The organism is Bacillus sp. NPDC060175 (genome assembly GCF_042728695.1).
Lineage (GTDB): Bacteria > Bacillota > Bacilli > Bacillales > Bacillaceae_G > Bacillus_A.
In genome coordinates, this window is sequence record NZ_JBHWYR010000011.1 from 1 (window position 1) to 57019 (window position 57019).

The window sequence follows — 57019 nt, forward strand, 5'->3', positions numbered from 1 at the left end:
AACCGAAGTTGAGAAAGCGGCTTCCACTTTCTTAGCTTCGGTTTTACAAGTAATGTTATAACTTAAACAAACGTCTCACCACATACTGTTTTTATATTTTTAAAGTATTGAAGATTTTCATTAATTTCACCTTCATCAAACAAATTGAGCTGTTTCATAATTTCAATTGCAAATTCAACATACGCGGATCCTATTGCTGTAATAATTTTATCATCCACGGTTACATCTTCTTCTTGTTTATATTCCCATTTATGGAGATGCGCTAAATGTTCTACCTCTGGTGTTAATGATGTTGAGAATTTTTTCTTATTAAGCACTCCAGCTGCATGCAGTAGAGATGTCCCCGCACAAATTCCTGCTATCCATTTATTTTGCTTATGTAATTCGTTCACAATAGATAAAAGTTGTTCATTTTCTAAATGGTGAAAAATCTGCCCTCCAGGTACAATAAACACTTCATAATCTACTGTTTCAATATGATCTATAGAGACGTGTGGCTGACACTGAAATCCACCTTCTCCTGTAACTGTTTTCCCGTCTACAGTTACTGTTATGACTTCAAATCCTTTACTTTTTAAACATAAACTCGCTATATTTACTTCAAATTCTGCAAATCCATCAAATAAAAACATCAATGCCTTTTTCATGTTATCTCTCCCCCATCTTTATACTTATTCGAAGGTGATTACATTTCTCCTCCAAAAAAGGCAAACCTGAAATATAGGTTTGCCTTTCACTTATTTCTTATTTAGTCCTCTTTCATTTAAAAACTCTTTCATATGCATTCTCTTCTCTTTGGACATAAATGTGCTCATTGATTCTGTCCATGTTACGTTTTTTTGATTTGACGATCTTTCTTTGTAATACGCACTCATCGTTTCATCATATTCGTTTAATAATTCATCATATTTCTTTTCATCGTATCCATTTTCATGAAGAATTGCTGCTACTGGTAATCGTGGTTTTACTCCATGATCTTCATCTGGTACGCCGACTGTCATTCCGAATACCGGATATACTTTATCCGGTAAATGAAGCAATTCACTCACTTCTTTCGGGTTATTACGAATTCCGCCAATATAACAAATGCCGTATCCTAAAGATTCAGCTGCAAGTGCTAAGTTTTGTGCAAATAATGAGGCATCTACTGTTGCTACAATAAAGTCCTCTACTCCCTCATGTTTAATTTCTGTTCCATGTTTCTCACATGCAGTTTCTAAACGTTTTAAATCCGCACAGCATACAAAGAATGCTGCACAGTCTTTCACGTGACGATTCCCGGATAATTCAGCTAGTTTAGCCTTTAGTTCCTGATCTGTTACATATATAAGAGAATACGCCTGTACAAAATGTGAGGAAGCCGCATGTTGTGCTGCTTGCACCATTCTTTCAACTATCTCTTTTGAAATTGGTTCTTCTTTATATTTACGAACTGAAACGTGTTGCTCCATTTTATGTATCATCTCATTCATGAAAATCACTCCTTCTTTCTCTTCATAATGAAAAATTAACATATCTTTTTCATTATTCACAACTTATAAGCACAAAAAGAGCAATTCTTTGCGAATTGCCCTTTTTTTAATACATATTAATATGGTATATGAAATTATATCGACTGTAGACAAATAGCAACAGAATAATGCAATGTTAATTCCTGTAATTCAATTTTGTTAAGCTGCTTTCAAAACTTTAATACCTTTTACGATATTCCAAATGAAGTAGTAAATCCCTACAAGAATAAACACTGCATACGTTATAACCATCCCAATTCCAACGCTCTCAGACTGATTGAAACTTAAACCGTATACCCCTGATAATGCTAATCCTCCAAATAAAATTGCGTATGGAAAAACATGTGACCAAAATGCTTTTTTCGCATTATGTTTTACTTCATCTTCCGCAACGAAGTAAACGATAATTGGCAGTAAAAACGGTGCAAAAAAGATACTAAAGTAACATAGCGAAGATAAAATATTATTTCCTTTCATCCGATTCACCTCTAAAGTTTTTTGTTACCTTCATTATGTCAGGAAACCACTTTAGAAACTATCGCTTTACCTTTCATGAACATGACATCTTTGTAAGATTTCCCTCAAAATAAATCCCGACTAGAATTTCAGGCGGGATCACTTTCACTATATTCGATTCATAAACCAATATTGCGTAATCGCTAAATATTCTCGTACATTCGATTGAATAATAATTGGCTTCGGTGTTTTCGCCGGAAGACCTTCTAATGTCAATCCTTGTTTTTCTGCAATCTTTTTTGCTCGGAACATATGAAAATCGTTCGTTACAATCATCCCTTTTTTCATATGTTCAGGGATAAGAGGTTTTGAAAATTTAATATTTTCATCTGTGCTCGTCGAACGATCTTCCATTATAATGCGGTCTTCTGCAATATTTTGTTTCATTAATCCTTGTTTCATCGCTAATGCTTCTGTAATATCTTCACCTTTTCCTTGGCCTCCAGATACGATAGCGATTGTTTTCTCATGTGATTTTAAATACTCAGCTGCTTTATCAATACGATATTGCAATGAATAAGATGGTTTCGTTCCATTTACTTTCGATCCTAGTACAATTATATAATCCGCATCGTCAATTGCATTCATATGCCCATGCTTATAGATGTTATATTGTAAAAACCCCGCATACACGGCGAAGATCATTATAACAACTAAAATGCACTTAATTATTTTCTTCTTTCTCATATCCATATACTCCTATTCCCTTTACTTCCTTCATCATAATATCCATTTATTTGTTTGTATACAGCCAAATTCCAATTCACCCTAATTTATCCTATAAAAGGTAATATTTATATTACTTTCGGGAATAGTAAGTACAACTTCACACGAAGGAGTGTCCCTCTTGCTTCTCTTTTTATTTAATGTATCGTTCTTTTTTATCTTATTTTTACTATCACTTAAGCTACTTGGTAAATCTGCATTAGCACAACTAACCCCTCATGATTTTGGGGCTATTATTTTTTTATCTTATTTAGCCTTTCAAGCGATACCAGTCGCCGGTGCTTTACAAGCATTTTTCGGCATGGTTACCATTACATGCTTACATCTACTTCTTACAAAACTAAGCTTATTCAATAAATTAAATCGTTTCATTCTCGGACACCCCATTATTTTAATTAAACATGGTGATATTATTTTTGAGAACTTACAAAAAAGTAGATATCCGATCCCTGAATTGCTTTCTAATCTTCGCGTCGCCGGATATCCAAGTGTTCATGAAATTGAATACGCTATTTTAGAAGCGAATGGAGCCATTAGCATTTTACCAAAACGAGAACTTGTACCATTGACTCCAAAAGATATGAATATAGATGTTAAGTATGCTGGATTACCAATCGCCCTTATTGTCGATTCACAAATTCAATACGATAACTTAAAGTTGATCCATAAAGACGAAAAGTGGTTATATAAAGAGTTAAAAGAAAAAGACATCACAAACATTAAAAATGTGGCTTTCGCTTCTGTGCAGGAGACAGATGGATCTTTTGCGATTAGTTTAAAAGAATAAAAAAATCCCCTTAACTTGTTCAAGGGGATTTTCTTCACTATATTGCTTCTTTCTCTCTCGCCATGTTTAACGGAACAGGATGTTTCATACGATTCATCGTAAATACGATAATTGCTGTCAATACTTCAGCTACTGGCATAACGAGCCAAATTCCGTTTATCCCAAATAACTTTGGCATAATCCATAACAATGGAATAATAAATAGTAACCCTCGGCTCATTATAATAAGTACGGATTTCTTTGTTTGTCGCACTGATTGGAAGTACTCTCCATACACAATGTTATAGCCTAAAAATACATATTGAATAAAGAATAAACTAATACCTGTTAACGTTAACTCCAATAGTTCTGGCGATTGGACATCAAATAGACCAATGATATATTTCCCGAAGAATAATCCGACAATTATCGCAACGCCCCCGAGTACAACCGCAATTTTTACAGCAAACTGCAATCCTTCACGCAATCTTTCTGATAAGTTTGCACCGTAATGGAAACTAGCAATTGGTTGTAATGCTGCACCAACACCGAAGAATAATAGTAATGTCATTGCATGAATACTATTCACCATCGCATAAGAAGCTACACCTAGTTCTCCTGCATATTGAACGAACGCAATGTTAAAACCGATCGTTACAATTGCAACTGTACTTTCTGCTGTAAAACTTGGGAAACCGATCACCATAATTTGTTTAACCGTATCCCATTCAAAATGGAATTTCGTCCACTTTAAAACACTACTTTTTCTAAAGAAGTGAGTTAATAATACAAGGAAACCAATTGCCGCCGAAAGAATAGTTGCTGAGGCAGCACCTGTTACGCCCCATCCAAAGATAAAAATAAAGATATAGTCAAACACTATGTTCAATACAGCCGTTACGACAAGGCCTGCCATTGCTAAATTAGGATTTCCATCGTTACGTATAAATGTACTTAAAATATTTTCTAAAACGTATATCATTCCAAATGTTAATAACACTTGTAAATAGTCTAACGCATATGGCAAAATCACTTCATTTGCACCGAATAGATATGCTAAATCTTCTATTCTCCATAAGCAAATAGCCGCTAAAATGCCTACGATAATAACTGCCACTGTCATAGATTGAGTAAAGATAGACCTTGCTCTTTCCAGTTTGTTTTCCCCTAATGCAATGGAATATAACGTTGCTCCGCCCATTCCAATCCATAATGAAATAGAAAAGAAAATTGAAAACGCTGGAATAGCTACGTTCACTCCAGCCAAACCGTTTGCGCCAACTCCTCTACTAATCATGACTGCATCAATCACAATATTAACCGACATTAATACCATCCCAAGAACAGCTGGTATTAAATAAGTAATAAATAAGCTTTTAATAGGTGTTCCTCTTAATTTCTCTGTTGTTTCCATCATATAAATGCTCCTTTTTCAATGCTCTGTTCACAGTTTAAACCTTAAAGTTACTTGAAGGTCAATAGAGAATCGAAAAATATATAAGCCTATTTTTTAACAACAGGTATTTGAATTTCCGTTACTTGCTCCTTCGGATTTTCCGTTACAGACCAATCAATTAACGCAATCTCAATTGCATCTCCGCATACTTCGTATCCTTCCTTATCAATGTGTTTTAATAATTTCGTATACGTTTCATCCGTTTCTTCATATGATCCATGGTGATAAGAACAAGCAAATATCCCTTCTTTTATTTCATCTGAAGTATGCACTTGAAAAGGCATATAATCCAATAAAATAAACACACTATTATACGCTTGAAACTCATTTTGAATTAATGCTTTTTTTGAAACTGTTACACCGATATCTCCTGAAAATAAACTATTATCAATTTGCTTCATATTTTTTTGCAGTGAATGGATATAATATTCAAACATATCATCCGTTGTATTAGGTGCAACTGCAATCGCTGTTATTTTTCGCTTCGGTATCTTTTTAAAAATAATTTGGTTCGCTTCTGATTTCGTCGCTTTCTTCATTAAATGGATTTTATGTTGCATTTTTGCCAAAGCATACTCGATTTCTCTTTGCTTTTTCAGCATCATTTCTTGTTGTTTTTCAAGTAAATTCAGCGCATATGATGGATTTCGTTCATCAATATATTTCTTTATTTCCTTTAACGGAATATTTAACTGGCGTAAAAATTTAATTGTGTCTAATAGTGAAAACTGATCAATTGTGTAATAGCGATACTTCGTTTGCGGGTCCACAATGGACGGATGAAAAATTCCTTTTTCATCATAATAGCGTAATGTAGATTCCGCTATATTATGCATTTTTGCCATTTCTCCAATTGTAAAGCGTTTATTTAATAACATATTCCCTTCTCCAATTCGTTAAAAATGTAACCTTATTTCTTCTTATTATATAGTGATTCCCTTCATCCCTAAATCGAATCCTATCATGAAAATCTGCTATTTTTTCATTGATTTTTTATAAATTTTATTATATATTGATTACAGGTTCAAATTACAAGTTCAAAAGAACTTGTAATAAGACCCTTTGTTTAATGGGTTTTTACATATTTTCATTAGGCAAATTCCGAGAAATCGTATGATAAAACTAAAAATGATGAGGAGAGGATCAGATGGAATTCGAATTTTTCTTTCAAATTGCACTAATTCTATTAAGTACAAAGCTTGCTGGCGACCTTAGCGTTAGATTAGGGCAACCTTCTGTACTCGGTAAATTAATTGTCGGTATCGTTATCGGTCCAGCTATATTAGGTTGGATTGAAAATTCAGAGCTTCTAACACAATTAAGTAATGTCGGGGTTATTCTTTTAATGTTTATGGCTGGACTTGAAACAGACTTAGAAGAATTAAATGCAAATCGTAATTCTTCTTTAGCAGTTGCACTCGGAGGTATCGTTCTTCCATTCGTAGGTGGTTACGTTGCCGGTCTTGTTATGGGAATGGAACAAGGGAACGCTGTCTTTCTAGGATTACTTCTATGTGCGACAAGTGTTAGTATTTCCGTACAAACACTTCGTGATTTAGGTAAGATGAAAACACGTGAAAGTACGACGATGCTTGGAGCAGCTGTATTTGATGACATTCTTGTTGTTATTTTATTAGCCTTTGCAATGAGCTTCTTAGGTACAGATGACGTTAACTTAACAATGGTTATCTTGAAAAAAGTAGTATTCTTTGCTTCTATTATTTTAATCGGATGGAAAGGTGTTCCAGCAATTATGCGTTGGTTATCACCACTACGCGTATCTGAGTCTATCGTGAGCGCAGCTCTTATTATCTGTTTCTCATTCGCATATTTCGGCGAATTATTAGGAATTGCTGGTATTATCGGTGCTTTCGCAGCTGGTATCGCAATTTCTCAAACGAACTACAAACATGAAGTAGAAAAGAAAGTAGAACCGATTGCTTACGCTATGTTCGTTCCAGTATTCTTCGTTAGTATCGGTATGAATATTACATTTGATGGTATTGGTAATCAAATTTGGTTCATCTTAGCGTTAACAGTTATCGCTGTATTAACGAAACTAATCGGTTGTGGATTTGGTGCACGAATGACTGGATTTGATGCAAAGTCTTCTGCAATTATCGGTGCTGGTATGGTTTCTCGTGGTGAGGTTGCACTTATCATCGCAGGAACAGGACTTTCTTCTGGCCTATTAGCACAAGATTACTTTACAGCAATCGTTATTGTCGTTATTTTAACTACGATGATTACACCACCAATGTTAAAATACACTTTTGGTGCAAAAGATAAAGCAATGAAAGCAAGTAAATAAGTTTACTATAATAAAAGGAGATTACTATTTTATAAAATAGTAATCTCCTTTTTCATTTTCTCTTTAAACAATCTCATTCGTCTTTAACCATTTTTCAAAAATAGTCCGTGCTTCTTCATCATCGATATCATCACTAAATGAATATACTTTAATGCCATAATCATCTATATATTCACCTAGCTTCATTTTCTCCACCTTTTTATAAAAATTGTCTACCTCATAGTGTGGAATATAAGCATCCCAAACTGGTTTTTTTATTCTTTTGTAAGCTGTTATTTCTAAATCATATCAGTCTTCATAATATCCGATATGATAATGTTTATTAGGATCATATTTCTCCATTAAAAGCTCCTCCTAGTAAACAAAAGCGAGCCTATATTACAGCTCGCTCCTCTCCTATTTATTAAATACGTTCCATCGCTGTCTTCAACGTTCCAACAACAAAGGCAATTTCTTCACTTGAAATAACAAGCGGCGGCGCTAATGTTAAAACGTTATTATACCCCGCTGTTGTCATACCGTTACGCCCAATAATAAGCCCTTTTTCTTTACAAGCATTTACAACACTTGCAATTTTGTCGTTATCAATTGGTTCTTTCGTCGCTTTATCATTTACTAGTTCGATTCCAACTAATAGCCCTTTCCCTCGAATATTTCCAACAAGTGGATGTTCTCCGATTTCATCTTTTAATTGCTCTAGTAAAAGGGAACCCATTTGTGCGGATCGCTCGATTAAATTTTCATTTTCCATAATCTCTAAGTTTTTAAGCGCTAATGCACAAGCCGCTGGATTTCCACCAAATGTATTAATATGACGGAAGAATTCATATTCTCCTGTTCCTTTAAATGCCTCATAAATTTCTTTTTTTACAGCTGTTGCTGATAATGGTAAGTATGCGCTCGTAATACCTTTTGCCATCGTAACGATATCAGGCTTAACGTCATAGTTCATAAACCCAAATGCTTTTCCTGTACGCCCGAAACCACAAATGACTTCATCACTTATAAGTAGTGCTCCGTGTTTTTGACATGTTTCGTGAATTGCTTTCATATAGTCTTGTGGCGGCATTAAAATACCTCCGCCTGTAATAATTGGCTCCATAATAAATGCGACTATCGTTTCACTTAATTCCCATGTCATAACGCGATCTACTTCTTTTACGCATTCTACATCATAAATATTTTGCGATTCCATTTCTGGCATGCGGTAACAATCTGGAGGCGTTACGTGTAAAAAACCTGAAGCAAATGGCTCATATTGATATCTACGTTGTGCTTGGCCAGTTGCCGCCATCGTTGCCATTGTATTTCCGTGATAACCACGATAACGTGACATAAATTTGTAACGATGTGGTTCACCTTTTTGAGCATAATATTGTCTTGCTATTTTAAAAGCTGTTTCATTCGCTTCTGATCCACTATTAGAGAAGAATATAACATACTCTCCACCAAGCCACTCGTTTAACTTTTCAGCGAGCTTAATTGCTGGTTCATGTGATTGTGACATCGGAAAGTACGATAACGTTTGTAATTGCTTATAAGCTGCCTCTGCGAGCTCTTTTCTTCCATATCCGCTATTTACACACCAAAGACCACTCATACCGTCTAAATATCTTTTTCCTTGTATATCTTCAACCCAGCACCCTTCTGCTTTTGCCCCTACCATTGTACTACTCGGGCTAAAAGGACGCATTCCGTGCCAAACATATTGCTCATCTTTTGCTAATAATTCATCGGTTTGTTTTGTCTTCATCATTTCTTCCACCTTCCATAACAACTTATTTTTCACAAAGCTGCGCTGGTGCCATGATGAGTTAAATTTCTCCCTGCCTATTTTCATTCCACAAATACAAGACAAATCCTACCAAAAATAAAGTAATATTTATCCCGCTATTTGCGAGCAGTAAAACTCCCACCCAAAAATTCAGCTGGAGCAAAGAAGTTAGGTGGGAGATTAACTGCCCATAAACGCCCGATTGGTGAGGGCTAATAATCAGTGTGGGGGGACGAACAATCCCCCACACTGATTAAAGTTTCACTTTATAAGAAAATGTCAAAAGAAAGAGGAGCTTTTCTTTTAATTCGAAAAGCTCCTCTTTTTTTAATGTGAAGAAGTATCACTAATACCATGACCAGTATTAGATTTCACAAGAATTTCATCAAACTTCGCTGCATCTTCTTTCTTACTAGAGAAAACAGTTCCTAAATATGCTGCAAGGAATCCAAGCGGAATAGAAACAATTCCAGGTGTCGTATATGGGAATATCGCCTCTCCAACAAATATAGCTTTCCCTGCCACAGGATTCCAAACGTTTGGACTTAATGCAACAAGAACAATTGCTGATACAAGACCAACGATCATACCACAAATTGCACCCGTTGTATTAAAACGCTTCCAATATATTGTAAATAATATAACTGGTAAATTTGCACTCGCTGCAACGGCAAATGCTAGTGATACTAAAAATGCTACGTTTAATGTTTGAGCAAATAAAGCAAGTATAATAGATACTATCGCTACTCCAATAGACGCATAACGAGCCATTGAAACTTGTTCTTTTTCCGTTGATTTTCCTTTTCGAATAATCTCGTTATAAAAATCATGAGCAAATGCGGAAGCCGCTGTTAATACAAGACCTGCTACTACAGCTAAAATTGTTGCAAAAGCAATCGCCGATACGAATGCGAATAAGAAATCACCACCTAACGCTTTAGCTAACAAAGGTGCAGCCATATTACCGGCTGGATTTGCTTGAATAATTGCCTCATTCCCTACAAACGCCGCCGCACCAAATCCTAAGAAAATCGTCATAATATAAAATGCACCAATTAACCACGTAGCGTACACAACTGATTGACGTGCAGTTTTTGCATCACGTACTGTGAAAAAACGGACAAGAATATGCGGTAATCCTGCCGTACCAAGAACTAGTCCTAAATTTAAAGAAAGTGTATCAAGACCATCTTTATACTTTACTCCTGGATTTAAAAACGATTCCTTCAATGGAGTAGCTGTTTTCATTTGAGCGAACATTTCTGTCACACTAAAATCAAATTTTGCGAAAACAATAACAGAAATAATAAATGTACCTGCCATAAGTAGTACAGCCTTCACAATTTGTACCCAACTCGTAGCAGTCATACCTCCAAAAATAACGTACACGGTCATAAGTGTACCAACAATTAATACGGATGTCGTATATTCAATTCCTAATAATAATTTAATAAGTGCACCCGCCCCAACTAATTGTGCAATCATATAAAAAATCGAAATCGTCATCGTATTAAGTGCTGCAATACCGCGAACTTTTTTTGCATCAAAACGCGCCGCAATCATGTCCGCTAACGTATACTTCCCTAAATTTCTAAGCGGTTCTGCAACTAGGTATAATACAACTAAGTAAGCAACTAAGAAACCTATACTATAAAAGAATCCATCAAACCCTGTTAATGCTATCGCTCCGGCTATACCAAGAAATGACGCAGCAGACATGTAATCCCCGGCAATAGCCAGACCATTTTGCCAACCAGTTAATCCCCCTCCAGCCGTATAAAATTCACTCGCATTTTTCGTTTTTTTCGATGCGAAATAAGTTATAACAAGTGTACCAAGGACGATAATTAAAAATAGCGCAAAAGCGGTTGTATTCAAAGTCAGCCCCTCCCTTGTTGCATATCTTGCAGAATTTTTTGCGAGATTTCATCAAAGGATTCTGCTTTTTTGCTATAAATCATACATAATGCCCATGTCATTATAAATTGCGCAAAAGCAAATACCCACGCCCATGTAACATCACCAAATACCGGTGTATTAAGCACCTTTGAATACGATGTTAAAATAGGTAATGTAATAAAAAAACTAAAAAAGAAAATACTCATCGGAATGATAAACTTCTTTTTCGTATTTAATAACAATTGAAACTCTTCAGACTGAACAACTTCTGTATAATTCACCTCATTTTGTAACTTACGTGCTGACGTATCATCTCGTTTCATTCTCTGGTCCCCTCTCTTAACTTAAAATACAATTCAACCTTGCATACCTAAAGACTAAATTTTATAAATATTCAGAAACTTATTTTCATTTTAGACAATCCGTACATTCCTGCAAAGATTTTTCGATAGACATTTTTCGTCATTTTCTCCTAAATTTTCAATATACTTTTTCAACATAAAATTTGATTGATTCGATTAAACTTTTATTCCCGTTAAAACAGAATAAGGTGAAACTTTAATCAGTGGGGGTTTTACGGGCAGCCCGACTCCCACCTAACTTCCTCGTATTCGCCGAATTTTGAAGTGGGGGTCTTACTGCTCGCAAATAGCGGGATAAAAAAAGTAGCGCTTATCGCACTACTTCTGTCTTTGTCTCTTTTTCTAAATTACGAGCTGTTTCACTTAATTCAACGTCTTTTCCATCTTTAAGCGTTCCAAATATAAAATCGAATACTGGATTTGAAACTCCGAACCAAAACTTTTCACTTTTATAATGATGTAATATGTGCTGTTTTTTTAGCCATCTTCCAAACTTAGTGAAGGGACGAATCGGTTTATGTGCAATATAATGTTTCCATTCATAAACGAGGAGCATGATAATCATTCCGATTCCGAATGAAAGTGTAACAGTAACGCTTTTTGTAATACCATATGATATAAGTAAATATATAGTAAAGCTAGGTATACTAAACCATACAGGCAAAAATAAAAGTTTTAAATCATCTGGATATACGTGATGATCATAATGTAATCTTCTTAACATTTTTAATAAAAATGCGTTTTTAGGCGGCTTTAAATGGAATAAAAAACGGTGCGTCATATATTCGTTAAACGTATAAAAAACAATCCCAAACATACACGCTAACATACCAATCCATGTGAAAAATTGCATTTTTAAAATAATAATAAAAATTAATAGAACACTATACATAATAACAATATCATGTTGTAAAAAGAACTCTTTCCCCACTCTCTTCATCTTTCTTCCCCCTTCTCCCCAAAAACAGCCGCAACATATCGTTACGACCATTTCTTTTCTATTTTATTCTTATTCTATTCACTTTACAAATTTGCCTGCCGTTCTATTGTCGAGAAAAAAGTGTTCGGACCAAATATATTTTGCTTCGGGATAATGTGTTCTACTGCAAACACTGTTACTTCACCCCTTTGTACTTCTCCAATAATGAGCCCAAATACTTCATGATTTACCGCAAACGTTGGTTGTTTCGTTTCCAGTAACCTTGCTGCATTTTTAAATACCGCTTCATATAGTGGATTCCTATCAGTAATTTCTTTTCGGATTTTTGGTGCTAAAGTGATGATAATTTCTTTTCCGTCAATAGTGGTTCGATACATAAAAATCTCCCCTTCAATCTTATATGAACAACTGTAAAGCTTTGTATGCAAAATGGATAGAATATCCTACTAAAATAATACCTGCTCCGGCTGTAATATAGCCAAGTGCTTTTTTCTTTAATAAAGTTCTTCCAAAATGTACAGAAAAAGCAATATTTAAATTCCACAAAATAATACCAACAATAATGCAAAGACTGTACAAAAAAGCTTCTTGTTTCGTTACCTTTGTAAGCAACGAGCTAAGTGTACTTCCATATATACCAAACCAAAAAACGAGATTTAATGGATTGGATATCGCAATTAGAAATCCTGCCATAAACGATTGTTTAAGTCCACCTATCTCTTCTTGTTTGTATTCCATATTAGAGTGAGAAATTCCTTGTTTTACACTTTGAAACCCTAAATAAAACAACAAGAAAAAACCAGCGCAATACATAAAAGCTTGTACATATGTATACATAAACACAGAAGATAAACCAAAATAAATAAGCAGCATAAACAAAATATCAGCAGTCATTCCTCCGATTCCAACAATCCACGCATGCCAAAATCCACGTTCAATCCCTCGTTTTAACATTTCAATATTAATCGGACCTACAGGTGCAGCTAATGAAATACCTAATACTATTTGTTGTATAATTGCTCCAAACATCGCTCTATCCTTTCTACTTCTTTTACTATTAAGTAATGATGCAAATATAGAAAATAGACTAGCTTTCATAAAAATTATTCACTAATACAATACCCTTTTTTTATCCAAAATATGCAAAAGAGCCATCCAGTTGATGGCTCTTATTTCTCTACTTTATGATGAAAAGGACATTTACCTTTAATCGGCTCAATATCATCTCCTATGAAATATTGTTTCCATTCACGATGATTAGGATCGCCGTAGTGACTAATGTTAGGGTGCGTCGGCAACTGGTCCCACTTTTCAACTCGTTCACGAACCATTTGTCTTGAATACGACCCTTTAGGACGATCTCCTTCTAGTCCATCGAAAATAGTTCGTGGCTGGAATCCAATAACGAGAGAATTTCCTAAATGCCTAGTCTTTCGCTGTTTATAAGCTGGCGCATTCCCAAATGCAAATATTGGTTCACCACCAAATGAAAATTCCCATAAATGATGGTCAGGATCTGCTGGAATTTGCTTCGGCCATGTTTGGTTATCATTTTCATGTAAATACTGTAGTACTTTCCAAAAGTAATCACGGTAATATTCCAATGATTTTTCTTCACATTCTGGTTCCACAAAAAGAAAAAAGCCCCTTCTTACAATCGGCCGCTCTTTCATTAGCTCCAAAAAAGTTAACATTGTATTGGGCAAATGACCCCAATCATTATGAGAGAGAAATGAATAACGAAGTTCATTCTTCTTCAATGCTGTTAAACCGAAATAACACGGGAAGGTTGGTTCTAACACAACACTCGAAAAATCATGAAATTCTTTTGCAACCCAATTCGGTATGTCGACTCTATTTTTCATTCCTTCATTATCTAATAAATAAGACTCATCCATTCTTTCACCTCATTATGTACAGCATTCACTTAAGAATATTACATACTCGGCTTGTCCTATACCTTTTTAAAAATTCGAGAAAAAAATTAATTTAAAATACGAAATTTTCAAAACGCTTACTTGACTAAATTCTACCAATTCATGTATATTTAAATTAATCATTTAGCAGAATATTCGAGAATATAGCATTTTTTATTTATATTATTTTTTAATGAATTTCACTAAATGAAAAAAGGAATCGTTTTTAGGAGGAATTGTGACATGCAAGGAAAAGTAAAATGGTTTAACAATGAAAAAGGTTTTGGATTTATCGAAATGGAAGGCTCTGAAGATGTATTCGTACATTTCTCTGCTATTCAAAGCGACGGCTACAAAGCTTTAGAGGAAGGTCAAGAAGTATCTTTCGACATTACTGAAGGAAACCGTGGACCTCAAGCTGCTAACGTAGCAAAACTTTAATCCCACATATGACAGGAGGTTACCTTACTTGGTAACCTCCTTTGTTATTCCTTTGTATATTTCCGTTTTACAGAGCAAAAACTATGTGAAATGCGCAAAATACAAAGGAGGCAATAACAATGGGGTCACATGTAAATGATTTTGAAGAAGTAAAATTCCGTGTAGAAACTGCACAAAAAATGGTAGGTTCTGCAACAATCTCAATGGATCCAGACACATTAGAGCATGCCACTACTGCAGTAGAATCGGCTCGTTCTCAGCTTGAAATCATGAAATCCGTTGCAACGGATTTAGATGAGCCATTTCTAATGAATGAAGAAAAAAAATTAAGTAAATGCGAGCATCAATTACACGAAGCGAAGCACTAAAAAACATCCAGAGAAAATTCTCTGGATGTTTTTTTATGACAATTGCTCCCCATACTTTTTTAACTTCTCTCCAACCGTACATTGCCGTATACAAAAAGAATGGGCATAGTATTTACTATGATTTTTCCGATTATGTTCCTGCAGGAAACACCCTCCGCAATACGTTTCTAATAAGTCATTTACCTCTGTAATGAGTTGCTTCTTCTTCACGTGTGCACCTCTCTATTCGGTTATTTCTTTATGACTATCAATTGTCGTCCCTTCTAATGCTTGCGCTGCTAATTGATGGGCCTCTTTATTTTGTTTTCTAGATATCGGTTCACAAACAAGCTTTAATTTCATTTGCTTCGCTTTTTGTTCAATTTGATCTAAGTAATGATTTAAATGCTCATCATAGCAAGGCCATTCACCAGCTAGTTGTTGCAGTACAACTTGAGAATCTCCACGAAGTGTAACTGCTTCATACTTAATTCCTAATTCCTCGAGTGTATTCATCCCGTATAATAATGCGGCATACTCCGCTTCGTTATTATCATATATGCCTTCTATGTATGCATTGCGACGAATTCGATAATTTGTATTTCCTTTTTTGTAGTATACACATATGCCAACCCCAGCTTCTTTCGTCTGCACATCATAGCCACCATCAAAATAAACTTGAATTTCTTGAAGATCTTCCTCCACTTGCTTACTCAGTTTTTTCATTTCTTTTAATGACCATTCTGCATCCATTTCATCGTAAAATAAAAGTTCTTTCACCCTACCTGTTTTCTCAAAATCCTCCGCAAATTGAAGCACTTCTTCTATGTTCATATAATTTGTTGTTAATTCAGTTTGTAAACCACGCTTCGTTTTATACAACCAATGTATCTTATATTTCATACTAGATTCCCCTTTTATAAGACTTTTTATATTTATTTTATTATATTTTATCAAGAGTCACAGCATTATATTCAATATAATCACATACAAAAAGAGCCATCCTAAACAAGGACGGCTCTTTCATCTATTACATAAATCTTTCAAATTGCACTCGCTTATTAATCCAGTACATTACAGGCATACCAATTGCCATTACAACAAATTCACCAACTGCACAAGTTAGCCATGTCAATAAAAATGGCAGATCAAATGCAAGATGAAGTTCAATTGCTATCATAAACATTGTAATTGTAAAAATAACTGTATTAAAAATCATACGAGCCCAAACACCTTTAATGAAGCGCATAGAAATAATAGTTGCAAGTAGTGCAAGAATTGATTGCCCTACTCCAAATACTAAATCATAAGCGATCATAGGTGAGAAAAAGAGATTCGTTAAAAATACACCTAATACAATCCCGTAAATTGCTTTCTTATTGAATACAACGAGATGATTAAACATCTCTGAAATACGAAACTGTACACTCGTAAAGCCAAATGGCTGAATAAGCATAGAAACAGCAATATATAATGCCGCTAAAATACCATTACCGACTAATGTTCTTATATTCATGACAAAATCTCCTTAGTTTTTTTACGTGGGATGGTTTCGAACCACGTTATTCGTTTTTAAGCAACAAGATTATATTTTACGCAATAGGTGCTCTTTCGTCAATAGATTCCTATCATTTACTACCTTTTTTCTTTTAGACAACGTATAATAAAGTGAAACTTTAATCAGCGGGAGTTTTCTCCATCCCCCACTGATTATTAGCCCGCACCAATCGGGTTTTTACGGACAGTTAATACTGGATAAAACATATGAAAGATTTAGGAGGTTTCACTTCATGACAGCAACAATTCAAAATGAAAAAGTGATCGTTTCCATCTCTGACAAAGGTGCAGAATTACAAAGCGTTCGCTTAAAAGAAGATAACACAGAATATTTATGGCAAGGTGATTCTACTTATTGGGGACGTCGTGCACCGATCTTGTTTCCAATCGTCGGTCGATTAGTAGAAAATACATACTACGTAGAAGGTAAACCTTATTCATTAACACAGCATGGTTTTGCCCGTGACCTTTCGTTCTCTGTTAAAGAACAAAGTGAAACAAAAATCACTTATGTCGTTACTAGTAATGAAGAGACGTTACAAAAATATCCATATGAATTTGAATTACTCGTTTCTTATGAAGTAGACGAACAAAATATACATGTTACATATGAAGTAAACAACCCGTCTTCAAAAGAGATGTTCTTTTCAATCGGAGCACATCCTGGATTCAACTGTCCTTTATTAGAAGGTGAATCATTTACTGATTATCATCTATCATTTAACGGATCTGAACGTTTAGAAACTAGCATATTAGAAGGTCCTTTTCTTTCAAATGAAAAGCAACTAATCGCTGAAAATACGAAAGAATTGCCACTTACATATGATTTGTTCAAAAATGACGCGCTTATTTTTGAACATATGAATACGAATGAAATTTCTATTCGCTCACATAAACATAATAAATTTGTAAAAGTAGCATTTGATGGATTCCCTTTTGTCGGCGTATGGACACCAGGAGATAACGCACCTTTCTTATGTATTGAACCTTGGTACGGAATTGCTGATGAAGTAAAGCAAGCAAAAGATTTTAAAGAAAAAAAAGGAATTCAATCGTTACAAGCGAATGAAACATTTACATGTCGTTATAGCATTACAATTGGATAAAGTGAAACTTTAATCAGTGGGGTTGTTCATCCCCACTGATTATTAGCCACACCAATCGGGCGTTAACGCGGGATAAGTACTCTATCCCCTACTTCTAAAACCATTTTCAAGTAGGGGATAACCTTATAACTGGAGGTTTCTCATTTTGATTGAAGTATATATCGATGGTGCATCAAAAGGAAATCCTGGACCTTCTGGTGCCGGAGTTTTTATTAAAGGGGTACAGCCACCTGTACAATTGTCATTACCACTTGGGACAATGTCAAACCATGAAGCAGAATACCACGCTTTACTTGCAGCATTAAAGTATTGCGCAGCGCATAATTATAGCATTGTATCTTTTCGTACAGATTCCCAACTTGTTGAGCGGGCTGTTGAAAAAGAATACGCAAAAAATAAAATGTTTGCACCGCTTCTAGAAGAAGCACTGCAGTACATAAAAAATTTCGATCTCTTTTTTATTAAGTGGATTCCAAGTAGTCAAAATAAAGTCGCTGATGAATTAGCTAGAAAAGCTATTTCACAAAATTAACGGGGGTATGAGTGTGAAAAAAGGGTTGATTGCTCCTCTCGCATTATTATTCGTCTCTTTTATTTGGGGAGCTACGTTTGTTGTCGTTCAAAATGCTATGTCTTTTGTTGGACCATTTACTTTTAATGCTATTCGCTTTTTATTCGCTGGAATTATTTTATTATTCGTTCAAATGATTTTCTTACAAAAAACTTCAAAACAAGATATAAAACAGAGTAGTCTTGCTGGATTGATTGTTGGATTCTTTTTGTGTGTTGGCTATTTATTACAAACATTCGGCTTACTTTATACAACCTCTTCAAAAGCTGGTTTCTTAACTGGACTTAGTATCGTTATGGTTCCAATCCTGTCTTTTATCTTTTTAAAACAGCGAGCTACAATTTTCATCGTACTTGGTATTGCTGTAGCGACAGCAGGTTTGTATTTATTAACTGCTGGCGATTCTTTCCAATTAAACATTGGAGATATACTCGTTCTCGGTTGCGCAGTCGCTTTCGCTGCCCATATTCTTGTTAACGGCTTCTTTTCTAAAAGAATCTCTCCTTTATTATTAAGCACATCTCAAGTATTAGCTGTTGGTATATTTTCTTCTATTTGCGCTTTTTTGTTTGAAGATTGGGAAAAAATATTTTCAGTATCACTATGGACGAATCATTCCTTTTTATTCGCTCTCTTTCTAACTTCCCTGTTTGCGACATCCATTGCTTTTTTCATTCAAACATCGGCACAAAAACATACTTCGCCAACGAGAGTAGCAATTATTTTCGCAATGGAGCCCGTTTTCGCTGCATTAACAGGCGTTCTCGTTGCAAACGAACAACTTTCTATTTCTGCTATTATCGGATGTTTATGTATTTTCCTAGGTATGGTTTTTGTTGAACTACCTTCCAAAACAAAAAAAGAAGCGCAGGCTGCGTGAAGTTACGCTTGTAACTTCCGCATAAAAGCCTTAGCGCTTTTTTTATCTGTAATTTCTTCTTCTTTCAATCGTTCTAATAACGCAACAAAATAACTGCCATCAAACTGTAATTGATGTTTAATTGTCGCTTCTATTGCTGCGTTCACAATTCCATCAGATGCACCAGTATATCCTTGTCCGAACATAATAAACCCTTGTGCTTCCTCTGATAATTTAAATCCTTTCGTATGTAAGAATGAAAGATAATCTTCTACTGTTTGCATGATCTTCCCACCTACTCAAAAATTCTCCACTTCTTATCATACATGTTTTTACACCCTATGAGAATGAAATTTCTTTGACAACTTTGTAAAGTAATCGTCTACTTCATTAACAATGGAGGATTTCCTTACAATATGAAGGAATATGTACAGTGGCACTTATTTTATATTAAAGGGGAGACACGATGAAACAAGCACTATTAATTATCGATGCTCAGCAAGAATTAATTGATGGAAATGAACAAGAAAATGAAGTTTTTCGTAAAACTGAGCTATTAGCTACACTAAATACAGCTGTACAGAAAGCAATAGATTCAAATGCCCTTATTATTTTCGTAAGAGATATCGATGTTGCCTCTGGTAGCGGCGTGGGCTTTGAAGTACATAATCAAATTAAAGTACCTCAGTCTGCAATCCTTATTAATAAAGCAGCAACAAATTCATTCTATGGCACTTCTTTACTTGAACTTTTAAAAGAAGAGAAGATTAATCATCTCGTTATAGGTGGATGTAAAACAGAACATTGCATTGACACAGCTGTTAGAACAGCAACTGTACAAGGATTCGATGTTACATTAATTAAAAATGGCCATTCAACAACTGATTCTAACGTGTTGGCGGCAGAGCAAATTATCGAGCATCATAATAAAACTCTACACGGTCATTATAATGTTGATCATTTTTCTATAGTGAGAGATATCGAGGAAGACCTCTTTCAACCAACCCATGACCAATATCGTGATTAAATTAACTATAAAAAAGAATCCTTTTCACGAAAGGATTCTTTTTTATCCAAAAATTTGCGCCGCAATACTATAGAGCCCATTATTCCTTTTTAATAATTGATCACTATTTTTCATCATTATTGGCGGTTTATTAACCTTTTGAAAACCAGTAATCTCTAATTCTTTCATGAAATCTTTCTTTCCTTCTGGTACATCAATTCTTAATTTTCCATTATGCCCTTTTGCTAAAGAATGAACAATTTCCATTGCCATTGTGTCATTTTCAGCAACGATTGGTCCTATTATTTTATTTTCTGGCGTTTGTATACGCATTCCATAGCCGATTACACGGTTCTCTTTATTTTTTAAAACTATACTTTGCTGACTTTGCTCAATTCTGTTCTTCAAAAAACCACTTCTATTTGCTCCAAATGCGGCTTTATCTATTTTTATAATCTCAATTAAATCCTTTTCTTCATAATTGAAAATATACTCTTTGTCCTCTCCACCCTTACAGGCTGAATTATACTCAATACATATGTATTTAGAAACATGACTCACAACTTGAAATCCTAATTTCTCATATAAATACTTTCCTTCTTCCGTAGCAATAAGCATAATAGGTGTCTTTTCTGAAACACTTCCTATACACGCCTCCGTTATCATTTTGCCAATTCCTCTCCCTTTATACTTAGGATGAACAATAACCATACCAATAGATGCTAATGTCTCCCCATATAATATACTTGCCGCGCTAGCAATAACTTCTCCTTTTTCATTCCGCACGCCATATATAATACCTGAATTTAATATTATTTCAATTTCTTCTAAACTATAATCCCAGCCTATTACTTCAGATAGGCCAACAAGACATGGTATATCGTTTGCTCCAAGCCTCTCCACTACATTCATATAGCAACAGCCTCCTTTTTTAAACCCTACTCTTTCAATTACAATATAACACCCCTCACAACTTGGAGGGGTGTTATAACTCACTCTTCATTCAATTACTAGATCCACTATACGACACATGCCGTTTCTCAATCCGTTCTTCAATTTCTTTCATATTTTCTTTATTACTTAATAGTGATTGTTTATTTTCTATTAATAATTGTTTGAAAGATTTTCTCACTTTTTTTCTCATTGTTAGTTTCCTCCTTAACGATTACAAATAACTTATCAAAGGATGGTTTATTTAAAAGATAAGTAATTATCTGTGTAGACTTATAATAATTGATTGTTGTGAATTCCATTTGAACTTCACATGAAAATTCCGTTTATTTTCTGACAACTTTGTGAACAAAAAAAGAAAGACCGATTCATTCTAAATCGGTCTTTCTAGTATTTATAACATGTTTATTAATATTTCAGGTCTTCCCCAATTCATTTCGTTACAAACGAATCGTAGTTTTTCTTCATCCATTGTGTGTAACCCTTCTTCTAACGAGCATGTAATTGGAACTTCACAATGAATTTGCGCTAATTGTAAAGAGATATTTAAATTCTCTAGATCACTTTCAATTTTTGTGCGCTGCGCTTTCGTTAATGATGCTATATTTTCTAGTACTGCCGATACTGTGCCGTATTCTTGAATAAGCTTATACGCTGTTTTTTCACCAATACCTTTTACACCTGGATAATTATCACTTGTATCTCCCATGAAAGCTTTCGCATGCACGATTTGCCAAGGTTCTACACCTTTCTCTTCCATGATTTTTTCCGGTGTGTAATACTCGTAATTTCCAATTCCTTTACGAAGAAGCATAACTGTAACATTCGTATCAACAAGTTGAAGTAAATCTGTATCACCTGTCAAAATATAAACTTCCGCTTCATTGCAATATTGTTTTGCAAGCGTACCGATACAATCATCCGCTTCGTAACCTTTCATACCGATGACAGGCATAGATAGTTTCGCAGTCATTTCTTGCACTAAATCAAATTGCGGAATTAATTCCTCTGGCGGTGCTGCACGATTCGCTTTATAATTCGAGAACGATTCCGTTCTAAATGTCGTACTTCCCATATCCCAGCACGTTACAATGTGCGTTGGTTTAATTGCTTGTGTTGCTGTTAATAAATGCTTCATATAACCATGAATCCCATTCGTCGGGGTACCATCTTGTCGTTTCATAAATTGTCCATATACACTTGTTGCGTAAAAAGCACGAAATAATAGTGCCATACCATCAACTAATAATACTTTTTTCATAATTCCTCTCCTACTAACAAAAAATAATAACCTCACGTTATCACGTAAGGTTACATAAATAGATTACCATTCTACGTTTTTGTTCAACTTTGTCTATTATACATTGTTTTTGTATATTTAGCATCATTAACACATTAAGACGTTCTACCACAACAAGTATGAAGTATTCCTGAATACGTATTTTTACCTGTCGAAACAACGACAGCCTTTGCATTGCCACCAACAATATACGTACCTTTGAAACAAACATTTTCAAGCTCCAGTGGATTATAGTCTTTCATTCGTTTTAATGGAATAAATCGTTTACGTTCAATATGATAGCAACTTTCAAATTTCTCAATACTCGCATCGTTTCCTGTCAGCACAGATTCATTTACTAATAAATCATTTGCATAAATAATACGTACATCTGCCGGTACTATCTCACCTTCTGCAAGAAAGATCATATCTCCAGGTACAAGCTCTTGTACTGGCAATTTCATCATTTTTAATTCACTGTTTAACCCTGTTACGCTAGAGGCTTCTACTCTAGAAACAGTAACTGTTTCACATTGTAATTCATCACGTACATTTTGTTTAGAAAGACCTGGAATCATTCCACTTAGCTTTATCATCACTTCTGCAAGAAGCGCTCTTTTTGAAATTAATTCATTTCGGCCGTATACTTGAATACGTTTTTGTGCTTCTTTCACAGATAGTCCGTCTCTTGTTGTTTTAAAATACGCAAATACAGATTTTACATCTCTCGTTGCAATTTCAATTAATAAATCTTTATTTTTTTGGAGCATTATTTGTTCTTTTATTGATTTTTTACTTAGTTTATATGACGTGTTACCCACAGTTTTGTTTGCATATAACATATTATCGTCTCCTCCTTTATAACATAGGAAGAAACGCTTTGTTTCTCGATTTATCCACTTTACCGTGAAAATGTCTAGCGCTCAAATACTCGAATGACCGCTACATCATGATAAATATAGAGGGAGGAACAAGTCGTTTCCTGCCTACATCATATATTTTTGATTTGAAGCATATGGGTAACGGAACCGAGTCAGAATTTGACATGCTCCTCACCTCCTCGTTTATTTTTTAGTTATAATCTATACTATGAAATTACTCATAGCTTTGTAACAAAAAAGACCCTTACTCATAAGAGAGCAAAGGTCATTGCATACACAAATAAGCGATTCCTAATATAATTAGAAATCTACGGACCTCTCCCTCGCCGAGTTTTAGCACTGTATAGCATAGGTTCATTACCAGCTACGTTAAGAAAAACCTTAATTCGATCATTCCTGTTGACCCATTGGCGTCTCTCGACATTTTTGGGCAGTAGCATTTCTCTATACAGGAGCCTCACCTAACAGAGACTTATTTTAATTACATAGAAAATGTTACTCTTATTTAAAATAGATGTCAACACTTTGTATGGAAACTTTTCCTTACAAGTTCAATTATGACAGAAAGTAAAGATGTGTGGAATTACGAGGAAACCTTACCCTCTCTCCATTCAGATATTATATATATTCAACGGGATGGAATACATTTGGAATTCACCCTAGATTCAAGAGAAATTGATGAAGACCGCAAGTGCTATATTTATTATGGGAACTTTACAGGTAAATCGAGATAACATGAGCATATTTATTCAACAAAAAAACCTTACGTATAAAACGTAAGGTTTTTTATATAGTCCCACATATGCCGTTATCTATAGATGTCCATAAACCTGCTCTCACAGGTGGATGTTCTCACAAATGTTTGTAACTTCCTTCTTAAAAAGATGGCCTGCTATCTACATTCAAATATTGAACTTCCATATTATACTTATTGGTTTAAGACATACACAAGCTACGTACACCGTAGGAATTTTATATAATGTTAGTTGAAATAAGACCCCCGCAAGTGCCGTCCCTCGTAAATGTCCAAAAACCCGCTACTCGCAGGTGGATGCCCTCACAGTTACCGTATATCTTCCTCCACAAGGAAGGCTTGATAATGGTCACTAAATATTGAGCTTCCGTAAAACTAACATCGGTTTTAGACATAAATAAGTTACGCACACCGCAGGATGTATTATTTACTTGTCGTTATATTATCACATTGTTTCCAATGTGTAAAATATAATATTTTTGAAGCAATCTCTTGCTTGTGACCTTATTTTAATACAAATTATTTTTGCATGCAAGTGATTAATCTTCTTCTTTTGCAATTTGATTTTCTGGATAAGAAATCCAATCACTCCAGCTACCTGCATACAATTTAATATTTTGAAAACCAGCTAATTTTAATGCAACTATATTTGGACATGCTGTAACACCAGAGCCACAATATACAATTGTTTCCTTATCTTTCGAAAGAGTTTTGAAACGTTCTTGTTGCTGGGCTTCATTTTTAAATTGTCCTGATTCTAGAATTCCATCCTTCCAAAAACAGTTTACTGCTGTCGGAATATGTCCTGCCTTCGGATCAACAAGCTCTTCTTCACCAGCATAACGTTTTGGCTCTCTAGAATCAATTAACGTAATATCTGCACCTGCATGAATATTCGCTTTGACCGTTTCCATCGTTACAAGCATATTATCTTGTATGTTTGCTTTGAATGTTTTTCGTGCAACAACAGGAATTTCCGTTGTTGTATGTAATCCATTCTCTTTCCAAGCAGGAAAGCCACCATCTAGTATATATACTTTCTCATGTCCTACATAGTTTATTAACCACCATAAACGAGAAGCATTTGCACCAGCTTGACTGTCATACGCAATCACTGTCGTATGTTCATCAATCCCGGCTTGTGAAAGCTTGTCTGCAAACTGCTCTATATTTGGTAATGGATGGCGACCACCATGCTCTATTACAGAACTTGATAAATCTAAATTTAAATCAAAATATAACGCATGAGGAATATGTTCTTCCTCATACTTCTCTTTACCCCAATTTGGATTCGCTAAATCAAAACGACAATCGACTATACGGACATGTTCATCTTCTAAATGCTCACGCAACCATTCGACTGTAACAATCATCCTTAACGCCCTTCTTTCTCGTTCACGCGACCTACATACTCCATAACCATATCTGTTGTAACAAGTTTACGCTGCGGCGCAACGCCGCGTTTTGCAAGGTCATTAATTTGCTTTGTTACCATATTAATTGCATCAACTGAGAAATGTTTTCCATTTGATGCAAGTGCGATCGCAGCCTCAATCGCTGCTTCGCGTTGCGCATCTAATTGTAAAAATATTTTTACAATCTCATTTTGTTTACGAGAATGTGCTGTAATTGCTTTATGTACTTCCATCTTCTCTTCCCCCTAAATAATTTATACTTATTTGTTTAATTTCATTGCAAGCCGAATCATATCACGACATACAATTCCATTTTCAATAATCTCTTCTTCATAATGCTTTGAAAAGTAATCAAAATCAATAGAAAAAATACGAAATCCACATTTTTGATATAACGCAATTTGTGAAATACTAGAATTACCTGTACCAACTTCAAGCTTGTACATATTATATTCTTTAGCTTTTTCTATTGCATGCAACAATAACCCCTTACCAATACCTTTTCCTTGCATATGTTCTACAACCGCAATATTCATAATTTCCATTGTCTTTGGTCTTGTTTCCAAAAGCACATATACACCAACCACTTTCCCCTCTACTTTGGCTACATATATCATTCCTCTCTGTATATATGTAGCAATTTGTCGCTCGCTTGGATCAGCAAGCAAGAGTAAAGACTTTGGCACATTATCTTTGGAAACACGATCTAATACAACATCCATAAAAATTCCTCCTTCTCTATTGTTCTAAACCCCCCTTGTCTACCATAGATAATAGAAAGGAGGGATTCACCATGGACAACAATGAGAAAAAATGCAACGTCATCTCTATTGATGGAAAGAAAAAGAAGAGCGACACATATTCCTATCCAAAATTAGTAGTAGAAAACAAAACGTATGAGTTTTCTTCATTCGTCTTATGCGGTGAAACACCAGACGGCAGACGCTTAGTTCTTACCCATATGATTTCTACTGATGAGTTTGCAGGGTTTGTAAAATCTTTAGATACTGTACTACAAAAGAAAATTGAACGAATCTTTTTTTCATAACAGCTATTTAATATAAATTTCTTTTTCAATTTCTACTAACTGCTTTTGTAGCTCTTCTTTACTTTGTTCGTATAGTGATACATCAATTGTTTCAGCTAAAGCGAATAATATACTTTCATAATAATTCTCAACATCTTGCTGCATCACTTTTTGGAGTAGCTTCCATTTTGCATCCCACTCTTGCTTATAATGATGAACGAATAAATCTTCTTCATCAACTACATAGTTTGATACGAAAGGTTCTAACACTCCTTTAGCGTCTTCTTGCATAAAAGCTTTATCATTTTTTTCAAAAAAGCTTTTCTCATTTTTAAAATGTGCTAGTGCCTTTTTAAAATCTTTTATTTCTATTGAAGGAAACGGCTCTTTATGTGTAATAACTTTATATTCATAATCCACTGTTCCACCCAGAGAAATCGATTCATTTTCCACTTTACAATTCACAACAATTTCATTCTTTGCACACTTCATCGCTTCATCTATCCATTTTTCAAGACGTAATGATGTCGCACGCATTTCTTGTAATAAATCATGTTGAATAAATGAAACTAATTCCATTACACATTGTTGCAACTGCATTTTCACATTTCCATCTGTTCGTAACGAAGCCGGATTAATAAATTCAGTAAACACATCGTTATAGCGTAAAAATAGACGTTGGTGTACATAGTAAAGCAATTCTTTCACTTCATTTTGCATTGCTTGCTCTTCAGCAAGTACACTATATGATGAAATAATATGAAGTAGCTGATCACGCTCTGCTTCATATTTTTTTGTTTGCTTCTCTTTCTCATCATTTCCCTGCTTCGCGCCATTTATCATATTTACAAGAAGCTGATTCGCTCCTTGCAATGCACCATATAAAGCATGCACAGATACAAGCATTAAATCCCTCATCATAAAGGACGTAAATGATTCTTCAAACTTAGCAATCCCAGAGTTTTGTAAAATACCATATTTTTCTTTATCAATACTTTTCCCTTGCTTTTCTTCAAGCGCACATAAACTTGAAATTGCAAATAAACGTGGATTTCTAATACCGTATTGCAAGAGTTGATCCGCAATATAGCCTTTTACCATTTCAAGTTCTTCTTCGGATTGTGCTAAATCGGCAGCATTTATTAAGAAGAACATTTTATCAAGTGCAAATGTATCCTTTACACGACCGAGCTGAATTAAAAATTCACGATCTGCACGAGAGAAAACATGATTATAGTATGTTACGAATAAAATAGCATCTGCGTTTTTAATATACTGGAATGCAACATCCGTATGGCGCGCGTTAATAGAATCCGCCCCTGGTGTATCTACAAGAGCTACTCCTTGCCTTGTTAAAGCACAATCATAATAAAGCTCCATATACTCAACAAAGCATGATTTTTCTTCATTAGCTACATAATCAGAGAACTCCTCTAACGTAACTTGTACTTGTTCCCCTAAATGATCAGCAACTGCCTCATATCCTTTTTGTACCGCTCGTAAAAAGCTAAATGTTGTTTTTTGCTTCCCGCTTGGTGAAGGATATTTCATAATTTTATCAATTTGCGTTAACGCTTCTTCCAATGTGGCAATTTCATAGTGAAACATTTTATAAACAGCTTTCATATCTTCTAACAGCGCTTGCTCTGACTTAAACTGGACAATTACCGTTCCATGTGGTTTCTCTTCTGTAACTGGCAAAATTTGATTTATTGTTGCTGTCGTTGGGTTTGGCGATACAGGAAGTACCTTTTCACCGAGCAATGCGTTAGCAAATGATGATTTTCCAGCACTAAAAGCTCCAAATAACGCTACTGTAAATTGCTTCGTTTCTACACGCTGTCTTTTTCCAACTACTTCTTGCTGTAAATGTTTCAGTGTAGGCAATGGATCTAATATCGTTTCAGCTTTCTTCACTTTTTCTAATATACGCTGAATATTTAAAACTTTCGTTCCTTTAATCTCTTCTTCACTAGCCGCTACGTTATCATTTACAATTTCTTGCTCTTGTAGTGTAAACTTCTCACTAACAACTTGTTTTTTACTTTGTAATATTTCGTCTATTTGCAATCCATCTGGTATAGAAACATGTTCATTCCAAATATTTCCTAAATAGCTCTCATATTCCTCATATGTCTTAATGTATTGTAGTTTTGTTTCTTTGGCTGTTTGTAACATCGTGTATTTTTCAATCTCTTCTTCAATACGAGCAATCTCTATCTTCACTTTCTTCTGCAATATACCCGTACTTTTCCCAAAGATTTGCTGAGATTTCATAAAGTATCTTTTCTTTAACTCATTTGCAACGTCAGCAGTATAAAGAAGTAAGTAATCACCGGTAAATCCAGCCCCTTGTTTAATTGTTTCAGCCAACACTTCCGGTCCGAAAGCAATCTCTAACGCATATATGTCTTTCCCTATTTCTTCTGTAAATAACCCTTCTTCTTTTAAGAAGGCTACAATAAATTCTTTCACATGAAAATCAAGTTGCGTTTCAACAGTCTTTTGAAGAGCAGAATAAAAAGCATCTACACGTCTCTGTTTTTCTTGCTCCGTCTTGCCTTTCGCAAATAACAAACCAACTTTAAACTTCGTTAATTTCGTTTCTAAATATTTATTTGCCAATTCTCTCATTTCAAATGGCATTAAATACGCGTTATCTAATATGGCTTGTAAACCTTTTATAAATTCATTTCTCACATCAGATTCTTTACTAGCCACGCGATTTTTATTTTCAGTTAACTCTTCCTTTTTTTCAACTATCTCTGAAAGTGACAATGGTGATGTTAATTCTTCTTCATATTTCATGAGATATTTTTCATTTTCAGAAAGAATAAACGAACAATGTTCTTGCAGTAAATATTCTGTTTCTCGCTCCATTCCCTTTCTTACATACTGCTCTTTTTCTTTCATGATAGAAAAGATTAATGCTTCTAAACTTTGAATTTCATTGTATGGATGGTTCATCATTCGCAATGATGTATAAAAAATCCCATCTACTTCAATATCCCAGTTAGAAAAAGACTGTTTTACACTATCTCTATACTCTTCAAACGATAACTCATTTGCTTTATGTTTATCTATTTGGTTTACAACGAGATAAACCGTTTTATTACGTTGTTTCAATTCTTTAACAAATTGTAAGTTAACCTCTGATTGGACATGGTTATAATCCATCATATAGAAAATAACATCTGCTAGATGCAGTGTTGATTCTGTCGCTAATTGGTGGGCATCATCCGTAGAATCAATTCCGGGCGTATCAACTAACATAACCCCATCAGGAATTGGCGCATCATTTCGATAAATATGAACACCAATTACTTCATCACCGTCTTTACATATTTGTTTTAATTCTTCTGCTGAATATGCGCCGTCATATTCATACTGTTCTCCAGACTTAATCGTTACAACTACGCGATCAGATCCTCTTTCAATTTTAACAACGTTAGCACTCGTTGGAATCGGACTTGTCGGTAATAATTGCGCTTTATATAGGTGATTCATCATTGTCGATTTCCCAGCAGAAAAATGACCACAAAAAGCTAGCATAAGCTGCTCTTGTTTATATTTTTGAATCACTTCAAACAACTTCAAACTATTCTCTACATCGCCGTTTTTTTGCCACTCTTCATAAAAACAAACAAGTTTTTTCATACCGTTTGTCTGTACTATGTTTGTCATCCCCTTGTTCCCCTTTATCCAAGATGTATATACTTTATCCCGCTATTTGTGGGCAGTAAAAACCCGTTTCGTGCAGGCTAATAATCAGTGAGGGATAGACCTCCCCGCTGATTAAAGTTTCACTTTATTATCATACTAAATTTTCAGCATATTCACATCAAAAATAAAAAATCCCTTTCATTCTTTTTACAAATGAAAGGGATTTTATGTAATATTATTCATTTTGTTGTTCCTACTCCATTTAATACATACTTTGTAACACCAACATATATAGCAATCGTTCCTGCAACAAGTGCATACACCATATTAACACACCAACCTTTTTTGATAATGATTATCACTTTTGAATACATTTTATCATTAAAGAGAATCATTATCAACAATTTTCTAAAAAAGAAAGCTCCTTCGGGAAAAGGAGCTTTACTGCCTGTTTTAAAGAAGTTTAAAACTTGCTGTGCACTCTTATTATATCTCATAATACACATCTTAACAGTTTTAAAAATTGGAAATAACCTATATACCCTCTCCTTTACATTTTGTATAATAAAAGGGAATTACTTAACAAGGAGGAAAATAATGACACAAAATCTCACGCAAGGCGAGAGGATACACTCAATTGATATTATTAGAGGAATAGCTGTACTCGGTATTTTTCTTGTTAACTGGCCAGTTATCGCTGGTGTTGATTCTCGGGACATTTCCGGCGTTTATGATGGATTAGACAGCTATATTCGCTTATTTTATGACATGTTTATTCAAACGAAGTTTTATACTATTTTTTCATTTTTATTCGGATTAGGTTTTTATATCTTTATGAATCGTGCTGAGGCGAAAACAGATCGTCCGAAAACTTTATTTGTTCGCCGCTTGCTCATTTTATTATTATTTGGTTTCTTGCATTACGTTCTTTTATGGGACGGAGACATCTTACATAGTTATGCAATCGCTGGATTTTTCTTATTGTTATTTTATAAGAGAGAACCTCGTACTATTTTGATTTGGGCATTAGTTTTACTAAGTATTTTTCAATTTTTCATGCTAATCGCTAGTATAGTGGTTGCATTAGTACCAAAGGCAGAGTTAGGGTTTTCCTTACCGATCATGCCACTTGAAGACTGGGTGTCACAAATACAAAATCGTTTCCATGCATTTTATTCTGAAGGAATTGGACTAAATGTATTCATGCTCCCAGAAACAGTTGGACTATTTTTACTTGGTTTATACGCCGGCAAAAAAGATATTTTCCGCCGCACGAAAGAGTTAGATCCAAAGCTTAAAAAATGGCAAATCATTATGTTCATTTTGACATTACCAATGTGGTTCTTCATGGTCCGTTACTTCTTATCAAAACCATCTTATGAACCATTTTATATGCAGGCCTTTACAATGTTTAGCGGGAAAACATTATTCATCTTCTACATTTTCACGCTGATGCGCTTATTACAAAAAGAAAAATGGCAAGCATTATTACGTCCATTCCAATACGTTGGACGAATGGCGTTAACAAATTACATCTCACATACAATTATTACATTACTTGTATTCGGTCTAGTGTTCAAAAATTATTATCCTGCTCCATTATGGGTGGGACCACTATTTTGCATTAGCTTCTACATATTACAAATTTTTATTAGCCGTTGGTGGCTTTCACGTTGCCAATACGGGCCACTTGAGTACATTTGGCGCCTTGGTACGTACGGTAAAATGATGCCACTTAAAAAGAAAAGCAAGGTCTCCTAATGAGACCTTGCTTTTCTATGCTTCTCTTACTGCATTTTGCATCGGAACTGGCTCTTCTTTCACTTTACGCTGCGGCACCATATTAAATACAATATTTAAAAGTACTGCTGATGCACTTCCAAGTACAATCCCGTTATCTGTTAAAATTCGAATGTTTTCAGGAAGCTGTGAGAATAAAGTTGGAACGACTGTAACACCAAGTCCGATTCCGACAGAACATGCAACAATTAATAAATTTTCTTGTTTACCAAAATCAACACTACTTAACATTTTAATGCCATACGCCATAACCATACCGAACATTGCGAGCATTGCACCACCAAGTACTGATTTCGGAATGATTGTTGTAATAGCTGCGATTTTTGGAATGAACCCAAGAACAATTAACATACCGCCGCAAGTATAAATAATAACGCGATTTCTAACTCCAGTTAATTGAACAAGTCCTACGTTTTGAGAGTATGTTGTATATGGAAATGCGTTGAAAATACCACCTAACACCATCGCTAATCCTTCTGCACGATATCCTTTTGTTAATTCTTTTTCACCAATCTTTTTATTGCAAATATCAGATAATGCAAAATATACACCTGTTGCTTCCACAATCCCTACGCAAGCAACGAGAATCATCGTAATAATTGGCGTTAATTCAAATGTTGGTGTACCGAAGTAAAACGGCTGAATACCATGGAACCAATCTGCCTCTCCAACCGCTTGCAAGCTTACTTTTCCCATAAATGCTGCAACGATTGTACCGAACAAAAGACCTAATAAAATAGAAATAGAACGTATAAAACCATCAAAGAAACGATACATAATGATGATAAATAATAATACTCCAAATGCTAACGCTAAGTTTTCAAGACTTCCGAAATCTTTGCTTCCTACTCCGCCAGCCATATCATTAATCGCTGCTGGAACAAGTGTAACTCCAATTACGGTAACAACAGACCCTGTTACGACAGGGGGAAATAATTTTACAAGCTTTCCAAATAATTTCGCAAAAATAACAACAAACAAACCGGCAGCAATAATTGCTCCATAAATAGAAGACACGCCGTATTGTTTCCCAATTGCAATCATCGGCCCAACCGCTGTAAATGTACAACCTAGTACAACTGGAAGTCCAATACCGAAAAAGCGATTTGATAATGCTTGTAAAATTGTTGCAACGCCGCACATTAATAAATCAATTGAGACTAAATATGTTAACTCTTTTTGATTTAAGCCAAGTCCGCCGCCCACAATAAGTGGAACAATAATTGCACCCGCATACATAGCAAGCATATGCTGCATACCTAGCGATGCGATTTTAAATGGATGTTGCTTCATCGCTTATTTCACCTCCGCAGTTTCTTGCTGTACAAATGTAACTGTGCCGTTATCAAGTGATGCAATTTCTGCTAGTGATTCAACACGAACACCCTGTTCACGCAGCTTCTTTCCTCCATCTTGAAATGCTTTTTCAATAACAATGCCAATTCCCGCAATACTTGCTTCGGCTTGCTCTACTAAGCTCATTAAACCTAAAGCAGCCTGACCATTTGCTAAAAAGTCATCAATAATTAGTACATGATCATTTTCATCGATATGATTTCGAGATAATGAAATCTCGTTCGTTTCTTGTTTTGTAAATGAGTATACTTTCGCAACATACATATTATCTTGTAACGTTAACGATTTACGCTTTCTTGCAAAAACTACTTTTACACCAAGCTCTAAAGCAGCCATAACCGCTGGTGCAATGCCTGAAGATTCAATCGTTACGATTTTTGTAATGTTCTCTTCTTTAAAACGCTTAGCAAATTCTTTTCCGATTTCTTGCATAAGTACTGGATCAATTTGATGATTTAAAAATGCATCTACCTTTAATACATCACCAGATAAAACCTTTCCTTCGTTCAAAATCTTTTCTTGTAATACTTTCATGTTAGTTCCTCCTCTTATGCAAATAAAAAACTCCAAAAGCCGCCACCACTCGTTACAAGTGAGAGACGTGCTTTTGGAGTTTCGCAAAAAAGAATGCTAAACAAGCAAATATATTCGTCCTCACTCATAGTCAAAGTATTTACGGTACTTCGGTAGAAACTTGCAGGCCATATCCCCGCGATTATATGAGTGTAGCTAACTTATTTATTTATAGAAGGATTATAACGCACTTTTTTCACTTTGAAAAGCATTTATCGTAAAAACACGTACAAATTTTATAAAAATACCATTTTCGTTCGAGTTTTTCAAACTCTTACCTATCATATTACAACGTCGTTAATATGATAGGCCCATCCTTCGTAATCGCAATTGTATGCTCATATTGTGCAGATAATTTCCCATCCAGCGTCCTTGCAGTCCATCCGTTTAAATCTACTTTAGAATATCGCATACCGGCATTTACAATAGGTTCAATTGTAATTACCATTCCTTCTTGTAATTCTGGTCCTTGCCTTGGCTTACCAAAATGAAAAATTGCTGGTTCCTCATGAATTTCTTTACCAATTCCATGTCCAGTAAAGTCTCTTGCAACAGAAAACCCTTCAGAAGCTACATAACTTTCAATTGCGTATCCAATATCTCCAACATGGTTACCACTTATCGCTTGCTCAATTCCTTTATATAAAGCACTCTCTGCTACTAACAATAACCTTTTTGCTTCATCAGAAATATCTCCAACTATATACGTCCATGCAGAATCCGAGAGCGCACCATTTAAGTTTACTACCATGTCAATTGTCACAATATCTTCTTCACTTAAAGGAACATCTGTTGGAAACCCATGACACATTTCATTGTTCACAGATGCACATATTGCGTATGGATAATCGTTATACCCTTTCTGTTCGGACCTGGCACCATGCTTTTCTAAATATGCTTCAACAAACGTATCGATTTCTTGTGTAGTGATACCTGGTTTCATCATTTTTGCAATTTCTCTATGACAAGAAGCTAGTAACTTCCCAGATTCATGCATCAAATCTATTTCATTTTTCGTTTTAATTGTAATCATACTACCTCTCCTTACTAAACTTGCTATTTGCTACTAAACTTCAATCATACACATCCTCTTCCAAAATTTCAAAACTTCTAATTACAACAAGTACAAAAACAAAAATCATTTATTTCTACATCAAAATAAAAAAACAGAAGCCCCCTTCTGTTTCTTAATCATTTTTACATATATAATTCATTTTCAAAAACTCAAAACAACTGCCATTCGTTTTTTGAATAAACGTCCCAACTGCTTCGAACCCTGCTTTTTTATATACTTTGATTGCCCTTTCGTTAAATGCCGCTACTGATAATGTTATATAGTCACATTTATATTTTTCTTTACTAAAATCTAACCCAGCTTTTACGAACTGTAAACCTAATCCATTTCCTGTTATATCAGGTCTCATTCCAAGTCCTATATCAATCGTTTGATTATTTATTTTACCAAAACTAAAGAAGCCAATTATACTATCGTTTTCTTTCACGACAAATGTAGTATTTCCTCTCATATGAGCATTTAAAAACTCCACTAAATCTTCTTGATCTGCCTCTATATCATAAAAAGAATACTCCCCTTCATAATGCCAGTTGTATGCAATTTCTTCCGCTTCCGTTTGCGACATTACTGTAAACATATAGCCCATTTCTCTCACTCCCTCATAAAAAAGAGCTGCAATTAAGCAGCTCCTGTTTTATAACTCATAAATCTCTTTATATTTAGCTTCTAAATAATCAGCTAAGTAGTTTGCATTTAAACCTTCACCTGTCACATCTTTTAAAATTTCAAGTGGTTTTTTCGTTTTGCCGTATTGGTGAATATTCTCTGTTAACCATTCACGAATTGGCGTCACGTTTCCTTCTTCTAGTAATGCATCAAAGTTTGGAATATCCTTTAGCATCCTTTGTTTAAATTGCGCTGCATACATATAACCAAGCGCATAAGATGGGAAATATCCAAACGAACCACCAGCCCAGTGAACATCTTGTAATACACCTTGTGCGTCATTCTCTGGACGAATACCTAAATAAGTTTCCATCTTATCATTCCATGCCGCTGGTAAGTCTTTTACTTGCAGTGTGCCATCAAATAATTCTTTCTCCAGCTCATAGCGAACCATAACATGAAGCGGATATGTAAGTTCATCTGCTTCTATACGGATAAAGGATGGTTTTGACTCATTAATCGCATCATAAAACTCGTCTACTGATACGCCGTCAAATTGACCGTCACTATATCGCTTTAACAAATCATAGTTTTTCTTCCAGAACGACTTATTACGGCCAATGAAGTTTTCAAAGAATAACGATTGTGACTCGTGAATTCCCATTGATGTTCCACTGCAAAGCGGTGTTCCTTCTAGTTCCTCTGCAACATTTTGCTCATATACAGCATGACCACATTCATGAATCGTGCCGAAAACAGCCATACGGAAGTCTTTCTCATCGTAACGAGTCGTAATACGAACATCCCCTCTATTTAATGTAATTTCAAAAGGATGTACCGTTTCATCAAGACGACCCGCTTCAAAGTTATAGTTCAATTGTTTTAATAACTCTAAAGTAAAATTCTTTTGTTTTTCTTTTGAAAAATGTTCAGCTAAAGCATTTGTTTTTAATTCTTTTTTAGACTCAGAAATTTCTTTCACAAGCGGAACGATACGTTCACGCAGTTGACCAAATACATGATCTAACACTTCTACTGTGATTCCCGGCTCATACATGTCTAATAGCGTGTTATATTTGTACGTTTCGTAACCCCAATATGTAATAAACTTCTTTTTGAATTCAACAATTTTTTCTAAATACGGACGGAACATTTCGAAGTCAGATTTTTCGCGAGCTTCTTCCCATACACTTTCCGCTTTCGCTTCTAATTTCACATACGCTTCATATTCCGCTTGTGGAATTTTCTTATTTCTATCATATTCTTTCCGACACTCTTCAACCATTTTCTTTGTCGTTTCAGAAAGTTTATTTTCAACAATTAAAGATTCTAGTTCAGTTAAATAGTTCCCCATCTCATCTGAAGTCGACATCGCAAACACTTCGGATGAAAGCATTCCAATTACTTCTGAACGCTGGTCTACTCCTTGCTTTGGTGCACCTGTTCTTAAATCCCAAAACATTAAGCTTAATGCTTCTCCGTAATTCTCTATCTTCTTCACATATGTTAAAAATTGTTTTTCTACTTCATATGTAGCAACTGTCATAGTATAAAAAACCTCCTTTTTCTACCTCAACCTTATTTCGACATTAAAACATAAATTCCTTTTCTAATAGAAAAAAAGCTTGGCAAGTGCCAAACTTTTCCCTACAACATTTTTTCGCTTAAAGTACTTTTCCTTCTACCGGAAGCACTTTCTTCACTGCTTCTATCACTTTTTCATCTTCATTATCTGATAAGAATAATGATATAGCACCTTTATCTTCACTTGTACGAATTAAACGTCCAATTCCTTGACGAAGACGTAAAATCATATAAGGCACATCTACATCCCAGAACGGATCATTTACATGTTTACGTTTCGCTTCAAACACAGGATCGTTTGGAGGGAATGGTAATGACCAAATAATAACGTGTGATAATGATGAACCAGGAATATCTAAACCTTCCCATAAATGCACAGCACAAAGTACAGTCTCTTCTTCATTTTGGAAACGAGAAACGAGCTGACTAATTTCCTGATCCCCTTCATATAAGAACGGAACCGACATTTGCTCTTTACTTACATACTCTTTGAACGCTGCAAGTTCTTGCATTGTACGGAATAATACAAGCGTACGTCCATTTGTTTTCTGGATATTTTCAAGTGTATATTGACACTTTCTTTCCCATTCATTTTCTTTCGTATGCGATAGTAAGTTTACTGCCATTTGCTCTTCATAATCAAACGGTGAGGCAACTGAGAATGATAAATAATCTTTTACCCCTAGACTATTTGCTGTAAATGCGAACGAATCGTTATCCGATAATGTTGCAGATGAGAAAATGTACGGAATTTTCTTCGAGAATACTTTTTCTTGTAACACTTCTTCAACTGCACGTGGCATAATAACTAATGTGAAAGCACCATCACTTTCTTCACCCCACGTAATTACATTTTTCTCGTGCATGAAAAGACGAAGTGAATGCTCTAACACATCTAAATGCTCATCAACAATATTTAAATCGTATGTGTTTACTGTATGCATTTCACTTTCAAATACTAATGCATCACCGACTTCACCGATTTTCGCATAAAGTCTTTTCGCTTCTGCAGTTACCTTTTCTGTCACAGTAATTTCTAAACGATCAGAACCTTCAATTTCCTTTTTATTCTCTTGTAGTACCCCAAAGAATTGTTCAGTTTGCCAAATTGTTTCTTCTACTAAATGTGCGAACTCTTCACGAATATCGTTTTGTAATAATCTCGTTAAAAGTTGCTCCATCATCGTTTGCTTTAAACGATATGTTAAAGCTTTTTGCGCTGCATACTCTACAAGATGCCCTTCATCAAATACAACACAGCTACTTTCAGGTAACAATGGAATTTGCCCTTCACGTTTACGTGCATCATATGTCCAAATATGATCCATATAGAAGTCTTGAGAACAAATAATTAAATCTGCAGCTTTACGATAATGTTCACGAGAAAGTGTTTGACCACAACGATGACGAGAATCACAAGTGAAGCAATCTTGGAAGTAATCCCAGTTTACCTTTGACCATTCCTCGTCATTTAGCAGTGGAAATTCTTTTCGATCACCATAGTGAGTAAAGTTCTGCATCGTACCATGATCGAATACGAACTGAGGTAACTCGTAATATACATCTTCAATTACTTCTGGAGCTCGTCCACTCATAACATCTTCAAGTTTACGCAAACATAAATAATTATCCATTGATTTCGCAAGTCTAACATCAACAGATAGCCCTAATGCTTCAGATAACTTAGCAATGTCTCCTTCTTCTTTCACAAGCTGCTCAATTAACGTTTCATCTGCACAAGCGATAATAGCTGGCTTCCCTGTATAACGTGCATAACAAATTGCATATAGAAGATATACAATTGTTTTCCCTGTTCCTACACCTGCTTCTGCAAACATAACTTTTTTCTCTTGGAAAGCGCGCTCTAACTGAAACGCCATAAAAATCTGTTCATCACGCTCTTCAAAGCCTTTTTCCGGAAGAATGTCGTAAAACACATCTCCAATCCACTCATTCAACTTATCATAAAAATTATCTTGTTTTCCTACTTCAAATGGTAACCTATTCTCAGTAAACATCCTTAGCCTCCAACCAAACAGTTTTTCTATAAAAAGATATAGCAACTGCTACTCACATGTGTGCAGCCACTTTCCCCTGTTGCAATACATAGAAATACACGAAAAAAAATTTCCCTTTCGAAAAAGGAAAATTTTTTTCTATATTAATGACTTTAAATACCGTTTATCAATCGCTGTTTCATGTGAAAGAGCTGACAAATATTCTTCCTGCGCTTTTTGTATTTCATCTACAATCGCACCTTGACTATCCACTTCTTTTCCGAGCTCATCATACGTACGGTGAATAGCTTTTTGAATCATTGATAATTGGAAACTATCCATACCACTTCCTCCTTTACGCATTACATAATAGCCAGTATATGCGCGCTGGAGGAGTTTTATACTATGAATTACGCGGTGGACGTTTTCCGAAGTATTGATAGTAATCTGTACGGATAAATCCGTTAAACAGTTTACGCTTTTTCGATGCATCTTTTCCGTAACACTTCTCAAATGCTTCATAACTTGTTAATAAATACATTGACCACGTATCTAATGGGCGGAATACCTCTCCCGTTTCTTTATATAATTTTTCAACAAGCGCTCTTTCACTTAAACGTTCTCCGTATGGAGGATTCGTTACAACATAGCCATATTCCTCTTTTGTCGTGAAATCTTTTACTTGCATTTGTTTAAATGATATAAGATCCCCTAATCCAACTTCATCTGCGTTATCTTGGGCAACTCTTATCATACGGTGATCGATATCTGATCCAATGATTTGCAATGGTTGATTATAATTTGCTAAATCTTCAGCTTCTTGACGAGCTTCGCGCCAATTTTGTTTACCAACCCAGCCCCATTCATCCGATGCAAAGCCTCTGTTAAATCCTGGTGCGATATTTTGTCCAATTAATGCAGCTTCAATCGGAATTGTACCAGATCCACAGAAAGGATCAACGAAAGGACGATCCGGCTTCCAGTTTGTTAACTTAATTAAAGACGCAGCTAATGTTTCTTTTAAAGGTGCTTCACCTTGCTCAAGACGGTATCCACGTTTATGAAGACCTACACCACTCGCATCGATTGTTAACGTTGCAATATCCTTGAGCATTGCAATTTCAATACGGAATAACGGACCATCTTCTTCAAACCAAGTTGTGCGTCTATACGTTGTTTTTAATTTTTCAACAACAGCCTTTTTAACAATACGTTGGCAGTCTGAAACGCTAAATAATGTTGATTTCAAAGATTTCCCAATAACAGGGAATTCTCCGTTCTCTGGAATATAATCTCCCCAGTTTAACGCTTTTGTTTTTTCAAATAACTCATCGAATGTCGTTGCTTTAAATTCGCCGACTTTAATTTTCACACGGTCTGCAGTACGTAACCATAAATTCGTACGACAAATCGCTTTTTCATCCGCTTCAAACGTCACCTTTCCGTTCTCCACTTCACATTCATAACCAAGATCGCGAACTTCTCGGGCAACTAACGCTTCAATACCCATTGCCGCTGTTGCAATTAAAGTAACTTTTCCCATTTGCATTCACCTCTTATGTATAATCAAACAATAATTAATAACATGTTGTCCTATTAATTATCACATATTACGAAGAATATTCTCATTTACCATTTTAACTCACAATTTATAACTTCATACAAATAAAAAGCCCTCCTCTAACAAAGGAGAGCTGAGTTATTTCATAGTTGGTTCATAACGTTCTGTAAGCCATGTTCTGTTCCTTTGTACTGCAAACGGCCCACGCCTCGTACTCCGGTGGTAATCATCTATCTACAGGTTAATGAAAACCTGTCCTTTCCCATCGTTCATTTCCTTGGAAAAGATTCCCCTACCATTATTTGGGTTTCTCGCTCGTGGGGTTTACCTCGTTCCACTCCTATCATTTCTTCAAGGACTTCGTCACTGTGGCACTTTAAAGGTAGTCAAACCATATCCGAAAGGACTTAGGTTTTTTCCCTGCCGTTAAACCAGCCTCACAGCCAGAATACCCTAGCTTATGACTTGGCTAGGCACGAACACTACAACCATCTCAGGCTGTGCGAGCATGGACTTTCCTCTACAACGTTGGCGTTGCAGCGATTACCCAAACGTTATGACATCCATTAGTATAGTGGAAACAAAAAGATTTTGCAATGTTTTTTTCTATGTAAAATGCTTTAATCTTTTTGTTACCTTAATTTATTCGTATAACTTACTTCCAAATACAGCTTTTTCTAAATTAGATAGACGTTTTAAAATATCCGTATTCGTATTGTTATATACTGGTTGTGCAGCTGGTGTTTGCACTGGTTGCTGCGGAACTTGTGTTGCCGCTACTTTCTGCTCTTCTAATTCACGTTTCAAACGAGCATTTTGTTGTTTTAATTGATCAAATTCCTTATGAAACGCTTCATAATCTTTAATAATCATATCAAGAAACTTATCTACTTCTTCTTGTTGATAACCTCTCATACCTGTTTTAAATTCTTTTTCTAAAATATCTTTCGCTGTTAATTTAATTTTATCCGAAATCATTTTCTTCACCTCAAATTTTTGCCAAAGCTTTCATTAACTAAATTTTTTCAGAAACAATGCCTTTTGTCAATCAAATATACGAGTACTATATTACATATTACTCTGCATTATTCCACTGTTCCTCTTCCATTATATCTTGTAAATCAGAAAAAAGAATGAAATAACTGTGATAATTTTCTATTTCTCCTTTTTTCTTAGCTGCTTCTACAATATATTTAGGGCTCCCAGGCTTTTCTTCATCATATACAGCTAAAAGTGCATCGCTTTTTTCAATAAAAAATTGATTCTTTAATTTAAATTGCTCTGGGCTTTCGTACTTCCGTTTCGTAATACTATCAATGTGATCTGCTTGCGAAAGAATAAATTCGTAATATTCACGGTTATCTTCCTTCCAATTTTCTTCTTGTTCTAAAAAAGGAGTAAATACCGCTAATTTTAAATCTGGATATTCTATTTGAATTTCAAAAACAACTTCAGCAGCCCATAGCTCTACTCCTAACTGGCCGCTAATAATAACCCATTCCAAACCTTCTTCTACAAAAGCAGTTAATTTACGACGCAACAACTTTTTTATCCACTCTACTCCTGGGTGATCATTTTTAAATATTCCAAGTTCAAATGGCTTATACCCTGTTACAGCAACGACCTTCATATCAACACTCCAATTACAAAAAAAGAACTAGCATTTCGCTAGTTCTAACATATCATTTACCTTTTAAACATTCCACCAACATTTGGTCCTACATTTGGTCCTACATTCGGTCCAAACGGTGACACATTCGGTCCTGGTCCAAATGGGGATACATTCGGTCCTGGTCCAAATGGAGATATTTGATGCCCGTGGTGGTGGTGATGGCCATGACCACATGGTCCACACCCGCCGCCAAATCCACCAACAAATCCTGGATCACCAGGGTCTACAACATTTACGTTCGAGTTTGTTTGTGGGAAGAAGCTTTGATTTTGAATTTGCTGATGATGTACATGTGTTGTATGCGTTGGGAAAACGTGTGGCACCACCGTTGTTGAAAAAGAATGTGTTACGCATTGTTTTGTCGGATGAATGACAGGAGCAGTTGTACAAATAGGTCCTACAGGCTTATGCCCTCCAAAGCAAGGATGACAATGATGCATAGTTTTTTCTCTCCTCTCTCATTTAAAAAAATCTGACTACACTTTACAATATGAGAAAAGAGGTAAAGACGCTTGTTATATACACCCATTTATTTCATGGAAATTTGTCTAGTATCCAATTTCATACGTAATACCTATTATAGACAACCCCCTACTATTATTTACCAAAAAAGCCCCCGACTTGCTTAACAATTCCTGTTACTTGATTCATCGCGTTCATCATTTGTCCAGCTGTGTTCATCATTTTATTTACATCGTAGTTACCATCTGATGATTTAAATTGTGAAACAAAACTAGAAAACTGACTTGGTTGCTGTTGCTGTTGCTTTTGTTTATTCATCGTTGGATATGGTTGTTTTGGTGGATAAAACATAGCTTGTTGATTTACATATTGAGCTGGTGACATGTAGTTTTGTGAATTCATATACGCTTGCTGTGGTTGATTCGTATACATTTGCTGCGGCTGACTCATATGCGGTTGTTGCGGTTGATTCATATGTGGTTGTTGCGACTGATCCATGTACGGTTGCTGTGGTTGATTCGTATACGCTTGTTGCGACTGATTCATATGCGGTTGCTGCGGTTGATTCGTATACGCTTGTTGCGGTTGATTCCCAAACGACACTTCAAATGGTTGATAATAATTTTGGTTTCCATAATGAGGCTCGAAAGGATACATATTATATCGTAAATATGTATCCTCATTATATTGGTACATATTTTGCTGTGCATATGGATTTGCTTGCTGATATACATTAGGTTGTTGAAACATGCATTCTCTCCTCCTTCGCATAAGTTTCTACATATAGAATATGTACCTATAAAATAAAATGTGTGACGGAGTATCTGTCTTTTTTTGTCGGAAGTTTAAATTTTTAAAAAAATTAGAAAGTAAACCCTTCCATGCTATGATAATAAGGAAGAAGATTCTCATTGGGGAGGAATCAACATGGTATTAGGGGATTTAAAACAAGCGTTTTCTCAAAAAAAGGGGTATTACACAGAAAATTCGAATGAACTGTTAGACTTTGCGAGACATTGTTATCTTGAAGGAAAAGTATGCATATCAGATTACCGAACATTAATACGAGAGTTAGAAATAAACGGTGCAACAAAACCTACAACAGTGACAGAGGCATAAAAAAACAAGAGGGTTTTCCCTCTTGTTACTTACATTGATCTACGATATTTTGCAAAGTATACGAAATAGCCTGATGTGTTTCAAAGAAACGTTTACCTTTTCCCTTATTAACAAAACATTGTAGCACATTAGTTTGTAAATTATCATACACTTGATCAATTTGTTGTACATGTATATACTTAGGTCGTTCTTCCTTTATCCACCTATAAGCTAATTCTTTCCACATCTCTAACTCCGCATCTACAATATCAACAAATGGCTTCATATCCTTATAAAAATCATATTCAACCATTTCTCTTTTGTTCACATTCGCTTCATCATTATACTGCATTAACTTCTCCGAGGACTGGATTAATGCTTCATATCCCATTTTGTTCCCACCTTATTATGCACTCACTACGACGTTTTGAAATGTCTTTACCCAGCTCCCTTTTTCTTCGTGATGCACTAATTTATTTTCCATATGTTCTATATGCATTTCTGTTATTTCTATCTTATTGCATATTTTTTCACCTTTATCCTTTAATGCATGATTCATTCTAATCCCAATATTCATTTCCAGCAAATCGAGAGAACTTAACATTTGATCCATTTTTTTCATAACATCTTCCTTCTGAACCATCGCCATATTTAAAACGCCCCCTTCTTTGCCTTTCCTTTGTCATGTAATTTCGCCGATTGATTGATTACTCCTTCTCACATGACAAAACTAGTTGATATTCGTCAAAGAAATCATTTAGTATGCCATTTTTAGAAATGGTAACAATACAAAAAGGAGGTGTATTACGATGGCAAAAAATAAAAACGAAAAAAATAAAAAGCAAAACAAACAACAAAACAAACCTGAGACTGGTAATCCAAAGCTTGATGGTCCAAATTTCCCCGCTACATAAAGTGAAACTTTAATCAAAGTGGCTTTTACAAACAGCTATTTTCTAGTCTAACTTTACCTCTTCGCTTTCGATAAGTGTTGAAGCTAAAGTCGTACTGCCGGCAAATAGCGGATTAGAAAGTAATTTGTTGTAGAGCATATTACTTTTAATAAAGAAGCCCCGCCTTCATTTAGGAAGGCGGGACTTCTTTATTATATCATGAACTCATCTATTCTTTTAACAAAACTACTTAATATAGAAAGAGTATGTATTTGCTCCCTCTTCTTTCTATACCATTCTGTTATATTAATTTCCCCCTTAGGTTTTTCAAGTAAAAATAATGAATCTATTTCCAACCCTTCACTAAACCAATCTTTTTCAATTAATTTTTCATGAGTGACAATAGAATACACATCCCGAAGAGCCGGCGTACATGATTTTCTAATTCCCCTTATATTACATTCATAATCCATCCTTGATCCTGTATGCCTAGTTTGCACTGCAAATTTATAAAAAGAAGCCTTATACTTTAAATGAAATAATAACCAAGCTAATTGCTTCCCAAGTTCTATACGTTTTTGCAACGTTTCAAATTGATAAACTGAAAATCCATACATTTCCCCTTCCACCATTGGAAAAATAACTGCACTAACGTGAAATATTTCTTGAAATTTGAATAGTGCAGTATCAAATACATGTTTTTGAAAGTATGCATTCTCAATTACTGGTTTTTGAATTTTATTTTGTTCATTAATAATAAGTGCCGTCATAAGCCTATTTATATCTTTTTTCTCCCAAAACGCGACCCATTCTTTTTCCATAAAAATTGATATGTTGAAAAATTGTAACAAATGGAAGAGCGGCGCACATCTCTTTTTACTTTCCTCATACAGTAATAGTTGAGGAAATGCATCTAAGAAGATGAGCCAATTGGCTTTCTCATACAAATGAAATAATCGTCTCTTAACTGTTTGAGATAAAAGATTAGAATAATATTCTCCTTCTAAATCTGTCATGTTCCATCCCCCATTCCTTGAAACCATGCTTGCTAAAAAAGACCATCTAATTTCTCTATTTCTCAAATAATATTCTTGGTAAGATTGTGTACGTGAAATATTATCTACGTTAGCTACATCCGTGCTCTCCTTAATATTAAGAACTATAGCTTTTTCCTCTTCTGTACAAAAAATATCATTACGGGTCTGTTTAATTTTTTCGTAATCATTCCATCGAAACATGAGTAAGTCACCATACCTTTCTTGAAAAAGGTCACATCTTTTTTCATTTTTTGATATAATCACCTTTGTAAGTAAATCTTATCAAGTTGGGAGTGGACAAAATATGACCATTCGTTACCCAAATGGAAAAAGGTACGATCAAGCTTCACAACCTCATAAAACACCAATAAAAAAACATACTTACAGTAATAGAGGTATGTCCCTTGAAGAGGAATTGAATGACACCAATCAATATTACTTAACCCATAATATTGCATGCGTACATAAAAAACCTACACCTCTTCAAATTGTAAAAGTAGATTACCCCGCTCGAAGTGCTGCAGTGGTAAAAGAAGCGTATTTCAAACAACCTTCTACAACAGATTACAACGGTGTATACAAAGGGAAATACATCGATTTTGAAGCGAAAGAAACTAAAAATAAAACCAGTTTTCCACTTCAAAACTTCCACCTTCATCAAATTGAACATATGAAGCAAGTAGTCGCTCATAATGGAATTGCATTTGTTATTATTAAATTTACACTTTTTGATGAATTTTATTTATTAGATGCAAAACATATTATTGCATTTTGGAATCGTCAAAATACTGGTGGACGTAAATCGATTACAAAACAAGAAATAGAAGAGCATGGGTCTTTATTATCATGCGGTTATCACCCTCGAATTGATTATATCCGCGTACTAGACACGGTTTATTTTTCGTGATAGAGTCATCACTAAGGCTCTTTTTTCGACTTTTGGGGGAGAGAATGAAAGGTAGGAGAAAGTATAATGTCAGATAATTATCGTTCTCGTACAGAACGAAATCATGTAAAAAATCAAACGAAAGAAACAAATAATAAAGAAGAAAAACCAAAGAAAAAAGGTTCCTTTTTCAAGAGATTTCTTATAGGTTGTCTACTTCTTGGTATCGTCGGTCTCGTAGCTGGCGTTTCGGCCTTCTTTGTTATGGTAAAGGACGCTCCAAAACTAGACAAATCAAAGCTAGTCAATCCTTTATCAACAAAATTCCTTGATAAAAACGGGAATTTCTTCTATGAATACGGTGCTGAAAAACGAACCCATGTTACATACGATCAAATTCCAAAAGTAATTGAAAGTGCATTCCTTGCGACTGAGGATGCTCGTTTCTACGATCATAATGGAATTGATTTTAGACGTACTGGAATGGCAGTCATGGAAAATGTCACTGGTGGCTTTGGCTCACAAGGTGGTAGTACGATTACACAGCAAGTAGTTAAAAACTATTTTCTAACGATGGACAAAACTGCAAAAAGAAAAGTGCAGGAATGGTACTTATCTTATAAGTTAGAGCAACAGTACTCAAAACATGAAATTTTAGAAATGTACTTAAATAAGATTAACTTAGGTAATCGCTCTTATGGTATTTCCACAGCTGCCAAAAAATATTACGGCAAAGATTTAAAAGACATACAACTACACGAAGCCGCAATGCTCGCTGGTTTACCCCAAGGTCCTAACATTTATGATCCAACAAAACCAGATAACGTTGATAGAGCAACGAAACGTCGTAATATCGTATTAACATTAATGAACCGACACGGGTATATAACGAAACAAGAAATGAATGATGCAATGCAAATCCCTGTAACACAAGGACTTCTTCCCTCTTCAGAAGTAACTGAAATGAAATACCAAGCATTTTTAGATGCAGTTGTAAAAGAAGTTGAAAAAGAAATTCCTGATATAAATATCGGTTCGGACGGTTTAACGATCCAAACGACTCTTGATCTTGATGCTCAAGACTATGCTGATAAAATAATGGATGGGAATCTCATCAAGTATCCAAACGATCAATTCCAAGGATCATTCGTATTTATGGATACTCAGTCTGGAGAAGTTCGAGCAATCGGCGCTGGTCGTAAAGAAAGTAAATCTACTTTCAAAGGTCATAATATGGCAATCGATTTAAAACGCCAAGTAGGTTCAACAATGAAGCCAATTTTCGACTATGGTCCAGCAATAGAAAACCTACAATGGTCTACGTATCATCAATTAAACGACTCAGAGTATACGTATTCCAACGGTAAAAAAATACGAAATGCAACAAATAGTTATAAAGGTGACGTTTCACTTCGTGAAGCATTGAAAAAATCATTAAATATTCCTGCTTTAAAGACAGCTCAAGCAGTTGGCCTCAATAAGTCACAAGAATTTGCTCAAGGCTTAGGAATGACATTTAAAGAGGGCAAGGTATATGAATCTACTGCAATTGGTAGTAATGACAGCTCTCCATTAGAAGTAGCTGGTGCATATGCAGCATTCGGAAATGACGGTGTTTATAATAAACCTCACTTCGTAAAAGAAGTTATCTTCCCAGATGGGAAAAAGAAAAACTTTAAGCCGAAAGAACAACGTGCGATGCATGACTATACGGCCTACATGATTACTGATGTTCTTCGCGACGTAGTAAAACCTGGCTCTGGTGGTACAGGTCCGACAGCGTATGTTCCAGGAGTAGACGTAGCAGGTAAAACAGGAACACAAAACTTTGATGAATCTGTTATTAAAAAATACGGTATTCCAGCAGATGCCAACAGAGATAGTTGGTTCGCAGGATATACACCACAATATACAATGGCTGTATGGACTGGTTATGAAAAAGATAGCCCAGAAAATTACATTGGAGATCGTTCTACTAGAATTGCTCAGCAAATGTTCCAAACAATGATGAGCAAATTTGCTACGGATAAATCTCGTTTCGAGCGCCCTTCTTCTGTACAAGAATTAAATGGAGAACTGTACATTAAAGGCGCGAAAAAAGATGCAGTTAAAGAAATTAAAGTAGATTCGCCAAGCGGCCTTAATGTCGCTTTCGATGGCGCTAGCACAGTTACACTAAATTGGTCTGGACCATCAGAGGTTGATGCGTATGCTGCAAGCTATAAAGCTACTGACGGTAGTAGTGGTAGCTTATCAGTAAGCGGTACGACAGCTACTCTTGGAGGCATTAAACCAGGTGTTACTTACAGCTTCTCTGTAGTAGCGAAAAAAGGTACTGGAACAAGTCCAGCAGTCGGTGCATCCTTTACCGCTCCTGGAGGAACTCCAGACGCGAAAAAAGCTGAGGAAGAGGCTAAGAAAAAAGCTGAAGAAGAAGCTCAGAAAAAGGCTGCAGAAGATAAATTAAAACAAGACGAAGCTCAGAAAAAAGCTGAAGAAGATAAATTAAAACAAGACGAAGCTCAGAAAAAGGCTGCAGAAGATAAATTAAAACAAGACGAAGCTCAAAAGAAAGCTGCAGAAGAACAGCGTAAGCAGCAAGAAGAGGCTCAGAAAAAAGCTGAAGAAGAGGCTAGAAAAAAAGCTGAAGAAGAAGCTAAAAAGAAAGCTGAAGAAGAGCGTAAACAACAGGAACAACAGAATCACCAACAAGAACAACAGAATCACGGCGGAGATACTACTCCGCACGCAGATGGAAATGTTGTTACAACAGAATCATAATAAAAAGAAGTCCATTTCTCCTAATGAGAAATGGACTTCTTTTTTGTTATGATTTTCTTCGCATATAGCTTTTCTACTTCGATGTATAACTGTGCTAATTGAATATAAGAATGATAATGTCCTGGTTTCTTTATAACAAATGAATATCGTTCCATAAAATTAACAGGTTTCATTTCTAATTTATCTATATGTTTTTGTATCTCATTCAAACTATGAACAGGCTGCTCATTTAACCAATATATAACCGATAGAAAGTGCGCTGCAACAAGAATCATCGGACCCTCAGCTTCTTGTTTTTTTCTGTTCCGAAATAGTATAGCAATTTCTTCATGCTTGCTTTTCCATATATTTAACACCGCTGGAATACTTGTTTCAATTTCATTCCATGGCTCATATTGTCTTTCAATATCAAATATAAAGTAAGTATTTTGTATTATTTCTTCAAAAGATTGGTCTGTGTGATACGTAATCGAATTTGCACTCTCTTTAAAAAATGGTACACACCGAAACTCTTTCGGTATTTCTATAACTCGCTCCATCCTTTATTTCCCCTTCATTCGTTTCTTTCCTTCGCGACATATTTCTAGTAATCGACACCCTTCACATTGTGGTCGCTGCGCCTTACAGTAATAACGTCCAAAGAAAATCATACGGTGGTGTGTAACTCCCCACTCATCCATTGGAATTTTCTTCATCAATGTCTTTTCCACTTCTAACACAGAATCTTTCCATCTACAAATTGCTAACCGTTTACTCACTCTCTCTACATGCGTATCAACAGCAATCGCTGGAATCCCAAACGCTACCGAAACAACTACATTCGCTGTCTTTCTCCCTACTCCTGGTAATTTCGTCAGCTCATCACGGTCTTCTGGAACTTTCCCGTTATAATCATCTAGTAACATCCGGCACAATTTTTGAATATTTTTCGCCTTATTTCTAAACAATCCGATGGAACGTATATCTTGTTGTAATTCTTCTAAAGACACACTTAAATAATCTTCTGGTGTTTTATATTTTTGAAATAAGTTTTTCGTCACTTTATTCACAAGTGCATCTGTGCATTGTGCAGATAATGCCACTGCGATTACAAGTTCAAATGGATTATCATGAATTAATTCACAATGCGCTTCTGGATACATATCCGCCATTGTATCTAAACAATAACGAATTTGCGTTTTGTTCAACATATCTTTCCTCCTACACTACTGCTCCAACCAATTATAAAAAGGCACTTTCCCAGTAAATTTCGTCTCTTGTTTTGTCGTTTGTTGTGTGCGTTGTTGATTCGCTCTAAATTTCTGGCCTTGATTTTGCGCTTGATCTACCGTTTTAATTCCGTTCTTTTTCCACTCAAACAAAATACGATCAATATACCGGAAATTAAGTTTACCACTCATAACAGCTTCACGAAGAGCCGCTTGAATTAAATTCGGATGGTGTTGATCTTGATCTTCCCACATCCCTAATGTTTCACATTCAAATGGCGAAAGTGGTCTTCCGAATTCTTTTTCAAATACTGTATATAAATTTACTTGAATTTGTTTTTGTTCTTTTTGCTCTTCCTCTATAGATTCATTCATTAAAAAGTGCAATATTTTTTCCCACAGTGGTTGTAAAGAATAACTTTCACACATCATCGCTTCAGATCTTCGTCCACCTTCTAGTGCTAAAAAACCTTTTTGGATTAAAGTCTGAATCACTTCCATGCATTTCATTTCTGTTATCGTCATCCGTTCTGAAATCTCTGAAGGAGTCGGGAACGAATTACCTGATTCTAAAAATGTATGTACATGAAGTACTACCATAAATTCCGTCTCATTTAAACCTAGCTTTTTATAATGCATCATAAGCAATTTAGGAATCGCTATGCTTCCCTGTTCAAACCATTGTAACATCATTTTCTTTTTCATCACCAAACACCTCGCTTTCTAGTATAACACACCTTTAGCCATTTCTTTTTGCCACAATTCGTCAAAAAAACCTCCCTATATATAGGGAGGTTTTTTGCCATTTACTACAAGAAACAGACGATTAAGCCTGTACTTTACTTTTCATGAACGTATGAATTCGTTCTAATGCTTTCTCAACTTGCTCAAGAGATGTCGCATACGATAATCGAACATTATTTGGTGCACCAAATCCTGTACCTGGAACAAGAGCCACCTTTTCTTCTTCTAATAATGCTTTTGCCCACTCATCAACTGTATCATACCCAGCTAACGCTACGGCTTCTTTTACATTTGGGAATAAGTAAAAAGCACCTTGTGGCTTAATGCAAGTGAAACCAGGAATTTGAATTAATTTATCATAAATAATGTTCAATCTTTCTTCAAACGCTTGACGCATTGTTTCTACAGGTTCTTGTGAGCCTGCATACGCAGCAATTGCACCGTATTGAGCAATTGAAGTAGGGTTTGACGTACTATGACTCGCTAAGTTCGTCATCGCTTTAATAAGCTGCTTATTTCCTGCTGCATATCCAATACGCCAACCTGTCATAGAATGTGATTTAGATACACCATTAATAATAAGTGTTTGTTCTTTTAATACATTAGAAAGCTGGGCAATTGAAGTATATTCCGCGTCACCATAAATTAATTTTTCATAAATCTCATCTGAAACGATTAAGATATCATGCTCTAAACATACTTCTCCAAGCTGTTGTAATTCTTCTTTGCTGTAAATCATCCCTGTTGGATTGCTCGGTGAATTAATAATAACTGCTTTCGTTTTCTCTGTAATTGCCTCACGCAGCTGCTTTGCTGTAATTTTGTACTCATTGCCTTCTAGACCTTCTACATAAACTGGCTTACCACCAGCAAGCTTTACTTGCTCAGGATAACTTACCCAATAAGGAGTTGGGATGATAACTTCATCTCCTTCATCAAGTAACACTTGGAATAATGTATATAATGCATGCTTGGCACCATTACATACAATAATTTCAGATGGATCATACGCAATTCCTTGATCACGAGTAAACTTCTTCGCAATTTCTTGTTTTAACGCTTGCAATCCACCTGTTGGTGTATACTTCGTATGTCCTTCTAACATCGCTTTATGCGCAGCATCCATAATATGTTCTGGTGTATTAAAGTCAGGTTCTCCTGCCCCTAATGCAATTACATCATGACCTTCTGCTTTTAATGCTTGTGCCTTTGCTGTAATTTCTAAAGTTGAAGACGGTGTTAAAGCAGCTACTCGCTTTGCTAATTTCATTTGTAGTTCCCCCTACATCTATTTTTCAATGCTGTAGTGTCCAGCATATGCACCATTTTGAACTTCTAGATAATAATACGTATAACGATCTTCCTGATCAATATATGTAATTTCCCACAACGGAATATCGTTTTCAGCACCTAATTTTACTTTTACAATTTGTTTTGGCTTCGGCTTAGGTTCAGCACCTTCTCCAGTCGCCTGTTCAGCCAATTTTTGCAAAGCTTCTTTTTCAGAAATACCTTCACTCTTTTTCTTCACAAGGACATTTCCTTTTTTATCAGGCACCCAAACAATAATTTGTTCTCCTTTTTCATCTACACCTTGCACGACTGTATATGAAGATTTTCCGTTATAATAATCTACAGATTTCACATTTGTAAGCTTTGCTTTTTCTTTTGCAATTTCTACAGACTTTGACTCTTTGGGAATTTTCTTTTCCATCGCTTTATTATAAACATACGCCCCATATATTCCGCTAGCAACGATTACGATAATGATTGCAAAGATCCACTTTTTCATTGAATCACTACGTTCTGTAAATCGTAAATACAGCTATTTCTTTATCTTTTTCGTCTAATGCTAATCCGAACATGAGGTCCTGCTCTTTTAACGTACGATTCAAGCTATCAACAATTTTATACAAGTCAGACGAATATTTAATACGCGTCGTTGATAGGACTTCGATTTTATTATCCATGAAAAAACTCCTCCGTTACACAAAAATTTCTAATTATAGAAGAACGCAATACGGTTACAATAAGAGTACATTCTTTACAACCCCTGCTTCATCACCCATCTATTATAGCAGGACATGTACAGCAAAAAAAGGTTTCAAATCGAAAAGCAATATATTTTGTATACAAGAAGTAAGAAAAATAAAATTCCTCCTACCCACATTTTTTACGCCTGAAGTTTAAGTGTACTTCAGGCGTATTTTTCTTCCAATTTTATTTATTTGGTCGTTCCTTTAATTGCTCTAACAATTCTTCTAAAGGTCCTTCATAGAGCGGGACAGTTGGGATTGATTGTAAAAAACGTTTTCCATAGGAAGAACTTGTCAAACGGCGATCTAGAACAAATACCGTTCCCGTATCTGTATTTGTTCTAATAAGACGACCAAATCCTTGTTTGAAACGTAATATCGCTTGTGGGAGCGCTAACTTAGCGAATACGTCTTCTCCTTGATTTTTTAGCCACTCTCCTTTTGCTTCCATCATCGGCTGATTAGGAGGCGTAAAGGGCAGACGGACAATGACAAGGCAACTCAGAGCATCTCCAGGTATATCTATCCCTTCCCAAAAACTACTTGTTCCTAACAAAATCGATTTGTCGAACTCTTGAAATTTACGAATGAGGCGACTTCGGCTCTTATTATTCACACTTTGTGTTAATAATAAATATCCTTCTAATGCATCATCACTTTTCAAATTCGTATACGCTTCTTTCAACATTTCATACGAAGTAAATAAAACAAGCATTCTACCTTTTGTAGCTTTCGCTATTTTCGCAATATGTGCCGATACAGATTCAATATATTCCTCATTACTTGCTTGCTTAATAAAAGGCACATCAGTTGAAACCATTAATTTCATTTGTTCTTCAAAACGAAATGGTGATGGAACTTTTAATGTATTGGGCGCAAAATCATGCAAACCTAGCTCTTCTTTTATATAGTCGAATGAATCACTAACTGTTAACGTTGCTGATGTGAAAATAACACTCTTTTTTTCTGTTAAAAATTCATCAGCAAATCTTTCACTAATATGAACAGGCTGCGCATATAAAACTGTTGAATGAATCGTCCCCTTCGTTTCAGTCTCCATCCATGTCACGTATGAATTTTTTTCTAAAATGAGTAATTGTAAAGATTGTACCATCTTTCTCAACAACTCAATTAAGTGCATAAATTCACCTGTAACAACATGCATCTCCCATTCTAATTTACTTTGCAATATATCAACTTGCTTCTCAAGTGTAGTCACTAATTTTCTTACATCATATACAAAACGATTTGTTAACTCGGTAATGCTATCCCATAACTTACCTGTCTCTACTTCCGTGTTATATCGATAAATGAGCGGCATATTGCTCATCCCTTGTTCCTGCTTTGTTTGTTTAAATATGAAAGCACGTAACATTTGGAATAGTTCATCCGCATCAAATTTAAGTTCCTTCAAACTATGACTCACCATACGGAAAGTCGAACGAGAGGCTTGCTCTGATTTTTTCATCATTTTATATACTTTAGAAAGCACATCATCTGTTTCTAGCGTACCAAGACGAGATAAAGCTAATTGAAAATACATACATGAGAACTGTTCACCAAATGTTCTACTCGCCGCTTCTTCGATATGATGAGCTTCATCAAAAATAATATGTTCACATGAAGCAAACAGTGGTTCTTCACTTGAAAAATCTTGAAATAATAACGCATGATTTGTAATAACAATATCTGCAAACAATGCTTTATTCTTCGCTCGTTGATAAAAACAACGACTAAACCAGTTACTTTGCATCCCGCCTGGACTATATGCATCACTACAAATACGGTTCCAAAGTAACTTTCCGCCCTCAGGAATATTTAATTCATCACGATCGCCGGTTTCCGTTTGCAATAACCATACTAAAATTTTTGCCTTTGTGAGCGCCATATCATAATTTTTCTCTTCCTCTTGCAAAGCATATTCAAATTTATGTAGACAAAGATAATGCTTTCTTCCTTTCAGAAGAGCCACTTCAAATGAAAATGGCATTATTTTCTGTAATAATGGAATTTCTTTTTCTAGTATTTGTTGTTGCAATTGTACAGTCTGTGTACTTATAATGACAGGTTCTTCTTTTTTCTTTGCGAAATAAATACTTGGAAGTAAATATGCAAGCGTCTTCCCCGTACCTGTTCCTGCTTCAATCAGTGAAAACCTAGAATCTCTTAGCGCTGTATATATTTCCTTCATCATAATTTGTTGGCTTTCTCTTTTTTCAAACTTTGGCATATTCAATTCAAGTTTATCCATTGCTTTATGTAAGAAAGCATCAAATTTAGATGCGCATGTTTCACTGAGGCTTAAAGAATAATTCCGCTTTCGAAGCGCAATATTTCGATACACTTCATACTCCTCTGCCATTTCTTTACCATGCATCATTTTCTTTAAAATATTTTCAGAAAGTACATCAGCTATATCACTTTGGAAAACATCACTTAATTCATAAAGCGACTGTAATGTGACAAGTGGTAACTTTTCAATTTCACTTAAAAATTGTAAAAACAACTCCGCTGTTGCAAGAGCATCACTATCCGCACGATGTGGTTGATCGTGCTCTAGTTCATGTTGCTTAGCTAAATCACGTAATTTATAACTATCAGCTGTCGGCAAAAGAATTTGCGCCAATTCAACTGTATCAATTTTAGGACAATATACTTCTGTATATCCAGCCTGCCTTAATTCTTCATTTAAAAAATTCCAATCAAAGTGAACGTTATGTGCAACAAAAGCCGCACCTTGTAATAGCTCAACAATCATCGGGGCTACATCTCGAAATAACGGGGCTTGTTTTACAAGATCTGCATCAATCCCAGTTAATTCTGTAATAAATAGGGGAATCTCTCTCTTCGGATTAATAAAAGATGAAAAAATCTCTAATATCTCTCCATCTTCCACTACAACAGCTGCAATTTGGGTGATTTTATCCTTCCCATCCTTCCAGGAGTTCCCTGTCGTCTCTAAATCAACAACGACATAACGCTTACTCATATATGTAACACCTCAATTTCTTACCTATCAAACACAAAAATTATATAATGTTACTATACCACGTTTTACCTCATCTTAATGAAAAGATGCACAAAAAAGCTATCTCCTTAATTAGAGATAGCCTTCCTACTTATAATATCGTGCCAGCTTTTTCAGCACCTAACATTTCAATAATTTGATTATCATCGTCTAATACTGCAATTTTCGGCTCTTGTTTATGAATATTTTCTTCTGCCACTAAACCATAGCAAATAATAATAACTTTATCACCCGGTTGTACAAGCCTTGCAGCTGCACCATTTAAACACACAACACCGCTACCGCGCTCTCCTTTAATAACATATGTCTCTAAGCGAGCTCCATTGTTGTTATTTACAATTTGTACTTTTTCATTTTCTACAATATTTACCGCATCCATTAAATCTTCATCAATTGTAATACTACCTACATAATTTAAATTTGCTTCTGTAACAGTTGCGCGATGTAACTTCGCTCTCATCATTGTGCGAAACATAGATGCTCCCCCTTATTTCCCCATTAATGTTATATTGTCAATTAATCGTACATTTTCAAACTTAACTGCAATCGCTAAAATGATTCTTCCTTCAATTTTATCTATTGCTTTTA

General features: G+C 35.3%; 64 protein-coding genes, 3 other RNA genes, 1 pseudogene and 3 riboswitches (1 of these 71 cut by a window edge). Of the genes and pseudogenes, 14 read left to right on the forward strand and 54 right to left on the reverse strand.

Annotation, left to right across the window (positions count from 1 at the left end):
- Nucleotides 1-62 precede the first annotated feature (62 nt).
- From ACFWDE_RS08145 to ACFWDE_RS08160, 4 genes are all read right to left on the reverse strand, one after another.
- Nucleotides 63-647, reverse strand: a complete 585-nt coding sequence (locus ACFWDE_RS08145; RefSeq protein WP_377891398.1) for a DJ-1/PfpI family protein — start codon at nucleotides 645-647, stop codon at nucleotides 63-65.
- 90 nt (nucleotides 648-737) lie between these two features.
- Nucleotides 738-1472 (reverse strand): oxygen-insensitive NADPH nitroreductase, encoded by a 735-nt coding sequence (gene nfsA / locus ACFWDE_RS08150; protein WP_377891400.1) that lies wholly within the window; start codon nucleotides 1470-1472, stop codon nucleotides 738-740.
- Between the two features lie 198 nt (nucleotides 1473-1670).
- Complete coding sequence (locus ACFWDE_RS08155) at nucleotides 1671-1988, reverse strand: magnetosome magnetite crystal formation protein family (protein ID WP_377891402.1); 318 nt, start codon at nucleotides 1986-1988, stop codon at nucleotides 1671-1673.
- A gap of 147 nt (nucleotides 1989-2135) precedes the next feature.
- A complete protein-coding gene (locus ACFWDE_RS08160) occupies nucleotides 2136-2714 on the reverse strand; it encodes a YdcF family protein (RefSeq protein WP_377891404.1) in 579 nt (192 codons plus the stop codon).
- Between the two features lie 160 nt (nucleotides 2715-2874).
- Between ACFWDE_RS08160 and ACFWDE_RS08165 the strand changes: the two genes are divergently transcribed.
- Nucleotides 2875-3540: a DUF421 domain-containing protein gene (locus ACFWDE_RS08165; RefSeq protein ID WP_377891406.1), complete on the forward strand. Its 666-nt coding sequence runs from the start codon at nucleotides 2875-2877 to the stop codon at nucleotides 3538-3540.
- 37 nt (nucleotides 3541-3577) lie between these two features.
- Here the strand turns inward: ACFWDE_RS08165 and ACFWDE_RS08170 are convergent, their stop codons facing one another.
- Nucleotides 3578-4933: an MATE family efflux transporter gene (locus ACFWDE_RS08170; RefSeq protein WP_033718198.1), complete on the reverse strand. Its 1356-nt coding sequence runs from the start codon at nucleotides 4931-4933 to the stop codon at nucleotides 3578-3580.
- 89 nt (nucleotides 4934-5022) lie between these two features.
- Nucleotides 5023-5853, reverse strand: coding sequence for a MerR family transcriptional regulator (locus tag ACFWDE_RS08175; protein WP_264540480.1), 831 nt, complete (start codon nucleotides 5851-5853; stop codon nucleotides 5023-5025).
- Between the two features lie 269 nt (nucleotides 5854-6122).
- Between ACFWDE_RS08175 and ACFWDE_RS08180 the strand changes: the two genes are divergently transcribed.
- A complete protein-coding gene (locus tag ACFWDE_RS08180; protein WP_377891408.1) occupies nucleotides 6123-7286 on the forward strand; it encodes a cation:proton antiporter in 1164 nt (387 codons plus the stop codon).
- Nucleotides 7287-7349: 63 nt separating this feature from the next.
- On the opposite strand, the pseudogene ACFWDE_RS08185 reads toward ACFWDE_RS08180, so the two are convergent.
- The 8 genes and pseudogenes from ACFWDE_RS08185 to ACFWDE_RS08220 form a co-directional block, all read right to left on the reverse strand.
- Nucleotides 7350-7628: pseudogene (locus tag ACFWDE_RS08185) on the reverse strand (DUF3986 family protein).
- Between the two features lie 61 nt (nucleotides 7629-7689).
- Nucleotides 7690-9039 (reverse strand): aspartate aminotransferase family protein, encoded by a 1350-nt coding sequence (locus ACFWDE_RS08190; RefSeq protein ID WP_377891410.1) that lies wholly within the window; start codon nucleotides 9037-9039, stop codon nucleotides 7690-7692.
- 348 nt (nucleotides 9040-9387) lie between these two features.
- Nucleotides 9388-10938, reverse strand: a complete 1551-nt coding sequence (locus tag ACFWDE_RS08195) for a solute symporter family protein (protein ID WP_377891412.1) — start codon at nucleotides 10936-10938, stop codon at nucleotides 9388-9390.
- Nucleotides 10939-10940: 2 nt separating this feature from the next.
- Nucleotides 10941-11282, reverse strand: a complete 342-nt coding sequence (locus ACFWDE_RS08200; protein WP_377891414.1) for a DUF485 domain-containing protein — start codon at nucleotides 11280-11282, stop codon at nucleotides 10941-10943.
- A 349-nt stretch (nucleotides 11283-11631) separates the two neighbouring features.
- Entirely contained in the window at nucleotides 11632-12261 is a 630-nt protein-coding gene (locus ACFWDE_RS08205) for a sterol desaturase family protein (protein WP_002149210.1), read from the reverse strand.
- Nucleotides 12262-12344: 83 nt separating this feature from the next.
- Nucleotides 12345-12638 (reverse strand): cytoplasmic protein, encoded by a 294-nt coding sequence (locus ACFWDE_RS08210; protein WP_377891417.1) that lies wholly within the window; start codon nucleotides 12636-12638, stop codon nucleotides 12345-12347.
- Nucleotides 12639-12657: 19 nt separating this feature from the next.
- Nucleotides 12658-13290 (reverse strand): LysE family transporter, encoded by a 633-nt coding sequence (locus ACFWDE_RS08215; RefSeq protein ID WP_002030886.1) that lies wholly within the window; start codon nucleotides 13288-13290, stop codon nucleotides 12658-12660.
- Nucleotides 13291-13430: 140 nt separating this feature from the next.
- Nucleotides 13431-14159, reverse strand: a complete 729-nt coding sequence (locus ACFWDE_RS08220) for a YqcI/YcgG family protein (RefSeq protein WP_377891419.1) — start codon at nucleotides 14157-14159, stop codon at nucleotides 13431-13433.
- Nucleotides 14160-14420: 261 nt separating this feature from the next.
- On the opposite strand from ACFWDE_RS08220, the gene cspB reads away from it, so the two are divergent.
- The gene (cspB, locus tag ACFWDE_RS08225) at nucleotides 14421-14618 is read left to right on the forward strand and encodes a cold shock-like protein CspB (protein WP_002011904.1); all 198 of its coding nucleotides are present in this window, start codon (nucleotides 14421-14423) and stop codon (nucleotides 14616-14618) included.
- Between the two features lie 119 nt (nucleotides 14619-14737).
- On the forward strand, nucleotides 14738-14986 hold the full coding sequence (locus ACFWDE_RS08230) for a DUF2564 family protein (RefSeq protein ID WP_002011905.1): 249 nt from the start codon (nucleotides 14738-14740) through the stop codon (nucleotides 14984-14986).
- 33 nt (nucleotides 14987-15019) lie between these two features.
- Here the strand turns inward: ACFWDE_RS08230 and ACFWDE_RS08235 are convergent, their stop codons facing one another.
- The 3 genes from ACFWDE_RS08235 to ACFWDE_RS08245 form a co-directional block, all read right to left on the reverse strand.
- Entirely contained in the window at nucleotides 15020-15196 is a 177-nt protein-coding gene (locus ACFWDE_RS08235; RefSeq protein ID WP_002011906.1) for a zinc-finger domain-containing protein, read from the reverse strand.
- A 12-nt stretch (nucleotides 15197-15208) separates the two neighbouring features.
- Complete coding sequence (locus ACFWDE_RS08240) at nucleotides 15209-15868, reverse strand: ribonuclease H family protein (RefSeq protein WP_377891423.1); 660 nt, start codon at nucleotides 15866-15868, stop codon at nucleotides 15209-15211.
- A gap of 127 nt (nucleotides 15869-15995) precedes the next feature.
- Nucleotides 15996-16481, reverse strand: coding sequence for a QueT transporter family protein (locus tag ACFWDE_RS08245; RefSeq protein WP_105583956.1), 486 nt, complete (start codon nucleotides 16479-16481; stop codon nucleotides 15996-15998).
- 6 nt (nucleotides 16482-16487) lie between these two features.
- A riboswitch (PreQ1 riboswitch) is annotated at nucleotides 16488-16532 on the reverse strand.
- 223 nt (nucleotides 16533-16755) lie between these two features.
- Here ACFWDE_RS08245 and ACFWDE_RS08250 point away from each other — a divergent pair.
- The 3 genes from ACFWDE_RS08250 (at nucleotide 16756) to ACFWDE_RS08260 (ending at nucleotide 19079) form a co-directional block, all read left to right on the forward strand.
- Entirely contained in the window at nucleotides 16756-17628 is an 873-nt protein-coding gene (locus ACFWDE_RS08250; protein ID WP_002149249.1) for an aldose 1-epimerase family protein, read from the forward strand.
- 145 nt (nucleotides 17629-17773) lie between these two features.
- Nucleotides 17774-18160 carry a reverse transcriptase-like protein gene (locus tag ACFWDE_RS08255; RefSeq protein WP_002149250.1) on the forward strand — a complete coding sequence of 129 codons (387 nt, stop codon included), beginning with the start codon at nucleotides 17774-17776 and terminating at the stop codon, nucleotides 18158-18160.
- A gap of 13 nt (nucleotides 18161-18173) precedes the next feature.
- Complete coding sequence (locus ACFWDE_RS08260) at nucleotides 18174-19079, forward strand: DMT family transporter (RefSeq protein ID WP_377891426.1); 906 nt, start codon at nucleotides 18174-18176, stop codon at nucleotides 19077-19079.
- A gap of 2 nt (nucleotides 19080-19081) precedes the next feature.
- Here ACFWDE_RS08260 and ACFWDE_RS08265 read toward each other — a convergent pair whose 3' ends face one another.
- Complete coding sequence (locus ACFWDE_RS08265) at nucleotides 19082-19342, reverse strand: DUF6123 family protein (RefSeq protein ID WP_001195212.1); 261 nt, start codon at nucleotides 19340-19342, stop codon at nucleotides 19082-19084.
- Between the two features lie 182 nt (nucleotides 19343-19524).
- Between ACFWDE_RS08265 and ACFWDE_RS08270 the strand changes: the two genes are divergently transcribed.
- Entirely contained in the window at nucleotides 19525-20085 is a 561-nt protein-coding gene (locus tag ACFWDE_RS08270) for a cysteine hydrolase family protein (RefSeq protein ID WP_377891428.1), read from the forward strand.
- A gap of 42 nt (nucleotides 20086-20127) precedes the next feature.
- Here the strand turns inward: ACFWDE_RS08270 and ACFWDE_RS08275 are convergent, their stop codons facing one another.
- From ACFWDE_RS08275 to ACFWDE_RS08315, 9 genes are all read right to left on the reverse strand, one after another.
- Entirely contained in the window at nucleotides 20128-20976 is an 849-nt protein-coding gene (locus ACFWDE_RS08275; protein ID WP_377891430.1) for a GNAT family N-acetyltransferase, read from the reverse strand.
- A gap of 91 nt (nucleotides 20977-21067) precedes the next feature.
- A complete protein-coding gene (locus tag ACFWDE_RS08280; protein ID WP_193645936.1) occupies nucleotides 21068-21208 on the reverse strand; it encodes an FbpB family small basic protein in 141 nt (46 codons plus the stop codon).
- A 201-nt stretch (nucleotides 21209-21409) separates the two neighbouring features.
- Nucleotides 21410-22276 carry a 5'-3' exonuclease gene (locus ACFWDE_RS08285; RefSeq protein WP_377891433.1) on the reverse strand — a complete coding sequence of 289 codons (867 nt, stop codon included), beginning with the start codon at nucleotides 22274-22276 and terminating at the stop codon, nucleotides 21410-21412.
- A 134-nt stretch (nucleotides 22277-22410) separates the two neighbouring features.
- Nucleotides 22411-23136, reverse strand: coding sequence for a P-type ATPase actuator domain-containing protein (locus ACFWDE_RS08290; protein ID WP_377891435.1), 726 nt, complete (start codon nucleotides 23134-23136; stop codon nucleotides 22411-22413).
- A 349-nt stretch (nucleotides 23137-23485) separates the two neighbouring features.
- Nucleotides 23486-23651, reverse strand: a riboswitch (M-box (ykoK) riboswitch).
- A gap of 313 nt (nucleotides 23652-23964) precedes the next feature.
- A non-coding RNA gene (gene ssrS / locus ACFWDE_RS08295) (6S RNA) lies at nucleotides 23965-24148 on the reverse strand.
- A 21-nt stretch (nucleotides 24149-24169) separates the two neighbouring features.
- Nucleotides 24170-24352, reverse strand: a non-coding RNA gene (ssrS, locus tag ACFWDE_RS08300) — 6S RNA.
- A 116-nt stretch (nucleotides 24353-24468) separates the two neighbouring features.
- Nucleotides 24469-25302, reverse strand: coding sequence for a sulfurtransferase (locus ACFWDE_RS08305; protein WP_377891437.1), 834 nt, complete (start codon nucleotides 25300-25302; stop codon nucleotides 24469-24471).
- 2 nt (nucleotides 25303-25304) lie between these two features.
- The gene (locus ACFWDE_RS08310) at nucleotides 25305-25577 is read right to left on the reverse strand and encodes a DUF2533 family protein (protein WP_002149260.1); all 273 of its coding nucleotides are present in this window, start codon (nucleotides 25575-25577) and stop codon (nucleotides 25305-25307) included.
- A 27-nt stretch (nucleotides 25578-25604) separates the two neighbouring features.
- Nucleotides 25605-26066, reverse strand: coding sequence for a GNAT family N-acetyltransferase (locus ACFWDE_RS08315; protein ID WP_377891440.1), 462 nt, complete (start codon nucleotides 26064-26066; stop codon nucleotides 25605-25607).
- A 71-nt stretch (nucleotides 26067-26137) separates the two neighbouring features.
- On the opposite strand from ACFWDE_RS08315, the gene ACFWDE_RS08320 reads away from it, so the two are divergent.
- The gene (locus tag ACFWDE_RS08320; RefSeq protein ID WP_000369740.1) at nucleotides 26138-26392 is read left to right on the forward strand and encodes a DUF3931 domain-containing protein; all 255 of its coding nucleotides are present in this window, start codon (nucleotides 26138-26140) and stop codon (nucleotides 26390-26392) included.
- A 3-nt stretch (nucleotides 26393-26395) separates the two neighbouring features.
- On the opposite strand, the gene ACFWDE_RS08325 is transcribed toward ACFWDE_RS08320, so the two are convergent.
- Nucleotides 26396-30055 carry a dynamin family protein gene (locus tag ACFWDE_RS08325; protein WP_377891442.1) on the reverse strand — a complete coding sequence of 1220 codons (3660 nt, stop codon included), beginning with the start codon at nucleotides 30053-30055 and terminating at the stop codon, nucleotides 26396-26398.
- Nucleotides 30056-30273: 218 nt separating this feature from the next.
- The gene (locus tag ACFWDE_RS08330; protein ID WP_002149265.1) at nucleotides 30274-30531 is read right to left on the reverse strand and encodes a hypothetical protein; all 258 of its coding nucleotides are present in this window, start codon (nucleotides 30529-30531) and stop codon (nucleotides 30274-30276) included.
- A 100-nt stretch (nucleotides 30532-30631) separates the two neighbouring features.
- On the opposite strand from ACFWDE_RS08330, the gene ACFWDE_RS08335 reads away from it, so the two are divergent.
- The gene (locus tag ACFWDE_RS08335) at nucleotides 30632-31795 is read left to right on the forward strand and encodes a DUF418 domain-containing protein (RefSeq protein ID WP_377891444.1); all 1164 of its coding nucleotides are present in this window, start codon (nucleotides 30632-30634) and stop codon (nucleotides 31793-31795) included.
- 15 nt (nucleotides 31796-31810) lie between these two features.
- On the opposite strand, the gene pbuX is transcribed toward ACFWDE_RS08335, so the two are convergent.
- From pbuX to ACFWDE_RS08400, 13 genes are all read right to left on the reverse strand, one after another.
- Entirely contained in the window at nucleotides 31811-33127 is a 1317-nt protein-coding gene (gene pbuX / locus ACFWDE_RS08340; protein ID WP_377891446.1) for a xanthine permease PbuX, read from the reverse strand.
- 3 nt (nucleotides 33128-33130) lie between these two features.
- A complete protein-coding gene (locus ACFWDE_RS08345; protein WP_377891448.1) occupies nucleotides 33131-33724 on the reverse strand; it encodes a xanthine phosphoribosyltransferase in 594 nt (197 codons plus the stop codon).
- A gap of 107 nt (nucleotides 33725-33831) precedes the next feature.
- Nucleotides 33832-33933, reverse strand: a riboswitch (purine riboswitch).
- 116 nt (nucleotides 33934-34049) lie between these two features.
- Nucleotides 34050-34796, reverse strand: coding sequence for a type I methionyl aminopeptidase (locus ACFWDE_RS08350; protein WP_377891450.1), 747 nt, complete (start codon nucleotides 34794-34796; stop codon nucleotides 34050-34052).
- A gap of 154 nt (nucleotides 34797-34950) precedes the next feature.
- The gene (locus ACFWDE_RS08355) at nucleotides 34951-35424 is read right to left on the reverse strand and encodes a GNAT family N-acetyltransferase (protein WP_002201111.1); all 474 of its coding nucleotides are present in this window, start codon (nucleotides 35422-35424) and stop codon (nucleotides 34951-34953) included.
- A 48-nt stretch (nucleotides 35425-35472) separates the two neighbouring features.
- A complete protein-coding gene (gene ypwA, locus ACFWDE_RS08360) occupies nucleotides 35473-36990 on the reverse strand; it encodes a carboxypeptidase (protein WP_002202592.1) in 1518 nt (505 codons plus the stop codon).
- Between the two features lie 118 nt (nucleotides 36991-37108).
- Nucleotides 37109-39046, reverse strand: coding sequence for an ATP-dependent DNA helicase (locus ACFWDE_RS08365; RefSeq protein ID WP_002158552.1), 1938 nt, complete (start codon nucleotides 39044-39046; stop codon nucleotides 37109-37111).
- A gap of 138 nt (nucleotides 39047-39184) precedes the next feature.
- A complete protein-coding gene (locus ACFWDE_RS08370; protein ID WP_000376895.1) occupies nucleotides 39185-39367 on the reverse strand; it encodes a DUF3921 domain-containing protein in 183 nt (60 codons plus the stop codon).
- 61 nt (nucleotides 39368-39428) lie between these two features.
- Nucleotides 39429-40568, reverse strand: coding sequence for a THUMP domain-containing class I SAM-dependent RNA methyltransferase (locus ACFWDE_RS08375; protein ID WP_002149278.1), 1140 nt, complete (start codon nucleotides 40566-40568; stop codon nucleotides 39429-39431).
- A 180-nt stretch (nucleotides 40569-40748) separates the two neighbouring features.
- Nucleotides 40749-41141: RNase P RNA component class B (gene rnpB, locus ACFWDE_RS08380), an RNA gene on the reverse strand.
- 87 nt (nucleotides 41142-41228) lie between these two features.
- Nucleotides 41229-41564, reverse strand: a complete 336-nt coding sequence (gene gpsB, locus ACFWDE_RS08385) for a cell division regulator GpsB (protein ID WP_377891455.1) — start codon at nucleotides 41562-41564, stop codon at nucleotides 41229-41231.
- A 97-nt stretch (nucleotides 41565-41661) separates the two neighbouring features.
- Nucleotides 41662-42216, reverse strand: coding sequence for an SLOG family protein (locus ACFWDE_RS08390; RefSeq protein ID WP_002149284.1), 555 nt, complete (start codon nucleotides 42214-42216; stop codon nucleotides 41662-41664).
- A 56-nt stretch (nucleotides 42217-42272) separates the two neighbouring features.
- Nucleotides 42273-42698, reverse strand: coding sequence for a CotD family spore coat protein (locus ACFWDE_RS08395; protein WP_377891458.1), 426 nt, complete (start codon nucleotides 42696-42698; stop codon nucleotides 42273-42275).
- A 157-nt stretch (nucleotides 42699-42855) separates the two neighbouring features.
- A complete protein-coding gene (locus ACFWDE_RS08400) occupies nucleotides 42856-43470 on the reverse strand; it encodes a YppG family protein (RefSeq protein ID WP_377891460.1) in 615 nt (204 codons plus the stop codon).
- A gap of 177 nt (nucleotides 43471-43647) precedes the next feature.
- Here ACFWDE_RS08400 and ACFWDE_RS08405 point away from each other — a divergent pair, with 177 nt between their 5' ends.
- On the forward strand, nucleotides 43648-43839 hold the full coding sequence (locus tag ACFWDE_RS08405) for a YppF family protein (RefSeq protein ID WP_002030817.1): 192 nt from the start codon (nucleotides 43648-43650) through the stop codon (nucleotides 43837-43839).
- Nucleotides 43840-43864: 25 nt separating this feature from the next.
- On the opposite strand, the gene ACFWDE_RS08410 is transcribed toward ACFWDE_RS08405, so the two are convergent.
- A complete protein-coding gene (locus tag ACFWDE_RS08410) occupies nucleotides 43865-44209 on the reverse strand; it encodes a YppE family protein (RefSeq protein ID WP_377891462.1) in 345 nt (114 codons plus the stop codon).
- A 15-nt stretch (nucleotides 44210-44224) separates the two neighbouring features.
- Nucleotides 44225-44467, reverse strand: a complete 243-nt coding sequence (locus tag ACFWDE_RS08415; protein ID WP_002117753.1) for a hypothetical protein — start codon at nucleotides 44465-44467, stop codon at nucleotides 44225-44227.
- A gap of 118 nt (nucleotides 44468-44585) precedes the next feature.
- Between ACFWDE_RS08415 and ACFWDE_RS08420 the strand changes: the two genes are divergently transcribed.
- On the forward strand, nucleotides 44586-44732 hold the full coding sequence (locus ACFWDE_RS08420; RefSeq protein WP_377891536.1) for a phage portal protein: 147 nt from the start codon (nucleotides 44586-44588) through the stop codon (nucleotides 44730-44732).
- Between the two features lie 191 nt (nucleotides 44733-44923).
- On the opposite strand, the gene ACFWDE_RS08425 is transcribed toward ACFWDE_RS08420, so the two are convergent.
- Nucleotides 44924-45949: a DUF2515 domain-containing protein gene (locus tag ACFWDE_RS08425; protein WP_377891471.1), complete on the reverse strand. Its 1026-nt coding sequence runs from the start codon at nucleotides 45947-45949 to the stop codon at nucleotides 44924-44926.
- Nucleotides 45950-46052: 103 nt separating this feature from the next.
- On the opposite strand from ACFWDE_RS08425, the gene recU reads away from it, so the two are divergent.
- Nucleotides 46053-46655, forward strand: coding sequence for a Holliday junction resolvase RecU (recU, locus tag ACFWDE_RS08430; protein WP_002030800.1), 603 nt, complete (start codon nucleotides 46053-46055; stop codon nucleotides 46653-46655).
- Nucleotides 46656-46721: 66 nt separating this feature from the next.
- A complete protein-coding gene (locus ACFWDE_RS08435; protein ID WP_377891476.1) occupies nucleotides 46722-49415 on the forward strand; it encodes a PBP1A family penicillin-binding protein in 2694 nt (897 codons plus the stop codon).
- 20 nt (nucleotides 49416-49435) lie between these two features.
- On the opposite strand, the gene ACFWDE_RS08440 is transcribed toward ACFWDE_RS08435, so the two are convergent.
- The 9 genes from ACFWDE_RS08440 to panC form a co-directional block, all read right to left on the reverse strand.
- Complete coding sequence (locus tag ACFWDE_RS08440; RefSeq protein ID WP_377891480.1) at nucleotides 49436-49954, reverse strand: YpoC family protein; 519 nt, start codon at nucleotides 49952-49954, stop codon at nucleotides 49436-49438.
- Between the two features lie 3 nt (nucleotides 49955-49957).
- Nucleotides 49958-50605, reverse strand: a complete 648-nt coding sequence (nth, locus tag ACFWDE_RS08445) for an endonuclease III (RefSeq protein ID WP_377891482.1) — start codon at nucleotides 50603-50605, stop codon at nucleotides 49958-49960.
- A 15-nt stretch (nucleotides 50606-50620) separates the two neighbouring features.
- Nucleotides 50621-51328, reverse strand: coding sequence for a DNA replication protein DnaD (gene dnaD, locus ACFWDE_RS08450; protein ID WP_000728546.1), 708 nt, complete (start codon nucleotides 51326-51328; stop codon nucleotides 50621-50623).
- 121 nt (nucleotides 51329-51449) lie between these two features.
- Entirely contained in the window at nucleotides 51450-52637 is a 1188-nt protein-coding gene (aspB, locus tag ACFWDE_RS08455) for an aspartate transaminase AspB (RefSeq protein ID WP_377891484.1), read from the reverse strand.
- Between the two features lie 18 nt (nucleotides 52638-52655).
- The gene (locus tag ACFWDE_RS08460; RefSeq protein ID WP_078181044.1) at nucleotides 52656-53159 is read right to left on the reverse strand and encodes a cell wall elongation regulator TseB-like domain-containing protein; all 504 of its coding nucleotides are present in this window, start codon (nucleotides 53157-53159) and stop codon (nucleotides 52656-52658) included.
- A 7-nt stretch (nucleotides 53160-53166) separates the two neighbouring features.
- Nucleotides 53167-53337, reverse strand: a complete 171-nt coding sequence (locus ACFWDE_RS08465) for a YpmA family protein (protein WP_377891487.1) — start codon at nucleotides 53335-53337, stop codon at nucleotides 53167-53169.
- A 250-nt stretch (nucleotides 53338-53587) separates the two neighbouring features.
- Nucleotides 53588-56392 carry an ATP-dependent DNA helicase DinG gene (gene dinG / locus ACFWDE_RS08470; RefSeq protein WP_377891489.1) on the reverse strand — a complete coding sequence of 935 codons (2805 nt, stop codon included), beginning with the start codon at nucleotides 56390-56392 and terminating at the stop codon, nucleotides 53588-53590.
- Nucleotides 56393-56522: 130 nt separating this feature from the next.
- Nucleotides 56523-56906 carry an aspartate 1-decarboxylase gene (panD, locus tag ACFWDE_RS08475; RefSeq protein WP_000490176.1) on the reverse strand — a complete coding sequence of 128 codons (384 nt, stop codon included), beginning with the start codon at nucleotides 56904-56906 and terminating at the stop codon, nucleotides 56523-56525.
- 12 nt (nucleotides 56907-56918) lie between these two features.
- A protein-coding gene (gene panC / locus ACFWDE_RS08480) for a pantoate--beta-alanine ligase (RefSeq protein WP_377891491.1) crosses the window boundary here: on the reverse strand, nucleotides 56919-57019 show its 3' portion. The gene runs 748 nt beyond the window's last position; only the last 101 of its 849 coding nucleotides appear in the window; its start codon lies beyond the right edge, outside the window; the stop codon is at nucleotides 56919-56921.

What these genes read in the sequence shown, in the direction of transcription:
- ACFWDE_RS08145 (WP_377891398.1), bottom strand. Translation starts at nt 647, where the DNA reads ATGAAAAAGGCATTGATGTTTTTATTTGATGGATTTGCAGAATTTGAA.
- nfsA (WP_377891400.1), bottom strand. Translation starts at nt 1,472, where the DNA reads ATGAATGAGATGATACATAAAATGGAGCAACACGTTTCAGTTCGTAAA.
- ACFWDE_RS08155 (WP_377891402.1), bottom strand. Translation starts at nt 1,988, where the DNA reads ATGAAAGGAAATAATATTTTATCTTCGCTATGTTACTTTAGTATCTTT.
- ACFWDE_RS08160 (WP_377891404.1), bottom strand. Translation starts at nt 2,714, where the DNA reads ATGAGAAAGAAGAAAATAATTAAGTGCATTTTAGTTGTTATAATGATC.
- ACFWDE_RS08170 (WP_033718198.1), bottom strand. Translation starts at nt 4,933, where the DNA reads ATGGAAACAACAGAGAAATTAAGAGGAACACCTATTAAAAGCTTATTT.
- ACFWDE_RS08175 (WP_264540480.1), bottom strand. Translation starts at nt 5,853, where the DNA reads ATGTTATTAAATAAACGCTTTACAATTGGAGAAATGGCAAAAATGCAT.
- ACFWDE_RS08180 (WP_377891408.1), top strand. Translation starts at nt 6,123, where the DNA reads ATGGAATTCGAATTTTTCTTTCAAATTGCACTAATTCTATTAAGTACA.
- ACFWDE_RS08190 (WP_377891410.1), bottom strand. Translation starts at nt 9,039, where the DNA reads ATGAAGACAAAACAAACCGATGAATTATTAGCAAAAGATGAGCAATAT.
- ACFWDE_RS08200 (WP_377891414.1), bottom strand. Translation starts at nt 11,282, where the DNA reads ATGAAACGAGATGATACGTCAGCACGTAAGTTACAAAATGAGGTGAAT.
- ACFWDE_RS08205 (WP_002149210.1), bottom strand. Translation starts at nt 12,261, where the DNA reads ATGAAGAGAGTGGGGAAAGAGTTCTTTTTACAACATGATATTGTTATT.
- ACFWDE_RS08210 (WP_377891417.1), bottom strand. Translation starts at nt 12,638, where the DNA reads ATGTATCGAACCACTATTGACGGAAAAGAAATTATCATCACTTTAGCA.
- ACFWDE_RS08215 (WP_002030886.1), bottom strand. Translation starts at nt 13,290, where the DNA reads ATGTTTGGAGCAATTATACAACAAATAGTATTAGGTATTTCATTAGCT.
- ACFWDE_RS08220 (WP_377891419.1), bottom strand. Translation starts at nt 14,159, where the DNA reads ATGGATGAGTCTTATTTATTAGATAATGAAGGAATGAAAAATAGAGTC.
- cspB (WP_002011904.1), top strand. Translation starts at nt 14,421, where the DNA reads ATGCAAGGAAAAGTAAAATGGTTTAACAATGAAAAAGGTTTTGGATTT.
- ACFWDE_RS08230 (WP_002011905.1), top strand. Translation starts at nt 14,738, where the DNA reads ATGGGGTCACATGTAAATGATTTTGAAGAAGTAAAATTCCGTGTAGAA.
- ACFWDE_RS08240 (WP_377891423.1), bottom strand. Translation starts at nt 15,868, where the DNA reads ATGAAATATAAGATACATTGGTTGTATAAAACGAAGCGTGGTTTACAA.
- ACFWDE_RS08245 (WP_105583956.1), bottom strand. Translation starts at nt 16,481, where the DNA reads ATGAATATAAGAACATTAGTCGGTAATGGTATTTTAGCGGCATTATAT.
- ACFWDE_RS08250 (WP_002149249.1), top strand. Translation starts at nt 16,756, where the DNA reads ATGACAGCAACAATTCAAAATGAAAAAGTGATCGTTTCCATCTCTGAC.
- ACFWDE_RS08265 (WP_001195212.1), bottom strand. Translation starts at nt 19,342, where the DNA reads ATGCAAACAGTAGAAGATTATCTTTCATTCTTACATACGAAAGGATTT.
- ACFWDE_RS08270 (WP_377891428.1), top strand. Translation starts at nt 19,525, where the DNA reads ATGAAACAAGCACTATTAATTATCGATGCTCAGCAAGAATTAATTGAT.
- ACFWDE_RS08275 (WP_377891430.1), bottom strand. Translation starts at nt 20,976, where the DNA reads ATGAATGTAGTGGAGAGGCTTGGAGCAAACGATATACCATGTCTTGTT.
- ACFWDE_RS08280 (WP_193645936.1), bottom strand. Translation starts at nt 21,208, where the DNA reads ATGAGAAAAAAAGTGAGAAAATCTTTCAAACAATTATTAATAGAAAAT.
- ACFWDE_RS08285 (WP_377891433.1), bottom strand. Translation starts at nt 22,276, where the DNA reads ATGAAAAAAGTATTATTAGTTGATGGTATGGCACTATTATTTCGTGCT.
- ACFWDE_RS08290 (WP_377891435.1), bottom strand. Translation starts at nt 23,136, where the DNA reads ATGTTATATGCAAACAAAACTGTGGGTAACACGTCATATAAACTAAGT.
- ACFWDE_RS08305 (WP_377891437.1), bottom strand. Translation starts at nt 25,302, where the DNA reads ATGATTGTTACAGTCGAATGGTTGCGTGAGCATTTAGAAGATGAACAT.
- ACFWDE_RS08310 (WP_002149260.1), bottom strand. Translation starts at nt 25,577, where the DNA reads ATGGAAGTACATAAAGCAATTACAGCACATTCTCGTAAACAAAATGAG.
- ACFWDE_RS08315 (WP_377891440.1), bottom strand. Translation starts at nt 26,066, where the DNA reads ATGGATGTTGTATTAGATCGTGTTTCCAAAGATAATGTGCCAAAGTCT.
- ACFWDE_RS08320 (WP_000369740.1), top strand. Translation starts at nt 26,138, where the DNA reads ATGGACAACAATGAGAAAAAATGCAACGTCATCTCTATTGATGGAAAG.
- ACFWDE_RS08325 (WP_377891442.1), bottom strand. Translation starts at nt 30,055, where the DNA reads ATGACAAACATAGTACAGACAAACGGTATGAAAAAACTTGTTTGTTTT.
- ACFWDE_RS08330 (WP_002149265.1), bottom strand. Translation starts at nt 30,531, where the DNA reads ATGAGATATAATAAGAGTGCACAGCAAGTTTTAAACTTCTTTAAAACA.
- ACFWDE_RS08335 (WP_377891444.1), top strand. Translation starts at nt 30,632, where the DNA reads ATGACACAAAATCTCACGCAAGGCGAGAGGATACACTCAATTGATATT.
- pbuX (WP_377891446.1), bottom strand. Translation starts at nt 33,127, where the DNA reads ATGAAGCAACATCCATTTAAAATCGCATCGCTAGGTATGCAGCATATG.
- ACFWDE_RS08345 (WP_377891448.1), bottom strand. Translation starts at nt 33,724, where the DNA reads ATGAAAGTATTACAAGAAAAGATTTTGAACGAAGGAAAGGTTTTATCT.
- ACFWDE_RS08350 (WP_377891450.1), bottom strand. Translation starts at nt 34,796, where the DNA reads ATGATTACAATTAAAACGAAAAATGAAATAGATTTGATGCATGAATCT.
- ACFWDE_RS08355 (WP_002201111.1), bottom strand. Translation starts at nt 35,424, where the DNA reads ATGGGCTATATGTTTACAGTAATGTCGCAAACGGAAGCGGAAGAAATT.
- ypwA (WP_002202592.1), bottom strand. Translation starts at nt 36,990, where the DNA reads ATGACAGTTGCTACATATGAAGTAGAAAAACAATTTTTAACATATGTG.
- ACFWDE_RS08365 (WP_002158552.1), bottom strand. Translation starts at nt 39,046, where the DNA reads ATGTTTACTGAGAATAGGTTACCATTTGAAGTAGGAAAACAAGATAAT.
- ACFWDE_RS08370 (WP_000376895.1), bottom strand. Translation starts at nt 39,367, where the DNA reads ATGGATAGTTTCCAATTATCAATGATTCAAAAAGCTATTCACCGTACG.
- ACFWDE_RS08375 (WP_002149278.1), bottom strand. Translation starts at nt 40,568, where the DNA reads ATGGGAAAAGTTACTTTAATTGCAACAGCGGCAATGGGTATTGAAGCG.
- gpsB (WP_377891455.1), bottom strand. Translation starts at nt 41,564, where the DNA reads ATGATTTCGGATAAAATTAAATTAACAGCGAAAGATATTTTAGAAAAA.
- ACFWDE_RS08390 (WP_002149284.1), bottom strand. Translation starts at nt 42,216, where the DNA reads ATGAAGGTCGTTGCTGTAACAGGGTATAAGCCATTTGAACTTGGAATA.
- ACFWDE_RS08395 (WP_377891458.1), bottom strand. Translation starts at nt 42,698, where the DNA reads ATGCATCATTGTCATCCTTGCTTTGGAGGGCATAAGCCTGTAGGACCT.
- ACFWDE_RS08400 (WP_377891460.1), bottom strand. Translation starts at nt 43,470, where the DNA reads ATGTTTCAACAACCTAATGTATATCAGCAAGCAAATCCATATGCACAG.
- ACFWDE_RS08405 (WP_002030817.1), top strand. Translation starts at nt 43,648, where the DNA reads ATGGTATTAGGGGATTTAAAACAAGCGTTTTCTCAAAAAAAGGGGTAT.
- ACFWDE_RS08410 (WP_377891462.1), bottom strand. Translation starts at nt 44,209, where the DNA reads ATGGGATATGAAGCATTAATCCAGTCCTCGGAGAAGTTAATGCAGTAT.
- ACFWDE_RS08415 (WP_002117753.1), bottom strand. Translation starts at nt 44,467, where the DNA reads ATGGCGATGGTTCAGAAGGAAGATGTTATGAAAAAAATGGATCAAATG.
- ACFWDE_RS08425 (WP_377891471.1), bottom strand. Translation starts at nt 45,949, where the DNA reads ATGTTTCGATGGAATGATTACGAAAAAATTAAACAGACCCGTAATGAT.
- recU (WP_002030800.1), top strand. Translation starts at nt 46,053, where the DNA reads ATGACCATTCGTTACCCAAATGGAAAAAGGTACGATCAAGCTTCACAA.
- ACFWDE_RS08435 (WP_377891476.1), top strand. Translation starts at nt 46,722, where the DNA reads ATGTCAGATAATTATCGTTCTCGTACAGAACGAAATCATGTAAAAAAT.
- ACFWDE_RS08440 (WP_377891480.1), bottom strand. Translation starts at nt 49,954, where the DNA reads ATGGAGCGAGTTATAGAAATACCGAAAGAGTTTCGGTGTGTACCATTT.
- nth (WP_377891482.1), bottom strand. Translation starts at nt 50,605, where the DNA reads ATGTTGAACAAAACGCAAATTCGTTATTGTTTAGATACAATGGCGGAT.
- dnaD (WP_000728546.1), bottom strand. Translation starts at nt 51,328, where the DNA reads ATGAAAAAGAAAATGATGTTACAATGGTTTGAACAGGGAAGCATAGCG.
- aspB (WP_377891484.1), bottom strand. Translation starts at nt 52,637, where the DNA reads ATGAAATTAGCAAAGCGAGTAGCTGCTTTAACACCGTCTTCAACTTTA.
- ACFWDE_RS08460 (WP_078181044.1), bottom strand. Translation starts at nt 53,159, where the DNA reads ATGAAAAAGTGGATCTTTGCAATCATTATCGTAATCGTTGCTAGCGGA.
- ACFWDE_RS08465 (WP_377891487.1), bottom strand. Translation starts at nt 53,337, where the DNA reads ATGGATAATAAAATCGAAGTCCTATCAACGACGCGTATTAAATATTCG.
- dinG (WP_377891489.1), bottom strand. Translation starts at nt 56,392, where the DNA reads ATGAGTAAGCGTTATGTCGTTGTTGATTTAGAGACGACAGGGAACTCC.
- panD (WP_000490176.1), bottom strand. Translation starts at nt 56,906, where the DNA reads ATGTTTCGCACAATGATGAGAGCGAAGTTACATCGCGCAACTGTTACA.